Raw genomic sequence first — 55,545 nt, 5'->3', positions numbered from 1 at the left:
GCCGCCCCACGAAGAGCACCGTGTCGTGGCCGGACAGCGAGCGGGCGAGCTCGCGCACCGGCTCCATCGTCCCCAGCACGCGTTCGACCGCGCCGGACATCTCGGAGAGCTGGCGCACGACGGTACGGATCTCGTCGCCCCACTTGGTGCCCCGCACCTGCCCCAGGTACAGCGCGACGAGGTAGCAGGCGACGAGCTGCGTGAGGAACGCCTTGGTGGAGGCGACGGCCACCTCCGGACCCGCGTGCGTGTAGAGGACGGCGTCCGACTCCCTCGGGATGGTCGAACCGTTCGTGTTGCAGATGGCGAGGACCTTCGCCCCCTGCTCACGGGCGTGCCGGACGGCCATCAGCGTGTCCATCGTCTCGCCCGACTGCGAGATCGCGACGACGAGGGTGCGCTGGTCCAGGATCGGGTCGCGGTAGCGGAACTCGCTGGCGAGCTCGGTCTCGCAGGGCAGCCTGGTCCAGTGCTCGATGGCGTACTTGGCGATCATCCCGGCGTGGAAGGCGGTCCCGCAGGCGACGATGACGACCTTGGTCACCTCCCGGAGCACACTCGGCGGGATGCGCACCTCGTCGAGGTGGAGCGTGCCCGAGCCGTCGACCCGGCCGAGCAGGGTGTCGGCGACGGCCTTGGGCTGGTCGGCGATCTCCTTGAGCATGAAGGAGGCGTAGCCGCCCTTCTCCGCGGCCGACGCGTCCCAGTCCACGTGGTAGGCGCGCACGTCGGCGGGCCGGCCGTCGAAGCCGGTGACCGTCGCTCCGTCCCGCCGCAGCTCGACCACCTGGTCCTGGCCCAGCTCGATCGCGTCCCTGGTGTGCGCGATGAAGGCGGCCACGTCGGAGGCGAGGAACATCTCGCCGTCCCCCACCCCGACGACGAGCGGTGAGTTCCGCCGGGCCCCCACCACCACGTCCGGTTCGTCGGCGTGGACGGCGACCAGGGTGAACGCGCCCTCCAGCTGCCGGCACACCTGCCGCATGGCCTCCGCAGGGTCACCGCAGGACGAGTACGCCTCGGCCAGCAGATGGGCCACCACTTCGGTGTCGGTCTCGGAGGCCAGGTCGTGGCCCCGGCCGGCCAACTCCTCGCGCAGCACCGCGAAGTTCTCGATGATCCCGTTGTGCACCACGGCGACCCGGCCCGCGTTGTCCAGGTGCGGGTGCGCGTTGACGTCGGTGGGCCCGCCGTGCGTGGCCCAACGGGTGTGCCCGACCCCGGTGTTCCCGGCCGGCAGCGGCCGGTCCTTGAGCTCCTTCTCCAGGTTGAGGAGCTTCCCCGCCTTCTTCGCGGAGGCCAGCCCCCCGTCCGCGAGGACAGCGACCCCGGCGGAGTCGTACCCCCTGTACTCCAGCCGCTTCAGCCCCGCGACAACGACATCCTGCGCCGACTGCGTCCCGACGTAACCCACGATTCCGCACATATCGCCACCATAAGGCCGGGGTCCTCGGCCGGGGCGGCGCCGAAGCGCACGCCACTGCGCCAAAAGTGTCTGTCACCCTGTCGGTCCGGACCGCCATCCCGCCCCCGTGAACCTTTCCGGCCGCTGCGGGCAACAGCGGGTGCCCACACTCACCCGCCCGACCGCCGGAGGCGCTGTGCCCGACCTACGACCACCCCCGCCGACCGGGGCGGACGACGCGGAGACGATCACCCGGTCCCTGCGCGAACCGGAGCTCTTCGCCGGGCTGTACGACCGTCATGCGGCGGACATCCACCGGTACACCGCCCGCCGCCTCGGGGAGGGCGCGGCGGACGACATCACCGCCGAGACGTTCCTGATCGCCTTCCGTACACGCGCCCGCTACGACACCTCCCACCGTCTCGCCCGGCCCTGGCTGTACGGCATCGCCGCCAATCTCATCGGCAGGCACCGGCGCAGCGAGGTGCGCGCCCTCAAGGCCCTGGCGCGCACCGGGGAGGACCCCGTCGCCGCGTCCTGGAGCGAGCGCTCGGACGACCGGATCGCCGTCCAGGCGCCGCTGGCCGGCGCGCTCGCCGCGCTCTCCCCCGGGGACCGGCACGTGCTGCTGCTGGTCGCCTGGGCGGACCTGGGCTACCAGGAGGTGGCCGACGCGCTCGGCATACCGCTCGGCACCGTCCGCTCACGCCTCAACCGCGCCCGCCGCAAGGTCCGCGAGGCGCTGAGCACCGACCCCGCCTTCCCTTCGGCCCAGCAGGAGCTGAATCCGACATGGACGAAATGACCCGTCTGCGCGAGCTGCGCGCCGACGCCCCGGAGCCCGACCGGTCCACGCTCGCTCCCGGACGGCAGCGCCTGACCGCCGCCATCGCGGGCGGCCGGCGCGAACGCCGCCTGCGGACCGACTGGCGGCTCGCCGCCGTCGGCGCGGCCGTGGCGGTCACCGTGGCGGCCCTGCTCGGCACCCAGCTGGTCGGCACGTCCGACCCGCACACCACGGGCCCCGCCGCCACGGCGGCCGGCCTCGACCTGTCCCGCCCCGCGGCCGAGACGCTGGGCGGGGCCGCCGACTTCCTGGAGGGCGTGACCCCTCCCCCGGAACCCCGCGACGACCAGTGGATCTACACCAGGAGTGTGCTGGGGGAGCCGCGCTTGAAGGTCCCGGACAGCCAGGCGGGCGAGGTCGAGTACAACCCCGACTCCTGGATTCCGTACCGGGATCCCGCCATGGACAAGGACCGGTCGGACGACGAGCACTCGGCCCGCGAGATCTACCGGGCCGCCGCCGCCCTGCCCGAGGACCCCGTGGCCCTGCTGGCCCGGGTCCGTGAGCTCTACCCGGCCGACACCACCGCCGGAGCGGCCGCCGAGGACAAGGAGGAGCAGACCTTCCGCGGGCTGGGCGTGCTGATCGAGTCCTACCCGCTCCCCCCGGCCGCCCTCGCCCGCATCTACCGGGCCATGGCCACGATCCCCGGCATCGAGATCACCGACCACCTCGTCAAGGACGCGGCGGGCCGCGAGGCCGTCGCCGTCACCCGGGAGGAGAAGGGCACCCACCAGCGCCGGGAGATCCTCCTCTCCCCGTACGACTTCAGCTACGCGGGCCTGCGCTTCGTGGTCACGGAGGACTACGAGCCGGAGTGGCCCGAGGACTTCCAGGGCGCCCCCGCCCAGAAGTACACCGCCGGTGACATCACCATCGACTCGGCCCGCACCGTCGCGGCCGTCGTCGACGCCGAGGGCGCCAAGCCCTGATCCGCACGGCCCGGTCCCTCCCGGCCGGGGCAGGTGTCCGCGACAGGGGTGCGGACACCTGGCCCGGGCGGGAGGGACCGGTGCGCTCCGGGCGGGACGGTTCTACGCTCTCGGGTCATGACGACCCCTGAGTGCTACGCGTGCGTCCAGGAAGCACGGTTCGACGAACTGCCGCCGCGGGAACGCGTCGACTTCGACCGGCACTGGCGGGTGGCCCACTCCTTCACCACCTCGGTTCCGGGCTGGCTCGTGCTGCTGCCCCGCCGCCACGTGACGGCGGTGCACGACCTCACCGACGCGGAGGCCTCGACGCTGGGGGCGTGGCAGATCCGCCTCTCCCGGGCGCTGCGCGGCGTGACCGGCTGCGAGAAGACGTACGTCGTCCAGTTCGCCGAGGCCGAAGGCTTCGCCCATGTGCACTTCCACATCGTGCCGCGCACGGCGGACCTGGCGCCGGAGCACCGCGGCCCGGGAGTCTTCGATCTGCTCCGGGCCCCGGAGCACGAGCGCGTGACGGCCGGTGAGGCCGACCGGATGGCGGCGTCGCTCCGGGCCCGCCTCCGCGGGCGTCCGGCCGGCGGGTGAGTCCACGACGGCCGGAGCTGCCGTACCGGCGAAACCCTCCCGTGAGGCGGGCCGCCGGTACGGCAGGGCTCAGCGCACGTCGACGTAGTCGCCGGCTGCGGTGGCCGTGCCCGACGTGGACGAGCCGCCGAACGACCAGCGCCAGTAGCCGTCGGCCGAGGCCGTGACCGTGGTCTTCAGCGCGCCCGTGCTGGACGAGGTCGCCGTCCTGACCGTCGAGTAGACGGAGCTGCCCGCCTTGCGGAACTGCAGGCTGACCGACTTGCCCGCGTAGCCGGTGTACGTGTGCTTCACCCAGTCCGCCCGCGTCAGGCTGCCGGTGACGGTGATCGCCCTGCCCTTCACCACCGGTTCGGGTGAGGCGTTGACCGTGACCTTCGCCCAGCGCTTGACCTTCACACCACCGGAGGCGGTGACGTACTGCTCCGCCTTGAGCCCGCCACCGGGCTTCCAGAGCTGCGTCAGGGCGCCGATCTTCCAGGTGGTGGCGTCGTTGCCCGAGTCGAGGTCGTAGCGCGGATCGATGTACAGGCTGCCCTCGCAGTCCGCGATCCGGGGAGTCGTCGGGTAACAGGTGTAGATGCCGGTGCGGAGACCGCCGTCGTCCAGCCCTGCGGCCACGGTCGTGCCGTGGTAGAGGAACGGGCGCGCGGACCACGCGGACCAGTCGCCCGTGCTGTAGCCGACGGGAAGGGTCACCCGGAAGGTGAGGGACGGCTCCTTCACGTCCGAGGTGCCCACGATCACGGACCTTCCCCCGTTGACGACGACCTGGGACACCGTGATCCCGGTGCCTGCCGCCTGCGCCGCGGGAGCCGCGATCGCCGTGAGGGCGAGTGCCCCTACCACCACGCCGGCGGCGCCGGTTCTGCCACTTGTCTTCATTCGCACCTCATCGGTCACGCAGGGAATGGATCCACCCGTCCGACGGCGGTCGTCTGCCGCAGGCGGAGCGGCAGGCTACCAACGGGCCGGATCCGCTCGGCGAGCAGGGTGATCATCACCGCGGCCCACGCCCTCAGCGGGTCAGGGCGCTTCCGGTCCCCCACGTGACCGACCCCACCCCCCACTCCGTCAAAACTCCCGCAACAATGAGTACGTGATCACTTCGCCCGCACGGAGCACCCGCCGCACCGAGCACGCGCCGACGCCCTACGTCGACCTGACCCGGGCCGAGTGGAGCGCCCTGCGTGACAAGACCCCCTTGCCGCTGACCGCCGAGGAGGTCGAGAAGCTGAGAGGACTCGGCGACGTCATCGACCTCGACGAGGTCCGCGACGTCTATCTGCCGCTGTCCCGGCTGCTCAACCTCTACGTCCAGGCCACCTCCGGCCTGCGCGGCGCCCTGAACACCTTCCTGGGCGACGCGGGCAACGGGCACGGCGAGCAGCGCGGCACCCCGTTCGTCATAGGCGTCGCGGGCAGTGTCGCCGTCGGCAAGTCCACCAGCGCCCGCATCCTGCAGGCGCTGCTGGCGCGCTGGCCCGAGCACCCCCGGGTCGAGCTGGTGACGACCGACGGGTTCCTGCTGCCGATGAAGGAGCTCGAGGCGCGGGGGCTGATGTCGCGCAAGGGGTTCCCCGAGTCGTACGACCGGCGGGCGCTGACCCGGTTCGTCGCCGACATCAAGGCCGGCAAGGACGAGGTGACGGCCCCGGTCTACTCCCACCTGATCTACGACATCGTGCCCGGCGAGCGGCTGACCGTGCGGCGCCCCGACATCCTCATCGTCGAAGGGCTGAACGTGCTCCAGCCGGCGCTGCCCGGCAAGGACGGCCGGACCAGGGTCGGGCTCGCGGACTACTTCGACTTCAGCGTGTACGTCGACGCGAAGGCCGAGGACATCGAGACCTGGTACCTCCACCGCTTCCGCAGGCTGCGCGAGACGGCGTTCCAGAACCCGTTCTCGTACTTCCGGAAGTACACCCAGGTCTCCGAGGCGGAGGCACTGGACTACGCACGCACGATGTGGCGGACCATCAACAAGCCCAACCTGCTGGAGAACGTGGCACCCACGCGCGGCCGTGCCACCCTGGTGCTGCGCAAGGGGCCGGACCACAAGGTCCAGCGCCTGTCACTGCGCAAACTCTGACTCCGGAAGGGATGCGCCGTGCTGCATCTGCGCCTCATCGTGCCCGCCGACCGCACCGACGAGGTGGTGGAGCTGATCGAGCACACCGTGGGGACCGCCCATGTCGCGGTGCTCACGGGTGCCGCGCGGAGCCCGGTGGGCGACGTCGTCCTGTGCGACGTCGCGAGGGAGGCCGGAGACGAACTGATCGGCGCCCTGCGGAAGATGGGCATCGACGACAGCGGCTCGATCACGGTCGAGAACATAGACCTCACCCTCTCCAAGCGCGCCGACGAGGCCGAACGGGCGGCTCCGGGCGAGGGGGCGGACGCGGTGCTCTGGGAGGAGCTGAGCGAGGTCACCCACGAGGAGTCGACCTTCAGCGCCACCTATGTGGCCTTCCTCGCCCTCGCGACGATGCTCGCCGCCTGCGGGGTGATGCTGGACAACGCGGTCCTGATCGTGGGAGCGATGGCGGTGGGCCCGGAGTTCGGCCCGCTGGCCGGGATCTCGACGGCGCTCGTGCAGCGGGCGCCCCGGCTGGTGGGGCGGTCGCTGTGGGCGCTGATCGGCGGCTTCGTGGTGGCGATGGCGCTCACGGCGGGCTTCGCCTGGCTGATGGACGTGCTCGGGCTGTTCACGGAGGACATGGTCACGGCGGAGCGGCCCAACACCGGCTTCATCTGGCATCCGGACTGGATGTCCTTCGTCGTGGCCGTCCTGGCGGGCATCGCCGGGACTCTCTCGCTGACCTCGGCGAAGTCGGGGGCGCTGATCGGCGTGGCGATCTCGGTCACGACGGTGCCGGCGGCCGCCAACGCCGCGGTCGCGTTCAGCTACCAGGACCTTCCGCAGACCTGGGGATCCTCGGTGCAGCTGCTGGCCAACCTGGGCGGGATCGTCCTCGCGGGGACGCTGACGCTGCTGGTCCAGAGGGCGTTGTGGAGCGCGCGGCGTCGTACCGCTCCGGCGAGCCGGCGGCTGCCGACCGGTTCCAGCTGACCGGGGGCCCGGCGGGTGACGGACCGGCAGCGTGACGGCCCGGCACTGTGACGGACCGGCAATGTGACGTGGTCCGACGCTGCCGTACACCGCACAGGCGGGTGCGGCCCGGCCGGTGGCACCATCCCGGGTATGGCCGATGCCCGGGAAGTGAGCGCCCATCCGCTCCGGAGGCGCGCCCTGTGGTGCTCCGCCGCACTCGGGGCGGCCGGGGCGGGCCTGACCGGGGTGGGCGCGATGGACGGGGGCGGGCTCCTGGACGTACGGGTCGTCCGCCTCGCGGCCGCCCCGCCGACCTGACCCGCATCCTCCAGGAGCTGGAGGCGGGACGCGGGACGGCCCCGGCCGTGGAGCCGGGGCCGTCCGTCTGACCGGCGGTCCGTCAGCCCAGCGCGGACTTCACCACGTCGGCCAGCTGACCGGCCACGGCACGCGCCTGCTCCAGGTCGGCGGCCTCGACCATGACCCGTACGAGCGGTTCGGTGCCCGACTTCCGCAGGAGGACGCGCCCGGTGTCGCCCAGGTCGTGCTCGGCCCGTGCCACCGCGGCGGCCACCTCGGGCGAGGTGTCCACGCGGGACTTGTCGACGTCCGGCACGTTGACGAGGACCTGCGGGAGGCGCCGCATCACACCCGCCAGGTCGGCGAGGGTACGTCCGGTGGCGGCGACCCGGGCCGCGAGCATCAGCCCGGTCAGTGTGCCGTCACCCGTGGTGGCGTGGTCCAGGACGATGACGTGGCCGGACTGCTCGCCGCCCAGCGCGAAGCCCTCGGCCTTCATCGACTCCAGGACGTAGCGGTCACCGACGGCGGTCTGGACGAGGTGGATGCCCTCCCGCTCCATCGCCGTCTTGAAACCGAGGTTCGACATGACGGTGCCGACGACGGTGTCCTTGCGCAGCTGGCCGGCCTCGCGCATGGCCAGGGCGAGCACGGCCAGGATCTGGTCGCCGTCGATCTCCTCACCGTTCGCGTCCACGGCCAGGCAGCGGTCCGCGTCGCCGTCGTGGGCGACGCCGAGGTCGGCGCCGTGCTCGACGACGGCGGCCCGCAGCAGCTCCAGGTGCGTGGAGCCGCAGCCGTCGTTGATGTTGAGGCCGTCCGGTTCGGCACCGATGGTGACGACCTCGGCCCCGGCCCGGGCGAACGCCTCCGGCGAGACACGGGCGGCGGCGCCGTGTGCCTCGTCGAGGACGACCTTCAGGCCGTCGAGCCGGTTCGGCAGGACTCCGATGAGGTGGGCGACGTACCGGTCGAAGCCCTCGGCGTAGTCGGTGACCCGGCCCACTCCGGCGCCGGTCGGGCGGGCCCAGGGCTCGCCGGTGCGGTGCTGCTCGTAGACCGTCTCGATGCGGTCCTCCAGCTCGTCGGCGAGCTTGTGGCCGCCGCGCGCGAAGAACTTGATGCCGTTGTCCGGCATGGCGTTGTGGCTGGCCGAGAGCATGACACCGATGTCGGCGCCGAGCGAGCCGGTGAGGTAGGCGACGGCCGGGGTGGGGAGCACCCCGACCCGCAGGACGTCCACTCCGGCGCTGGCCAGGCCCGCCACGACAGCGGCCTCCAGGAACTCTCCGGACGCGCGTGGGTCGCGGCCCACCACGGCGGTCGGCCGGTGCCCCTCGAAGGTGCCCGCCTCGGCCAGTACGTGCGCCGCCGCGACCGAGAGTCCGAGCGCGAGCTCGGCCGTCAGGTCCGCGTTGGCGACACCGCGGACGCCGTCGGTACCGAAGAGTTGTCCCACTGGTGTCCTCCGAGAGTGCTCCGAAAACCGCAAAACCAAAGTAATCAAATCAGGGCAAAGTGAGGCAAGGCACAGCAGAGAAGGGCGCGCCCGAGGCTGCCAGCCCTATAAACGTGCAAACGTCTTAAGCCGTTATACGCCCGCGAGGGCTGATAAACGAACGCCCCAGCAGCACGGTGTGTGCCGCCGGGGCGAACGTGTAAAGCAGACGAGCAGGCGAGATTTAGCGCTTGCTGTACTGCGGAGCCTTACGGGCCTTCTTGAGACCGGCCTTCTTGCGCTCGACCGCACGGTCGTCGCGGGAGAGGAAGCCGGCCTTCTTCAGCGTGGCGCGGTTGTTGTCCACGTCCGCCTCGTTCAGCGCGCGGGCCACGCCGAGGCGCAGGGCACCGGCCTGACCGGAGACGCCGCCACCCGAGATGCGGGCGATGACGTCGTAGCGGCCGTCGAGCTCGAGCACCTTGAAGGGCTCGTTGACTTCCTGCTGGTGCACCTTGTTGGGGAAGTAGTCCTCAAGGGTGCGACCGTTGATCTTCCACTTGCCGGTGCCCGGAACGATCCGGACGCGGGCGATGGCGTTCTTGCGACGGCCGAGGCCGGCCGCGGGCTGCGGGTCGCCGAAGCGGCCCGCGAGCGACTCGGAGGTGTACTCACCCTCGACGGGGACCTCCGACTCGAAGGTGGTCACCTCGGCGAAGGTCTCTTCGCCCTCGGTGCCCGCCGTGTCGTCGGCGGTCGTCTCAACAGTGGTCTCGGCCACGATGCTCCTCAGATCTTTCTTTACGTCTTAGGGGGGAGGCCGGAACTACTGCGCGACCTGGGTGATCTCGAACGGGACCGGCTGCTGCGCAGCGTGCGGGTGCTGGTCGCCCGCGTAGACCTTGAGCTTCGAGATCATCTGGCGACCCAGGGTGTTCTTGGGGATCATGCCCTTGATGGCCTTCTCGACAGCCTTCTCGGGGTTCTTCGCGAGGAGCTCGTCGTAACGCACGGAACGGAGACCGCCCGGGAAGCCCGAGTGGCGGTACGCCATCTTCTGGGTCTTCTTGTTGCCGGAGAGGTGGACCTTCTCGGCGTTGATGATGATGACGAAGTCGCCCATGTCCATGTGGGGGGCGTAGATCGCCTTGTGCTTGCCTCGGAGGAGGTTCGCGGCCGTGGTGGCCAGACGGCCGAGGACGATGTCCTCAGCGTCGATGATGTGCCACTGGCGAGTGACATCGCCGGGCTTGGGGCTGTACGTACGCACTTCGTAGCCTTCGCTTCTTCAGTGGATGAGGTCCAGACAACACATGGCACCCCTGAAGCGATCATGCAGCTGGGGCTCACAATGCCGGGGACGATGCCCGTATGCGAGCCACTGGTAACTGCTCCAGAGAACCTACGCAGGGGCTCTTCGCGTGAGAACGCCTGAGCCCATACGTATAACAACCACCGACAGTACCCGCCCCGCCCGGGACGGGTCAAAACGCGCCGTCCCTACCGCTTCCGCTCGACCCGGCGCTCGTCCCAGACCGGCTCCGTGGACTCCCGCACCACCCCGTCCGAGCCGAAGACCAGGTACCGGTCGAAGGACTTCGCGAACCAGCGGTCGTGCGTGACGGCCATGACCGTCCCGTCGTACACCTCCAGCCCGTCCTGCAGGGCCTCGGCCGACTCCAGGTCCAGGTTGTCCGTGGGCTCGTCCAGCAGCAGGGCGGTCGTGCCGGCCAGCTCCAGGAGCAGGATCTGGAACCGTGCCTGCTGCCCGCCCGACAGCCTCTCGAAGGCCTGGTCGCCCTGGCGCTCCAGCTCGTAGCGCCGCAGCACCCCCATCGCGCCGCCCCGGTCCTTGGCGTGCTCGGACCAGAGGATCTCCACCAGCGTCTTGCCGAGCAGCTCCGGATGGGCGTGCGTCTGGGCGAAGTGGCCGGGCACGACCCGCGCCCCGAGCTTCCACTCCCCGGTGTGCGCCACCGGCTCCCCCGCGAGCAGCCGCAGGAAGTGCGACTTCCCCGAGCCGTTGGAGCCGAGCACGGCGACCCGCTCCCCGTAGTAGATCTCCAGGTCGAACGGCTTCATCAGACCGGTGAGCTCCAGGTTCACGCAGGTCACCGCCCGCACCCCGGTCCGGCCGCCGCGCAGCCGCATCCTGATGTCCTGCTCGCGCGGCGGCTCCGGCGGCGGCCCCGCCTCCTCGAACTTCTTGAAGCGGGTCTGCATCGCGTGGTAGCGGTTGGCCATGTCGGGGCTGTTCGCCGCCTGCTGCCGCATCCGGAGGACCAGCGCCTTCAGCCGGGCGTGCTCCTCCTCCCAGCGCCGCAGGAGTTCCTCGAAGCGCGCGAACCGCTCCTTGCGGGCCTCGTGGTACGTCCCGAAGCCACCGCCGTGCACCCAGACGTCCGAGCCCGCCGCGCTGGGCTCCACGCTCACGATCTTCTCGGCGGCCCGCGAGAGCAGCTCCCGGTCGTGGGAGACGAAGAGCACCGTCTTGCGGGTCTCCTTGAGCTTCTCCTCCAGCCACCGCTTGCCGGGGACGTCCAGATAGTTGTCCGGCTCGTCGAGCAGCAGCACCTCGTCCGGGCCCCTGAGCAGCGCCTCCAGGACGAGCCGCTTCTGCTCGCCCCCGCTGAGCGTGCGCACCTCGCGCCACTGCGCCTTCTCGTACGGGACCCCGAGCGCGGCCATGGTGCACATGTCCCAGAGCGTCTCGGCCTCGTACCCCCGCACCTCGGCCCAGTCGCTCAGTGCCTGCGCGTACGCCATCTGCGCGGCCTCGTCGTCCACGGTGAGGATGCGTTCCTCCGCCGCGTCGACGGCCTCCGCCGCCACCCTGATGCGGGGCTGGGCCACGGAGACCAGCAGGTCACGGACGGTGCGCTCGTCCCGTACGGAGCCCACGAACTGGGCCATCACGCCGAGCCCCCCGCTGACCGAGACCGAGCCGCCGTGCGGCTGGAGCTCCCCGGCGAGCAGCCTCAGGAGGGTCGTCTTGCCCGCCCCGTTCGCGCCGACGAGCGCGACGACGGCACCGTCGGCCACCCGGAACGAGGCGTCGCCGAGCAGCACCCGTCCGTCCGGCAGGTAGTACTCCAGGTGGCCCGCTTCAAGATGTCCCATGCACAGCATTGTCACGGCAGGAGAACCGTTGGCCCAACCGGATTACGGTCGGTCTAGGATTCGCCGCATGAGCTTTGGGCAAGGGGGGCCCTCCTGGGGGCCGGGAGAGAGCCGGACTCCGGACTGGGCGGCACTGGCGGACGCGTCCGCCTCGCGTGCCAGGCGCAGGAAGTGGCTGCTGATCGGCGGTGGCGCGGTGGCCACCGCCGCGGTGGCAGCGATCGTGGCCACCGCCGTCATCACGACCGGCGGGGGCGGCGGCGCCTCCGGGCCGGACAAGAACGCGAGTGAGCTGCCCGCCCCCGCCGACCTGCCCTCGGAGAGCTCCGCGCCGGGACCCTCCTTCTCCTCGGTGGCCCCGCCGCCCCCGCCGGACCCGAAGGACTACATAGCCGACGAGAAGAAGGACAAGGGCGCGGTCACCGTCGACGCCTTCTTCCCCGGCCGGAAGCTCACCATGGGCGACCGCGTCTACGCCAAGGGCGCCACCGCCCGCACGGCGAACTGCGCCACGACGACCCAGGGCGCCCTCGGCGGCATCCTCGACGGCAACGGCTGCGACCAGGTCATCCGCGCCACGTACAGCAAGGACGGCATCGCGGTCACCATCGGCCTCGCCGTCTTCGGCACCGAGGCGGAGGCCCGGAAGGCCGCCCAGCAGGCGTCCGGCGGCCTCGCCTCACTGAGCGGCTCGGGAGTCCCCACCTTCTGCCGCGGCGGATCCGTCTGCCGGCGCACCGCCAACTCCTACGGCCGCTACGCCTACTTCACGGTCGGCGGCTACACCAGCGGGAAGAACGTCACCACGGCGTCCAGGAACGTGTACGCGGTCGGTGACGACCTGACCGACTTCACCTTCCGGCAGATCCGACACCGCGGCGAGGTCCAGGCCTCGGCCGCCGCGGGTGCCCCCGTCACCTGACCGTCCGCCCGTCCCCCACGCACCAGCCCCGTCCCTCCCCTCACCCGAGGACCCGCCGCCGTGCGTCTGACCACCCTCCTCACCCTCCCGCGCGTCCTGCGCCACAGCGACGCGGTGGGCGCCGACCTGCCCCCGGACGAGGCGGTGGTCCTCGACGCCCCGGACCCCTCGCTGCGGGAGGCCCTCGCGGCCGCGGCGGCCGGTGACCACGCCCCGGCCGCGGAGCTGCTCGCGGCCACCCGCGAGCACGCCCAGTGGGAGCGCCGGGACACCTGTGTCTCGCGCCTCGCGCGGGCCTCCCTGCACCACCCCGGGTGGCTGGACAGCTGGCTGGACGAGTCCCCGGACGACCCCGACGCGGTCCTGGTCAAGGCCGACCAGTACGTCTGCCAGGCCTGGCAGATACGGACGGGCGCCCGCGCCAGGCACGTCGAGGCCGACCAGTTCCGGGCGTTCCACGCGGTGCTGCGGGACGCGGTCCCGGTGATCTCCGAAGCCGCCGAGCTCAACCCCGACGACCCGGTCCCGTGGCGTATCGCGCTGACCCAGGCCCGGGGCATCCAGGCCCCGCGGGAGGTGTTCGACACCTATCTGGCCGAGGCGAACGCACGCGACCCCCACCACGAGGGCTGCCACGTCCAGGCGCTCCAGTACCTCTGCGGCAAGTGGTACGGCTCGCACGAGGAGATGTTCGCCTTCGCCGAGCGCGCGGCCGGCCAGGCACCGCCCGGCTCACGGCTCCACGCGCTGCCGCTCCAAGCGGTCGTGGAGTACCTGATCGCCGACGGGGAGACCCCCGACCCCGACCCGTACACCGAGCAGGCCGAGGCCGCGGTGACCCGCGCCCAGGCCCTGTCGGACAGCTACGCCCCGGGCGACCGGGAGGCCGCCGGCTTCCGCAACCACCTGGCCCTGGTCCTGTGGTCGATGAGCCGCTACGAGGAGGCCCTCACCGCCTTCCGCAGCATCGGGGTGCACGCCACGACCTTCCCCTGGACCTACTTCGGCGACGCCCGCGCCGAGTTCCTGGAGGCCCGCTCCGACACACGTGTGGAGCTGGCGATGAGGATCCCCTTCTTCCGCCCGTCCCCCCGGCCCCCGGCCACCGGCGCACCCGACTGGGAACGCGAGCTCGCGCCCCGGTCGGTCGCGATCGCGTCCACCGGCCCCACCGAGGTCGCCCAGGCAGCCCTGATCTGCGGCCACAGCCTGCGGACGGCCCCCGCCGGCAGCCGGCACACCTACGTCGAGATCGTCCCGGACCCCGTACGCGGCAGGCGCGCGGCGCTGCTCCCCGAGGACCCGCTCACCTCGGCCGCGGACAACTTCACCACCGCTGAGGACTGGCCCGCCCTGGTCCTGCACCGCACCCCGGAACGCGGCAGCTTCACCCTGCTGCACCGGGGCAGGAAGGTGGCGGAACACACCTGGGAGACCGCCGCCCCCGCCGCCGACCACACCGAGGCGACCGCGAAGGCCGCCGCCCTGGCACGGGTCTACGGGATCACCGACCCGCGCCCCCTGGCCCACATCCTGAGGGCCACCGGCGACCCCGCCCGCCACCAGGGCGAGCTGGTCGCCGCCCTGGGCCTCCCGCCGCTGCCCGAGGGGTACGGCGGCGAGCAGGAGATCCTCACGGGGCTCCCGGGCGCCCGGGTGCTGGCCAGGCGGGGCTTCCTCGCGGGGATGCGGGACACCCTGACCGCCAAGGACGGCGTCCACCCGGAGACCCCGCACCCGGACGGGGCCCACCCCGCCCGCTGGTGGGTCCTGCGCGGCCTGGGCCTGCTGGTCTTCACCGCGGCGGCCGTCTACGCCTGGTGGACCCCCGACATCGGCTGGTACCGCTCCACCGCGTCCAGCGCCGTCGCCGTGTATTTCGCGACCGGGCTGCTCCGCGCGCTGCGCCGCCGCAGACCGGTCAGCAGCAGCCCGCCCCCGGCAGCGTCCTGACGTTCCGGGCCTCCACGGCTCTGGCCGCCAGCAGACCGTCCGCCGGATAGGCCACTTCCTCCAGCGTCAGCCCGTGCGGGCGCACCACGTGCACGCCCGGGTCCCGCACCTTCGCCGCCAGCACCTCGGCCGGCCACCCGGCGGGACGCCGTCCGTCCCCGACGAACAGCGCCGCGCCGATCAGCGCCCGCACCATGTTGTGGCAGAACGCGTCCGCCTGCACGGTCGCCTCCAGCACCCCGGACCCCGTGTCACGCACCCAGTGCAGCTTCTGCAGCGTCCGGATCGTCGTGGCGCCCTCCCGCTTCTTGCAGTAGGCCGCGAAGTCGTGCTCCCCCACCATCAGGGCGGCTGCCTCGTTCATCGCGTCCAGGTCCAGCGGCCTGTCGTGCCACAGCACGTGGCCCCGCAGCAGCGGGTCCACACCGCCCGGCCGGTCCCCCACCCGGTACGCGTACCGCCGCCAGAGCGCGGAGAAGCGCGCGTTGAACCCCGCGGGGGCCTCGGCCGCCCGCCAGATCCGCACGTCCAGCGGCAGCCGCCCCGCCATCCGCCGCAGCAGCTTCTCCCGGTGCTCGGCCCACACCTCCGCCGGCAGGTCCACGTGCGCCACCTGCCCGCGCGCGTGCACCCCCGCGTCGGTGCGCCCCGCGACCGTCAGGTCGTACGTCACCGGCGACCGCGTCACGGTGCGCAGCGCGTCCTCGATCTCGCCCTGCACGGTGCGCCTGCTGGTCTGCTTCGCCCAGCCGGAGAAGTCCTTGCCGTCATAGGAAAGGTCCAGCCGTACCCGTACGAATCCGGGCTCTGCCTCGTCACTCACCCGAAGATCCTCTCAAAACCGAACGGGCCCGCACCGCCCCGAAGGGTGATGCGGGCCCGTACCTGGGTCTCAGGACGCTCAGGCGTCCTTGGACTCCTCGGCGGCGTCGGCCGTCTTGGTGTCCTCGACGGACTCGGCCGGAGCCTCGTCCTTCTTGACGGCGTCTTCCTTGACGGCACGCTTCGTCGCGGCCTCGGCCTCACCGGTGGCCTGCTGGGCCACGGTCAGCGCCTCGACCAGCTCGATGACGGCCATCGGGGCGTTGTCGCCACGACGGTTGCCGATCTTGGTGATGCGGGTGTAACCACCGGGGCGGTTCTCGTACCGCGGGGCGATCTCGGTGAAGAGCGTGTGCACGATGCCCTTGTCCGTGATCGACTGCAGCACCAGGCGACGGTTGTGGATGTCGCCCTTCTTCGCCTTGGTGATGAAACGCTCGGCGACCGGACGCAGGCGGCGGGCCTTGGCCTCGGTCGTGGTGATGCGGCCGTGCTCGAACAGCGACTTCGCGAGGTTGATGAGAAGAAGCTTCTCGTGCGCAGCGCTGCCGCCCAGACGGGCGCCCTTCGCGGGCTTCGGCATGGTGTTTCTCCTTGTGTGCTGCACCGGCCGTATCAGGTACCGGTGTCAGTTCCCGCGAGGCGGCCGCCCCGCGGAAGTCTCTCCCCCACGGCAAGACCAAGCCCGTCGGGGGTCCCCCGGACTAAGTCCGGGGGAGATTGAGGACGAAGCCCTCACCCGGCGCGGGGCACCCGGAAACCCGGGCACCCCCGCCGGAGGCGGATCAGTACTGCTCGGTCTCCACGAAACCGGCGTCCGCGTCGTCGTCGGCGCCGAAGGCGTCGGCGGCGGCGGTCGGGTCGAAGCCGGGAGGCGAGTCCTTCAGCGCCAGGCCCATACCGGCCAGCTTCGCCTTGACCTCGTCGATCGACTTCGCACCGAAGTTGCGGATGTCGAGCAGGTCCGCCTCGGAACGGGCCACGAGCTCACCCACGGAGTGGATGCCCTCGCGCTTGAGGCAGTTGTACGAACGGACCGTGAGCTCGAGCTCCTCGATCGGCAGCGCCAGATCGGCGGCGAGCGCGGCGTCCGTCGGGGACGGGCCCATGTCGATGCCCTCGGCGTCGATGTTGAGCTCGCGCGCCAGACCGAACAGCTCGACCAGGGTCTTACCGGCCGACGCCATGGCGTCACGGGGACGCATGGCCTGCTTGGTCTCGACGTCGACGATCAGCTTGTCGAAGTCGGTGCGCTGCTCGACACGGGTCGCCTCGACCTTGTACGTGACCTTGAGCACCGGCGAGTAGATGGAGTCGACCGGGATCCGGCCGATCTCCTGGCCCACCTGCTTGTTCTGGACGGCGGAGACGTAGCCGCGACCGCGCTCGACGGTCAGCTCCATCTCCAGCTTGCCCTTGCCGTTCAGCGTGGCCAGGACGAGGTCCGGGTTGTGGACCTCGACACCGGCCGGCGGGGCGATGTCAGCAGCGGTGACCAGGCCGGGACCCTGCTTGCGCAGGTACATCACGACCGGCTCGTCGTGCTCCGAGGAGACGACCAGCTGCTTGATGTTGAGGATGAGGTCGGTCACGTCCTCCTTGACGCCCGGCACGGTGGTGAACTCGTGCAGGACACCGTCGATCCGGATGCTGGTGACAGCGGCACCGGGGATCGAGGAGAGGAGCGTGCGACGCAGGGAGTTGCCGAGGGTGTAACCGAAGCCCGGCTCCAGCGGCTCGATCACGAACCGGGAGCGGAACTCGTCGACGACCTCTTCGGTCAGCGACGGACGCTGAGCGATAAGCATGAAGGAATCCTTCAGTCGTGGGCACCCACTATTTGATGCCCGACAGATGAAACAAGGGTACGGGCGGCACGCCCCCGAAGAGGCGTACCGCCCGGACCCACGCTACTGCCGCACGGCCGTCACCGGCCGTGACGGATCAGACGCGGCGACGCTTCGGCGGACGGCAGCCGTTGTGCGGCGTCGGGGTGACGTCCTGGATCGAACCGACCTCGAGGCCCGTGGCCTGGAGGGAGCGGATCGCGGTCTCACGGCCGGAGCCGGGACCCTTGACGAAGACGTCGACCTTGCGCATGCCGTGCTCCTGCGCACGGCGGGCGGCCGACTCGGCGGCCATCTGCGCGGCGAAGGGGGTGGACTTGCGCGAGCCCTTGAAGCCGACGTGGCCGGCGGAGGCCCAGGAGATCACGTTGCCCGAGGGGTCCGTGATCGAGACGATGGTGTTGTTGAACGTGCTCTTGATGTGCGCGTGGCCGTGAGCGACGTTCTTCTTTTCCTTGCGACGCACCTTCTTGGCTGCGCCCTGACGACCCTTGGGGGGCATGTCTTGACTCCAGATGGAGAGGGGAGGTGATCGGTCCTACAGCGAAGACCGCTGGTTTCCGCGAACGTCCGGTGGCCGGACACCCGCAGTGCGTCCGCTGAGGACTACTTCTTGCCCGGCTTCTTCTTACCGGCGATGGCGCGACGCGGGCCCTTACGGGTACGCGCGTTGGTGCTGGTGCGCTGACCGTGGACCGGCAGACCGCGACGGTGCCGGATGCCCTGGTAGCAGCCGATCTCGATCTTGCGGCGGATGTCGCCCTGGATCTCGCGGCGAAGGTCACCCTCGGTGCGGAGGTTGGCGTCCACGTACTCGCGGATCTTGACCAGGTCCTCTTCGGCCAGGTCACGAACGCGGGTGTTGGGGTTCACGCCGGTGGTGGCGAGGATCTCCTTGGACCGGGTGCGCCCGATGCCGAAGACGTAGGTGAGGGCAACCTCCACGCGCTTTTCGCGCGGGATGTCAACACCTGAAACGCGTGCCATTCAATGGCTCCAGTTGTTATGTCGGGGGTCTTCCGCAGAGCCACTCCGGGACGCCGACCTCGACCGCGTGGGAGGAGGTGGTACGCCCAGGTCCCCGGCCCCCGCCGGAGGTGTCGTCAGCCGAAGCTTGGACGGGCTCTGCGTATGTACGTTTACGTGCGTCGCGCGAAGAACTGCGAGATGCAGGGGGTCGTGCGTCAGCCCTGGCGCTGCTTGTGGCGCAGGTTGTCGCAGATGACCATGACCCGGCCGTGACGGCGGATCACCTTGCACTTGTCGCAGATCTTCTTGACGCTCGGCTTGACCTTCATGGGATGTCAGGTTCTCCGGGTCAGTGCCCTCACCACGCCGAAGCGTGATGGCGGCAAGATCTACTTGTACCGGTAGACGATCCGGCCACGCGTCAGGTCGTACGGAGAGAGCTCCACGACGACCCGGTCATCCGGGAGGATACGGATGTAGTGCATCCGCATCTTGCCGCTGATGTGCGCGAGGACTTTGTGACCGTTCTGGAGTTCCACCTTGAACATGGCGTTCGGGAGGGACTCGATCACGGTGCCCTCAATTTCGATGGCACCTTGCTTCTTGGCCACGCTTCGCCTTTCGAATCGGCTACCTTGATCGACTCCCACCACCGCATGCAGACACACGGATGCACGAGAGCCGACGAGTCAGTCTACGTCAGCGGACTCCAAAAGACGAATCCGTCAAGTTTGCCCACTTCCTCTGATCCTTAGACACGGATCAGCCGGACAGTCCTGTGCGCGGTCCGGCCCGGGAGGAGGGTGCGGCTCGGCCCAGCGGGTCCGGGGCCGCCTCGACCCCGGCCCCTCCCCCGTGCACCCCTCGCGGGGCCGGCGCCCGGGGGCGCCTCACCTGCTTCGGACCGCCGCGCCGGACTCCGCCCGCCGGATCGACCTCAGCCCAGCGGGTCCGGGGCCGCCTCGACCCCGTACTGGGCGAGCTTCGCCCGGCCGCAGTCGGGGGCGGTCAGGACCAGCGGGCCCTGCTCCGTGAGGGCGATCGAGTGCTCCCAGTGGGAGGACCAGGTGCCGTCGGTCGTGAGGACCGTCCACTCGTCGGAGAGGACCTTGGTCTGCGCCGTGCCCAGCGACACCATGGGCTCGATGGCCAGGCAGACGCCCGGGACCAGCTTGATGCCCTTGCCGCGCTTGCGGGACACGTAGTTCAGCAGGTGCGGGTCCATGTGCATCTCGGTGCCGATGCCGTGGCCGCCGTAGTCCTCGATGATCCCGTACTTGCCGGTCGCCGGGCGGGGCTGGCGGCGGATGTAGGACTCGATGGCCTTCGAGATGTCGACGAGCCGGTTGTTCACCTTCATCGCGGCGATCCCGGCCCACATGGACTCCTCGGTCACCCGGGAGAGCTCGACGAGCTCCGGAGCGTGGCCGGTGCCCACGAAGGCGGTGTACGCCGCGTCGCCGTGCCAGCCGTCGATGATCGCGCCGGCGTCGATCGAGATGATGTCGCCGTCCTTGAGGACGGTCTTCTCGTCCGGGATGCCGTGCACGACGACCTCGTTGACCGAGGTGCAGATCGTGGCCGGGAAACCGCCGTAGCCCAGGAAGTTCGACTTCGCCCCGTGGTCGGCGATCACCTTGCGCGCGACCTCGTCCAGGTCCTTCGTCGTGGCGCCGGGCACGGCCGCCTCGCGGGTGGCGGCGTGAATGGCAGCGACCACGAGGCCCGCCTCGCGCATCTTCGCGATCTGCTCGGGGGTCTTGATCTGCACCATCGCTGGGCGCCTCTCTGCGTACGAAGGGAACGGTCTGCGGCCGTACTCCACGATACGGCGCAAACAGTCGGCCGCGACGCCCGAGGGCGCCGCGGCCGGCTGTGGTGGTGGAACGCGGGGCGTCAGCCCTCGTCGGACTTCTTGAGGGCCTCCATGGCCCGCTCGGTCACCTCGGTGACCTTGCCGAGCGCGGAGATCGTCACGACCAAACCCTGCGACCGGTAGTGGTCGATGATCGGCTCGGTCTGCGTGTGGTAGACCTCGAGACGCGTACGCACGGTCTCCTCGGTGTCGTCGTCCCGCTGGTACAGCTCGCCACCGCAGGCGTCGCAGACGCCCTCGGTCTTCGGCGGGTTGTACGACACGTGGAAGACGTGCGCGCTGTCGTTACGGCAGATGCGGCGGCCCGCGATGCGCTTGACCACCTCGTCCTCGGGGACCTCGAGGTCCAGGACCGCGTCGAGCTTGACGCCCTCGCCGAGAAGCATCTCGTCGAGCGCCACGGCCTGCCCCACGTTGCGGGGGAAGCCGTCCAGCAGGAAGCCGTTCTCGGCGTCCGGCTGGGCCATGCGGTCCTTGGCCATCGCGATGGTGACTTCGTCCGGCACCAGCTGTCCCGCGTCCATGTAGGCACGGGCCTGCTTGCCAAGGTCGGTGCCCTGGCTGATGTTGGCGCGGAAGAGGTCGCCCGTGGAGATGTGCGGAATCGAGAGATTCCTGGCAAGGAACGCAGCCTGCGTTCCCTTGCCGGCACCGGGCGGCCCGACGAGGACGATTCGCATCAGCGGAGGAACCCTTCGTAATTGCGCTGCTGGAGCTGACTCTCGATCTGCTTCACGGTCTCCAGACCCACACCCACGATGATCAGGATGCTCGTCCCGCCGAACGGGAAGTTCTGGTTCGCGCCACCGAAGCCCGCCAACGCCATCGTCGGCACAAGAGCGATCAGCCCCAAGTACAGCGATCCCGGCCAAGTGATCCGGTTGAGCACGTAGCTCAGATACTCGGCTGTAGGTCGACCAGCCCGGATACCCGGGATGAAGCCACCATACTTCTTCATGTTGTCGGCGACTTCTTCGGGGTTGAACGAGATCGCCACGTAGAAGAAGGCGAAGAACACGATCAGCACGAAGTAGGTCGCGATGTAATACGGGTGGTCGCCCTTGACGAAGTGATCCTGAATCCAGGTCGCCCAGCCCGCGGTGGAGTTGGAGAACTGAACGATTAGAGCAGGGATGTAGAGCAGCGAAGAAGCGAAGATGACGGGAATCACACCCGCCTGGTTCACCTTCAACGGGATGTAAGTGGACGTACCGCCGTAGGACCGGCGCCCGATCATCCGCTTCGCGTACTGCACGGGGATGCGCCGCTGGGCCTGCTCGACGAAGACGACGAGCCCGACCATCACGAATCCGACGAGGATGACGGTGATGAACTCGATCCAGCCGTCGGCCAGCTTGCCGCTCTGCTTGATGGCCCACAGGGCGCCGGGGAAGCTGGCGGCGATCGAGATGAACATCAGGATCGACATGCCGTTGCCGATGCCGCGGTCGGTGATGAGCTCACCGAGCCACATGACGGCGGCGGTTCCCGCGGTCATGGTGATCACCATGACGACGGTCGTGAAGATCGACTGGTTGGGGACGATCTGGTCGGCGACGGGGCAGCCGCTGAACAGCGCGCCGCTGCGGGCGGTCGCCACCAGGCCGGTGCCCTGGAGGATGGCGAGCGCGACGGTCAGATAACGCGTGTACTGCGTGATCTTGGCCGTGCCCGACTGCCCCTCCTTCTTGAGGGCTTCGAGCCGGGGGATGACGACGGTCAGCAGCTGAAGAATGATGCTGGCCGTGATGTACGGCATGATGCCGAGCGCGAAGATCGTGATCTGCAGCAGTGCACCACCGCTGAACATGTTGACCAGACCGAAGAGGCTGTTGTTGCCCTTGCTGGCCTGGTCAACACAGGTCTGGACGTTCTCGTAGCTCACCCCCGGTACGGGGATGTGCGCCCCGAGTCGGTAGAGCACGATGATGCCGAGCGTGAAGAGCAGCTTCTTGCGCAGGTCGGGCGTCTTGAACGCCCGGGCGAACGCGGTGAGCACGGTGCCTCCTGCGACCCCCGCGCAAAAGCGTGAGGTGACGGTCTTGAGGATCGACGGTTACGTAACAGCCAAAGGACCCCGGGCGTTTGCCCAGGACTTACCACAGCAACAATGCACGCCACCTTACCGGCGGACATGCCCCCCTAGGAACGACCAACCGGGGATGCCCCAAATGAGAGGCATCCCCGGTCGGGTGTTCAGGCCACAGCCCTGTCCGAGTTGTCTCAGACGAGTTCGGTGACGGAGCCGCCTGCGGCGGCAATCTTCTCCTTGGCGGAGCCGGAGACGGCGTCAACCGAAACCTGCAGCGCCACGGAGATCTCGCCCTGTCCGAGGACCTTGACGAGGTGGTTGTTGCGCACGGCGCCCTTGGCGACCAGGTCGGCCACCGTGACCTCTCCACCCTCGGGGTAGAGCGTCGCGAGCTTGTCCAGGTTCACGACCTGGTACTCCGTGCGGAACGGGTTCTTGAAGCCCTTGAGCTTCGGGAGACGCATGTGGAGGGGCATCTGGCCACCCTCGAAGCGCTCCGGAACCTGGTAACGAGCCTTCGTACCCTTGGTACCACGGCCTGCGGTCTTACCCTTGGACGCCTCACCACGACCCACACGGGTCTTGGCGGTCTTGGCGCCCGGGGCAGGCCGGAGGTTGTGGGCCTTCAGCGGGCTGTTCTCCGCCATGTCAGTCAACCTCCTCAACCGTCACGAGGTGGCGGACGGTCTGCACCATGCCGCGGAACTCGGGGCGGTCCTCCTTGACAACCGAGTCGTTCAGGCGCTTGAGCCCGAGCGAACGCAGGGTGTCGCGGTGGTTCTGCTTGCTGCCGATGTACGACTTCGTCTGCGTGATCTTGAGGCGAGCCATTACGCACCCGCTCCCGCACGCGCACGAAGCAGAGCCGCGGGGGCGACGTCCTCGAGGGGCAGACCGCGGCGGGCCGCGATCTCCTCGGGACGCTGCAGGCCCTGGAGGGCCGCCACGGTCGCGTGCACGATGTTGATCGGGTTCGAAGAACCGAGCGACTTCGACAGGATGTCGTGAACGCCGGCGCACTCCAGAACGGCGCGCACCGGGCCACCCGCGATCACACCGGTACCGGGGGAAGCAGGCTTGAGCAGGACGACGCCCGCAGCCTTCTCGCCCTGGATCGGGTGAGGGATGGTGCCCTGGATACGCGGGACCTTGAAGAAGCTCTTCTTGGCCTCTTCGACGCCCTTGGCGATGGCCGCGGGAACTTCCTTGGCCTTGCCGTATCCGACACCGACGGTGCCGTCACCATCGCCCACCACGACCAGCGCGGTGAAGCTGAAGCGACGACCACCCTTCACTACCTTGGCGACGCGGTTGATCGCGACGACGCGCTCGACGTACGCGGTCTTCTCGGCGGCAGCGCCACCGTCACGGCCCTTCCGGTCCCGCCGCTCGCCGCCACCGGCACCGCTTCCGCGGCGCTGGGGTCCAGCCATTGGATTTACCTCTCTCTGTTACGTCCGCTGTGCGTAGGAACCGGGGCTTAGAACTTCAGCCCGGCTTCACGGGCGGCGTCAGCCAGAGCGGCAATCCGCCCGGCGTACTGGTTACCACCGCGGTCAAACACGACGGCCTCGACGCCTGCGGCCTTGGCACGCTCGGCGACAAGTGCGCCGACCTGCTTGGCCAGGGTGCTCTTGTCACCCTCGCCACCGCGGATGGAAGCGTCCAGGGTCGACGCCGACGCGAGCGTGTGGCCCGCGATGTCGTCGATGACCTGAGCCACCATGTGGCGGTTGGAACGCGTCACGACCAGGCGCGGCCTCTCCGGCGAACCGGAGATGTGCTTGCGGACGCGGATGTGGCGGCGCTTGAGGGCGGCACGCTTGTAGGCGTCACCCTTGGCGATCTTTACACCGTATGCCATGGCTTACTTACCCGCCTTTCCGACCTTGCGGCGGATAACCTCGCCGGCGTACTTGACGCCCTTGGCCTTGTACGGGTCAGGCTTCCGCAGCTTGCGGATCTTCGCCGAGACCTCGCCGACCTTCTGCTTGTCGATGCCCTCGACACTGAACTTCGTGGGCGACTCGACCTTGAAGGTGATGCCCTCGGGGGCCTCGATGAGGATCGGGTGGCTGTAGCCCAGGGCGAACTCCAGGTTGGAGCCCTTCGCCTGGACTCGGTAACCGACACCGCTGATCTCGAGCGCCTTGCTGTATCCCGCGGTCACGCCGGTGATCATGTTCGCCACCAGCGTGCGGGACAGGCCGTGAAGGGCCTTGTTCTGACGCTCGTCGTTCGGGCGGACGACGTTGAGCACGCCGTCCTCACCCTTGGTGACCTCGATCGGCGCTGCGACGGTGTGCGAGAGGGAACCCTTGGGGCCCTTCACCGCGACCGTGCGGCCATCGATGGTGACGTCCACACCGGCGGGAACCTGGATGGGGAGCTTGCCGATTCGCGACATGAGCTATTCCTCCGTTCCCGACTACCAGACGTAGGCGAGGACTTCCCCACCTACGCCCTTCTTGCTGGCCTGCTGGCCGGTCAGGAGACCGTGGGACGTGGAGATGATCGCCACGCCCAGGCCGCCGAGAACCTTCGGCAGACTCGTGGACTTTGCGTACACACGCAGACCCGGCTTCGAGATGCGCTTGATGCCGGCAATCGAACGCTCGCGGTTCGGCCCGAACTTCAGCTCGAGAACGAGGCTCTTGCCGACCTCGGCGTCCTCGACCTTCCAGCCGGTGATGAAGCCCTCCTGCTGGAGGATCTCCGCGATGTGCGACTTGATCTTGCTGTGCGGCATTGCGACATCGTCGTGATACGCCGAGTTCGCGTTACGCAGACGCGTGAGCATGTCTGCGATGGGATCAGTCATGGTCATGAGTTGGCCTTCGGCCTCTCTCGCCGGGGTTTCCTGTATGCGCCATCCCTCTCCCCACTCAGTGGCGGGACGGGTGCGGTGCGGGGACCTACGGCGTAGTAAGTCGGTCAGGGCGGCAGGCGCCCAACCCTTCAAGCCTACGGCATGAAGAGCGGGGCTCCTGCCGACCGGATACTTACCGAGAGCTTTCTGGTCCTCCCAAGCCCCTAGGGGCGAAGGAGAATTACCAGGAGCTCTTGGTCACGCCCGGCAGCTCGCCACGGTGAGCCATCTCACGAAGGCACACGCGGCACAGGCCGAACTTGCGGTAGACGGAGTGGGGCCGGCCGCAGCGCTGGCAGCGGGTGTAACCGCGCACGCCGAACTTCGGCTTACGGGCGGCCTTAGCGATCAGAGCCTTCTTCGCCACGGTCAGTTCTCCTTGAACGGGAAGCCGAGGTGACGAAGCAGGGCACGACCCTCGTCGTCGTTGGTCGCCGTGGTGACCACGGTGATGTCCATGCCCCGGACCCGGTCGATCTTGTCCTGGTCGATCTCGTGGAACATGACCTGCTCCGTGAGACCGAAGGTGTAGTTGCCACGGCCGTCGAACTGCTTCGGCGACAGACCGCGGAAGTCACGGATACGCGGAAGCGCGAGCGACAGCGTACGGTCCAGGAACTCCCACATGCGGTCACCACGGAGGGTGACGTGGCAGCCGATCGGCTGCCCCTCGCGCAGCTTGAACTGCGCGATCGACTTGCGGGCCTTCGTGACGGCGGGCTTCTGGCCGGTGATCGTGGTGAGGTCCCTGACGGCACCGTCGATCAGCTTGGAGTCGCGGGCGGCGTCGCCCACACCCATGTTGACCACGATCTTGACCAGACCGGGAACCTGCATGACGTTCTCGTACGAGAACTCCTCACGCAGCTTGCCGGCGATTTCCTCGCGGTAGCGCGTCTTGAGACGCGGCGCAGTGGTGGTCGTCATCAGATGTCCTCACCGGTCCGCTTGGCAACGCGGATCTTCTTGCCCTCGTCGTCAAAGCGGTAGCCGACGCGGGTGACGACCTTGTTGCCGTCCTTCTCCACGACCAGCTGAACGTTGCTGACGTGGATCGGGGCCTCGGTGGTGACAATGCCACCCGTCTGCGAACCGCGAGCCGTCTGACCGGCCTTGGTGTGCTTCTTGACCCGGTTGACACCCTCGACGAGGACGCGGTCCTGAGCGGGGAAGGCAACGATGACCTTGCCCTGCTTGCCCTTGTCCTTACCGGTGATGACCTGAACCAGGTCGCCCTTCTTGATCTTCATGCTTACAGCACCTCCGGCGCGAGCGAGATGATCTTCATGAACTTCTTCTCGCGCAGCTCTCGGCCCACCGGGCCGAAGATACGGGTGCCGCGGGGGTCGCCGTCGTTCTTGAGAATGACAGCGGCGTTCTCGTCGAAGCGGATGTACGAGCCATCCTGACGACGACGCTCCTTGACGGTGCGAACGATGACGGCCTTGACGACGTCACCCTTCTTCACGTTGCCACCGGGGATCGCGTCCTTGACGGTGGCGACGATGACGTCACCGATACCCGCGTAGCGACGACCCGAGCCACCGAGAACACGGATGGTGAGAATTTCCTTCGCACCCGTGTTGTCGGCGACGCGCAGTCGCGACTCCTGCTGGATCACGTCTATCTCCTGATCGTCTGCCGGTTCCCGGCGGGGACTCCGGTGAAGGAGTCCCCGCCGAGCCTGGCGGAACTGTCCTGAGGGGAGACCCCCTCAGGGATTACTTGGCCTTCTCGAGGATCTCGACGATGCGCCAGCGCTTCGTGGCGGACAGCGGACGCGTCTCCATGATGATGACGCGGTCGCCGACGCCGGCAGCGTTCTGCTCGTCGTGAGCCTTGAGCTTGTTCGTACGGCGGATGACCTTGCCGTACAGCGCGTGCTTGACGCGGTCCTCGACAGCGACGACGACGGTCTTGTCCATCTTGTCGCTGACGACCAGACCCTCACGGGTCTTGCGGAAACCGCGGTCAGTGTTGGTCTCAGTCACAGTCTTCTCGCTCATCAGACGCTCTCCACCGTCTCGATGCCCAGCTCGCGCTCGCGCATCAGGGTGTAGATCCGGGCGATGTCCTTACGGACGGACTTGAGCCGACCGTGGTTCTCGAGCTGTCCGGTCGCCGCCTGGAAGCGGAGGTTGAACAGCTCTTCCTTGGCCTCGCGGAGCTTGTTGAGGAGCTCCTCGTTGCCCAGCTCGCGCAGCTCGGACGCCTTGGTACCGGCCGACATCACGACTCACCTGCCTCGCGCCGAACGATCCGGCACTTCATCGGAAGCTTGTGAGCAGCGCGGGTGAGCGCCTCACGAGCAATCTTCTCGTTCGGGTAGGACAGCTCGAACATCACCCGACCGGGCTTGACGTTCGCGATCCACCACTCGGGAGAACCCTTACCGGAACCCATGCGGGTCTCGGCAGGCTTCTTCGTCAGGGGGCGGTCCGGGTAGATGTTGATCCAGACCTTGCCGCCACGCTTGATGTGGCGGGTCATCGCGATACGAGCGGCCTCGATCTGGCGGTTCGTCACGTACGCCGGGGACAGCGCCTGGATGCCGTACTCGCCGAACGCAACCTGCGTGCCACCCTTGGACATTCCGCTGCGCTTCGGGTGGTGCTGCTTGCGGTGCTTGACCCTACGGGGGATCAGCATTTCGGTCAGGCCTCCGTTCCGGTGCTCTCAGCCGGAGCAGCGGCGGCGGGAGCGTCGGCCTTGGGGGCCTCGGCTGCCGGCGCGGACTGCTGCGGCTTGCGGCCGCGACCGCCACGCTCGCCACCACGGCCACCACGGCCGGCCGGGCGGTCAGCGCCGCCACGAGCCGGACGGTTGCCGGCGCGAGCCGCTGCGTTCTCGGCGCGGACCTCGGCGATGTTCTTGACGTCGCCCTTGTAGATCCAGACCTTCACACCGATGCGGCCGAAGGTCGTCTTGGCCTCGAAGAAGCCGTAGTCGACGTTCGCACGGAGCGTGTGCAGGGGCACGCGGCCCTCGCGGTAGAACTCCGAGCGGGACATCTCGGCGCCGCCGAGGCGGCCACCGCACTGGATCTTGATGCCCTTGGCGCCCGCCTTCATCGTGCTCTGCATGCTCTTACGCATGGCACGACGGAAGGAGACACGGGAGGAGAGCTGCTCGGCGACGGCCTGGGCCACCAGCTGAGCGTCCACCTCGGGGTTCTTGACCTCGAGGATGTTCAGCTGGACCTGCTTGCCGGTCAGCTTCTCCAGCTCGCCACGGATGCGGTCGGCCTCGGCGCCGCGGCGGCCGATGACGATGCCCGGGCGGGCGGTGTGGATGTCAACGCGGACGCGGTCGCGGGTGCGCTCGATCTCGACCTTCGAGATGCCGGCCCGCTCCATGCCCTTCGTCATCATGCGACGAATGGCGACGTCTTCCTTGACGTAGTCCTTGTACAGCTTGTCGGCGTACCAACGGGACTTGAAGTCCGTGGTAATGCCGAGCCGGAACCCGTGCGGGTTTACCTTCTGGCCCATTACCGGGTTCCTTCCTTGCTGCTGACGACCACGGTGATGTGGCTGGTCCGCTTACGGATCCGGTAGGCACGGCCCTGAGCACGCGGACGGAACCGCTTCAGGGTCGGGCCCTCGTCCACGTACGCCTCGCTGATGACCAGCGAAGAGGCGTCAGGGTGGTCGTAGTTGTGTGCAGCGTTGGCGATGGCGCTGTCAAGCACCTTGCCAACCGGCACGCTCGCGGCCTGCGGGGCGAAACGCAGGACCGCCTGAGCCTCCGTGGCATCCATGCCACGGATGAGGTCCACCACGCGGCGGGCCTTCATGGGCGTGACGCGGATGTACCGCGCCTGGGCCCTGGCTTCCATGGTTGTCCCTTCGGTGTGAGTCATAGTCGTTTCCACCCCGCGCTAGCGGCGCTTCGACTTCCGGTCGTCCTTGACGTGGCCGCGGAAGGTGCGAGTCGGCGAGAACTCGCCGAGCTTGTGGCCGACCATCGACTCGGTGACGAACACCGGGACGTGGATCTTGCCGTTGTGCACCGCGATGGTGTGGCCCAGCATTGCCGGGATGATCATCGAGCGACGGGACCAGGTCTTGATGACGTTCTTGGTGCCGGCTTCGTTCTGTACGTCCACCTTCTTGACGAGGTGGCCGTCGACGAAGGGCCCCTTCTTGAGACTGCGCGGCATCTAAACCCGCTCCTAGCGCTTCTTGTTCGTCTTGCGGCGGCGGACGATGTACTTGCTCGATGCCTTCTTCGGCGAGCGAGTACGACCCTCCTTCTGACCCCACGGCGAGACCGGGTGACGTCCACCGGAGGTCTTGCCTTCACCACCACCGTGCGGGTGGTCAACCGGGTTCATCGCGACACCGCGGACGGTCGGGCGAACGCCCTTCCAGCGCATGCGGCCGGCCTTGCCCCAGTTGATGTTCGACTGCTCGGCGTTGCCGACCTCACCGATGGTGGCGCGGCAACGGGCGTCGACCAGCCGGATCTCTCCGGACGGCATACGAAGGTGGGCCATGGTGCCCTCCTTCGCCAGCAGCTGCACGGAGGCACCCGCGGAGCGGGCGAACTTCGCGCCGCCACCGGGACGGATCTCGATGGCGTGGATGGTCGTACCGACCGGGATGTTGCGCAGCGCCAGGTTGTTGCCCGGCTTGATGTCGGCGCCCGGACCGTTCTCGACGCGGTCACCCTGCGACAGACCACGGGGGGCGACGATGTAACGCTTCTCGCCGTCCGCGTAGTGCAGCAGCGCGATGCGCGCGGTGCGGTTGGGGTCGTACTCGATGTGCGCGACCTTGGCCGGCACGCCGTCCTTGTCGTGACGACGGAAGTCGATCACTCGGTAGGCGCGCTTGTGGCCACCGCCCTGGTGGCGAACGGTCACACGACCGGCGTTGTTACGGCCGCCCTTGCTGTGCAGGGGGCGGACCAGCGACTTCTCCGGCGTGGACCGCGTGATCTCGACAAAGTCGGCGACGCTGGAGCCACGACGGCCCGGGGTCGTCGGCTTGTACTTGCGGATACCCATTTCTCAGTCCTCGTCCGATTCCGGACGACTCGACCTCCGTCAGGAGGTCGGGCCGCCGAAGATGTCGATACGGTCGCCCTCGGCGAGGGTCACGATGGCGCGCTTCGTGTCGGCGCGCTTGCCGAAACCGGTCTTGGTGCGCTTGCGCTTACCCTGCCGGTTGATCGTGTTGACCCCGGTGACCTTGACCGAGAAGACCGCTTCCACGGCCTGCTTGATCTGGGTCTTGTTGGAGCCGGGCGCCACGATGAACGTGTACTTGTTCTCGTCGAGCAGCGCGTAGCTCTTCTCGGAAACAACCGGCTTGACGAGAACGTCACGCGGGTCCGAGTAGGTCTTGCTGGTAACGGTCGCCTCACTCATCAGGCGGCGCTCCCTTCGGTCTCAGCGGTCTGGGGGCCAGACACGAAGGACTCGAAAGCGGCCTGGGTGAAGACCACGTCGTCAGAGACGATCACGTCGTACGTGTTCAGCTGGCCCGGCTCCAGGATGTGCACCTGGGGCAGGTTGCGCGCGGACAGCCACGCGGCCTCGTCGGCGCGGTCGACGACCAGGAGCAGGTTGCTGCGCTCCGAGATCTTGCCGAACAGCGTCTTGGCGGCCTTGGTGGAGATCCCACCCTCGACCACGCCGGTGACGACGTGGATGCGGGAGTGACGCGCCCGGTCCGAGAGGGCACCGCGCAGGGCGGCGGCCTTCATCTTCTTCGGGGTGCGCTGCGAGTAGTCACGCGGCTGCGGGCCGTGGACGACGCCACCGCCGACGAACTGCGGTGCGCGGGTCGAACCCTGGCGCGCGCGACCGGTGCCCTTCTGGCGGTACGGCTTGCGGCCACCACCACGGACTTCGCCACGACGCTTGGTCTTGTGCGTGCCCTGACGGGCAGCTGCCAGCTGTGCGACAACGACCTGGTGGATCAGCGGAACGCTGGTCTTCGCGTCGAAGATCTCCGCGGGGAGCTCGACGGTACCGGCCTTGTCGCCTGCCGGCGAAAGGATGTCAATGGTGCTCATTACCTCAAGCCCCCTTGGCCGCGGTACGGACCAGGACGAGGCCGCCGTTCGGACCGGGGACCGCGCCCTTGATGAGGAGCAGACCCTTCTCCGCGTCAACCGCGTGGATGGTCAGGTTCTGGGTGGTGACACGCTCGTTACCCATGCGACCGGCCATGCGCATGCCCTTGAAGACACGCCCAGGGGTGGCGCAGCCACCGATCGAACCGGGGGAACGGTGCTTGCGCTGGACGCCGTGGCCGGCGCCGAGGCCCTTGAAGTTGTGACGCTTCATGACACCGGCGAAGCCCTTGCCCTTGCTCTTGCCCGTGACGTCAACCTTGACGCCGGACTCGAACACCTCGGCAGTGACCTCCTGGCCCAGCGTGTACTCGCTGGCGTCAGGGGTGCGGAGCTCCACCAGGTGGCGGCGCGGGGTCACGTCGGCCTTGGCGAAGTGGCCCTTGAGGGGCTTGTTCACCTTGCGCGGGTCGATCTCGCCGAAGGCGATCTGGACCGACTCGTAGCCGTCGCTGTCGTTCGTACGCACCTGCGTGACGACGCACGGACCGGCCTTGACGACGGTCACCGGGACAACCCGGTTGTTCTCGTCCCAGACCTGGGTCATGCCGAGCTTCTCGCCCAGGACGCCCTTGATGTTCTTGCTCATCTCGGCCCGTCCCCTCAGAGCTTGATCTCGATGTCGACGCCAGCCGGCAGGTCGAGGCGCATCAGCGAGTCAACCGTCTTCGGCGTGGGGTCGAGAATGTCGATGAGGCGCTTGTGCGTGCGCATCTCGAAGTGCTCGCGAGAGTCCTTGTACTTGTGCGGCGACTTGATGACGCAGTACACGTTCTTCTCAGTGGGCAGCGGCACCGGGCCCGCGACCGACGCACCAGTGCGGGTCACCGTCTCGACGATCTTCTTCGCCGAGGAGTCGATGACCTCGTGGTCGTAGGCCTTGAGCCGGATGCGGATCTTCTGTCCCGCCATGGCTACTAGTAGTCCTGTCTCTCATAACGCTCTGGAACCCGGGAGTTCTAACAACTCCGCCTCCGACCCACGCGGTCGGGCGTGTCGCATCCCCTCTACGAAAATCTCCCGAAGGAGATCCCAACCAAGGGGGTGCGGGCCTGAGCCGCGCTGCCGGGGGCGGAACCCCACCGGGTGCCTGGCCTGCGCCCTGCTGAACTTCCCGAAAGATTCCCGTACGTCCGACCCTGGGGGTCGACGAGTACTGTGGGACTCGCTTCCGGTCCTCCCGGCGGGAGGCGCGCAGCATTGACACTCAACCGAGCAACCTGGCTAGTGTGCCATACGGCTCCGGGGCCTGGCCAATCGGGCCGGGGATCCTACCCCCTGTGAGGGATGGATCAAACACACGCAGCGGCGCACGGCCCGCGCACTCAGCCGCGCGGACACTCGCCCGGGCGTTCGAGGGACCCGCCGGACCGGCCCTGTCCCACGGTACGGCCGCGGACTCCGGGCGCGTCCCGCGTGCTGGTTGAATCCCGTCATGTCTACGCACACCCCTGTCCAGGCCTGGCGTCTGCGCCCCGCGGCCTCCGGCGACGTCGAGGCCATGGCCGAGCTGCGCGCGGTCGTCATGCGACCCGACCTGGAACGTCTGGGCCGGTACGACGAGCACCGGGTCCGGCAGCGTATGCGGGACTCCTACCTCCCCGAGCACACCTCGGTGGTGGAGTCGGACGGCGCCTTCGCCGGCTGTGTCACGCTGCGCCCGCACGGGAGCGACGGCTGGTGGCTGGACAGCTTCTACCTCGCCCCGTCACTGCAGGGCAGGGGCATCGGCACCGCAGTCCTGGCCGGCCTTCTGGCCCGTACGGACGCCGAGGGTGCGACGGTCCGCCTCCAGGTCCTCCAGGGCAGCGCGGCCCGCGGTCTCTACGAGCGCCACGGCTTCACCCTGGAACGCGAGGACCCGGTGGACGTGTACATGGTGCGGACGGCCAGGTAGGAGCGGGGCCCCGAGCACCTCCCCGGGCCCACGGGATCAGCCGGACCGCCCGGTGGCCGCCCGCAGCAGTGCGGCCCCCGTCGGCGTGAGGGTGTGGAGCACGGCCGGTCCGTGCCGGACGGTGGTGAGGAGCCCGGCGTCACGCAGGGCGGTGGCGTGCCGGCTGGCGGAGGGCGCGGAGACCCCCGCGGCCCGGGCCATCTCGGAGGTCGTGGCCCCGGTGGACGCGGCGCGCAGGGCGGCCGCGCGGGACCGCCCGAGCAGCGCCGTCAAGGACCTGTCCGCGCGGTCCGCGTCGTAGGGCGGGCCGGGCCGGCTCGGCTCGTGGAGCATCGAGTACCTGAGCACGGGCGGCAGCCGGGGATCGGCGAAGGCCACGGGTTCCCCCCAGTTGAAGTGGGAGGGGACGAGTGTGAGCCCGCGGCCCGCCAGGTGCATGTCCCGGTCGGCGGCCTGTCGGGGATAGCTGACCTCCAGGACGGGAGGACGCCAGCGCAGCATGGGTCCGAGACCGGAGAGCATGCCCTCCACGCCCCCGTCCATGAGCCCGCGGAGACGCAAGGTCCGCTCCCCTTCGACGCGCGCCTGCACCTGTTGCTCGTAGGGGGCGACGACCGCGTCGTAGTACCTGCGCAGGACCCCGGTCAGCTCCTTGCGCGCCTCGAGCCGGCCCAGCTGTCCGGCCCACCGAGGAGCCCCGACGGTCCGGTCGAAGACCGCCACCTCCTCCAGGACCCGCTGCGGGGACGTGGCCACGATCGCTTCCATCCCCGTGTCCAGGTCGCCGAGCGCGTCGTCCGGGGTCAGGAAGTCCGGGAAGTACGCGGCCCTCGGGTACAGGGGCAGGACGGCGTTCCGCACGACCCGCTCCAGCCCCTTCTCGCGCAGCTGACGCCGGGCCGTGCGGTACCACTCGGCATAGGCCCACCGCCCCCTGCGGGACTGCAGGCGGTGCAGGCTCGCGGCGATCTCCCAGACGGGATCGGGTGCCGCGGCGATCCTGGTCCTGGCGAGATCGGCGTCGCTGAAGTGGATGCGGAGCATGTCGTCGTCCCCCCCTCGCCCGCCCCGGCGCTGTCGGGCGACAGCCCTGGGCCGGGTACGTCCGGCCGGGCGACCGTGGACCGAGGAAATCAGTTCGCGATAAACAGAGGCTGGACGGACAGGGAGCGCGTGTTCATCGCCGTCGGCAGCCGCCTCAGCCCCGGGCGGCCCACCTCACGTACGCGTGAGCGTGCCGCAGGACCCGTCGGGCTGCCACGTGCTGCGGTCGTAGGGGTCCACCTCGGGGCCCTCGGGCTGCGGTTCCGGGCCGTCGCTCGGGAAGGACGGGTGCAGGAAGCCGTCGTAGGTCTCGCAGGCCGTGTTGGCGAAGTTCTGCTCGGACCGGACCACGGAGAGCTTGCCCCGCGTCGCCGCGAAGCGCTGCGGGTCGTGCAGCGCGGTCGTCAGCCGCCTGCGCACGATGGTGCGCGCCACCTCGTCGCCGTCGGGCTCCACCAGCGGATACACGAACGTGTAGTCGGCGTGCACCTCCACGGAGCCCGCCGCACCCGCCTCGAAGGTCATCCGCCCGCGGGTCTTGACGACCTCCCCCACCAGCAGGGCCCCGTCCGGGTCGAACCGGGTGAACAGCATCAGCGGGTCCTGCTCCTCGCCCGGCTCCGCCAGCGCCTTCTCGAGGCGTTCCGGCTCGCCCTCCTGCAAGGGGTCCAGCAGGCCGAGCGCCTCGCGGGGCTTCTCGCCGCGCAGGGTGGCCGGATCCAGATTGGCGGTGACGAGCAGCTGCCGGGTGGCCCGCAGGGCCTGCTCGACCTCGGCCCTGCTCATCCCGCCGACCGCCTCGGCCTCGGGTGTCTCGATCCCCTCCGCCCCGTCCGCCCAGCGGAGCGCGGGTGAGCCGCGGAAGGGCTGTGCGAGGGTCGGCCGCTCCAGGTCCCCACCGGCGGGCGCGCCGGTCGGAGGCGCGGACTCGGCGGGCAGGGGCAGGGTGTCCACGGTGGCGTCCGTCCCGGGAAGGATGTCGGTCACCAGGCTCGGCCGCATGGTGACCAGCAGGATCCCCACGACGACAAGGAAACCCAGGGTCCCGGCGATCCGCCGCCGCCGCGTCGACCGGCTCCCCCTCCCCTGTGTGTCGGGGCCGGTGCGCCAGCCGTCCGGCTGCCACGGTTCGGGCGGGCCACCGCGCCTGCCGCCCTTGCGCCGCCCGCCGGCCCGCGCGGCCTCCTCGTCGAGCGCGCGCAGCCTGGCGGTCACCATGCGGGCCCGCGCCGACGGCTCCTTCGGGGCCCCCGCGCTCCCCGCCTCCGCCCGGCGCACCAGCTCCGCCCACTCCTCGTCCGGAACCGGGACATCGTCCGGGTCGTCGGAGCGCCCCCCGGGCGCCCTGTTCGTACTCACTGCTGTCCCCTCCCCTTCACCAGCTCGTCGCAGTCACTTCACGGCGTACGGGTGATCAAGGGCAAGGGCGGAGGCGGGTCCGTGACGGTCTTGTGACGGGTCACCGGGCCGCGACCACGCCCGGCAGGGCTGCGAAGGCCGGCCGGCGGGTGTCCTGGTCAGCGCGGCCGGCACGGCGATCGTGCGGCCGGACCACCTCCACGACACCGAGTGCCACAGCTCGACCGCCGTCGGCACGACATGTGCGCGGGCACCCCACACGTATGGACACGGAAGAGGGGCCCCGTCCCACCGCTCTCGCGGTGGGACGGGGCCCCTCTCGGTGCTCTGTGTGGAGCAACCAGGTCAGACAGTCAGGTAATTACTTGACGATCTTGGTGACCTGGCCGGCGCCCACGGTCCGGCCACCCTCACGGATGGCGAACTTCAGGCCCTCTTCCATGGCGACCGGCTGGATCAGCGCGACGTCCATGAGGGTGTTGTCACCCGGCATGACCATCTCGGTGCCCTCGGGAAGGGTCACCACGCCCGTCACGTCCGTGGTACGGAAGTAGAACTGGGGGCGGTAGTTGTTGAAGAAGGGGGTGTGACGGCCACCCTCGTCCTTCGACAGGATGTAGGCCTGGGCCTGGAACTCGGTGTGCGGCGTGACCGAACCCGGCTTGATGATGACCTGGCCGCGCTCGACGTCCTCGCGCTTGATGCCACGAAGCAGCAGACCGACGTTCTCACCGGCCTGGCCCTCGTCGAGCAGCTTCCGGAACATCTCGATGCCGGTGACCGTGGTGGTGGTCTTCTCCTGCTTGATGCCCACGATGTCAACGGTCTCGTTGACCTTGAGGACACCACGCTCGATACGGCCGGTGACGACCGTACCGCGACCGGTGATCGTGAAGACGTCCTCGATCGGCATGAGGAACGGCTTCTCGACGTCACGCTCGGGCTGCGGGATGGACTCGTCGACGGCCTTCATCAGGTCGAGAACGGTCTTGCCCCACTCGGCGTCGCCCTCGAGGGCCTTGAGCGCCGAGACCTTGACGACCGGAAGGTCGTCGCCCGGGAACTCGTACTCGGAGAGGAGCTCACGGACCTCGAGCTCGACGAGCTCCAGGATCTCCTCGTCGTCCACCATGTCGGCCTTGTTCAGGGCGACGACAATGTACGGAACGCCGACCTGGCGGGCCAGGAGCACGTGCTCCTTGGTCTGCGGCATCGGGCCGTCGGTGGCCGCGACCACGAGGATGGCGCCGTCCATCTGCGCCGCACCCGTGATCATGTTCTTGATGTAGTCCGCGTGACCGGGGCAGTCGACGTGGGCGTAGTGACGCGACTCGGTCTGGTACTCAACGTGAGCGATCGAGATCGTGATACCACGCTGGCGCTCTTCGGGAGCCTTGTCGATCTGGTCGAAGGCCGAGGCCTCGTTCAGGTCCGGGTACGCGTCGTGCAGCACCTTGGTAATGGCGGCCGTGAGGGTCGTCTTACCGTGGTCGATGTGACCGATGGTGCCGATGTTGACGTGCGGCTTAGTCCGCTCGAACTTTGCCTTCGCCACTGGGGTCCTCCTGAGTGGTTCTGTACGCCTTGCTTCATCGGCGCCAGGTGATCTTTGCTGGAATGCCGGTGCCGGGGGCATTCGCCGCGCTGCTTGCGCGCTGCGACGAATGCCCTACCGGGCTCCGGTGACAAGCCTAAAGCGTGAGCTCGGAAGAGTTACTCGCCCTTGGCCTTCGCGATGATCTCCTCGGCGACGTTCCGCGGAACCTCGGCGTAGGAGTCGAACTGCATCGAGTAGCTTGCGCGACCCGAGGTCTTGCTGCGGAGGTCTCCGACGTAGCCGAACATCTCCGAGAGGGGCACGAGGCCCTTCACGACGCGAGCGCCGCTGCGCTCCTCCATGGCCTGGATCTGGCCACGGCGGGAGTTGAGGTCGCCGATGACATCGCCCATGTAGTCCTCGGGCGTGGTGACCTCGACGGCCATCATCGGCTCGAGGAGCACGGGGGACGCCTTGCGGGCACCCTCCTTGAACGCCTGCGAACCGGCGATCTTGAAGGCGAGCTCCGAGGAGTCGACCTCGTGGTAACCACCGTCGAGAAGGGTGACGCGGACGCCGACCATCTCGTAACCGGCCAGGATGCCGAACTGCATGGCCTCCTGAGCACCCGCGTCCACCGAGGGAATGTACTCACGGGGGATGCGGCCACCGGTGACCTTGTTGACGAACTCGTAGGAGGCGTCGCCACCCTCGATGGGCTCGAGGGCGATCTGCACCTTCGCGAACTGGCCGGTACCACCAGTCTGCTTCTTGTGCGTGTAGTCGATGCGCTCGACGGTCTTGCGGATCGTCTCGCGGTACGCGACCTGGGGCTTGCCGACGTTCGCCTCGACGCGGAACTCGCGCTTCATGCGGTCGACCAGCACCTCGAGGTGAAGCTCGCCCATACCACCGATGATGGTCTGGCCGGTCTCCTCGTCGGAGTGCACCTGGAAGGAGGGGTCCTCCTCCGAGAGACGCTGGATGGCAACACCCAGCTTCTCCTGGTCACCCTTGGACTTGGGCTCGATGGCGACCTGAATGACCGGCGCCGGGAAGTCCATGGACTCCAGGATCACCGGGTTCTTGTCGTCGGACAGCGTCTCACCCGTGGTGGTCTGCTTCAGGCCCATGACGGCGACGATGTCACCGGCGCCCACCGACGCGATCTCCTCACGCTTGTTCGCGTGCATGCGGTAGATCTTGCCGATGCGCTCCTTCTTGCCCTTGACCGAGTTCAGCACCGCGGTGCCGGCCTCGAGGCGACCGGAGTAGATCCGGACGAAGGTGAGCTTGCCGAGGTGCGGGTCGCTCGCGATCTTGAACGCGAGGCCGGAGAACGGCTCGTCGTCCGAAGGCCTGCGCTTGACGACCAGCTCCGGGTCCTTGACGTCGTGGCCTTCGATGGCCTCGACGTCCAGGGGGGAAGGCAGGTAGCGGACGACCGCGTCGAGCAGGGGCTGGACGCCCTTGTTCTTGAACGCGGTGCCACAGAACACCGGGGTCACGGTGACGGAGTCGGCCGAACCCTTCGACGCGAGGGTGATCCGACGGATCGCCTCGTGCAGCTGCTCCTCGGTGGGCTCGACGCCCTCGAGGTACAGCTCCATCATCGCGTCGTCGTTCTCCGAGACGGCCTCAAGGAGCTTGCCGCGCCATTCCTCGGCGGCCTCCTTGTGGGTGTCCGGGATCTCGACGGTGTCGTACATCTCGCCCTTGGCGGCCTCGTCCGACCACACGAAGGCCTTCATCGACACGAGGTCGACGACGCCCTTGAAGTCGGCTTCGGCACCGATGGGGAGCTGCATGACCAGCGGAACCGCACCGAGGCGGTCGACGATCATGTCGACACAGCGGTGGAACTCGGCACCGGTGCGGTCGAGCTTGTTGACGAAGCAGATACGCGGCACGCCGTAGCGGTCCGCCTGACGCCAGACGGTCTCGGACTGCGGCTCGACGCCGGCCACACCGTCGAACACGGTGACGGCACCGTCGAGGACGCGGAGCGAACGCTCCACCTCGACGGTGAAGTCGACGTGACCCGGGGTGTCGATGATGTTGATGGTGTGGTCAACATCGTTGAGCGGCCAGTGACAGGTCGTCGCGGCGGACGTGATCGTGATGCCGCGCTCCTGCTCCTGCTCCATCCAGTCCATCGTGGCTGCGCCGTCGTGGACTTCACCGATCTTGTACGAAACGCCGGTGTAGAAGAGGATCCGCTCAGTGGTGGTCGTCTTGCCCGCGTCGATGTGGGCCATGATCCCGATGTTGCGGACCTTGGCCAGGTCAAGCGAAGTGGTGGCCATAAGGCTCAATCTTCTCTCGGTCTCGATGGGGTGAGCGACTACCAGCGGTAGTGCGCGAAGGCCTTGTTGGACTCGGCCATCTTGTGGGTGTCCTCGCGCTTCTTGACGGCAGCGCCAAGACCGTTGGAGGCGTCGAGCAGCTCGTTCATGAGGCGCTCGGTCATGGTCTTCTCGCGACGGGCGCGGGAGTAACCCACGACCCAGCGGAGCGCGAGGGTGGCGGCGCGACCGGGCTTGACCTCGATCGGCACCTGGTAGGTGGCGCCACCGACACGGCGGGACTTGACCTCGAGCGAGGGCTTGACGTTCTCAAGCGCGCGCTTCAGCGTGATGACCGGGTCGGCGCCGGTCTTCTCGCGAAGACCCTCCATGGCGCCGTACACGATCCGCTCGGCGGTGGAACGCTTGCCGTCCAGCAGGATCTTGTTGATCAGCGAGGTGACAAGAGGAGAGCTGTAGACCGGGTCGATGATGACCGGGCGCTTCGGGGCGGGGCCCTTACGAGGCATTCTTACTTCTCCTTCTTGGCGCCGTAGCGGCTGCGGGCCTGCTTGCGGTTCTTGACACCCTGGGTGTCGAGCGAACCGCGGATGATCTTGTAACGAACACCCGGCAGGTCCTTCACACGGCCACCACGCACGAGCACGATGGAGTGCTCCTGCAGGTTGTGCCCCTCACCCGGGATGTAGGCCGTGACCTCGATGCCGGAGGTCAGACGCACACGCGCGACCTTACGGAGCGCCGAGTTCGGCTTCTTCGGGGTGGTCGTGAACACACGCGTGCAGACACCACGACGCTGGGGCGAACCCTCGAGCGCGGGCGTCTTGTTCTTCTCGACCTTGTCCTGCCGGCCCTTCCGGACCAGCTGCTGGATCGTAGGCACTACTTCTCCGGTTTCTGTGTGCCGTTCGTGAAACTAACCTGGAACACTCGCCGACCCACGCGGTCGGGTGTGTCGAATACTGCACGCCCCTGCGATGAGGCAGAGGAGACGCAGATTGCGGTGGCCACTTACGGACTCGCCATGCGGTTGAGGACACGCACCCGAGCCCAGGCACACCCCAGGCACAAGGCTTGAGCGTACCTACCTCACGGAGCTGGGTCAAAACAAATGCCGTCCACCCCCGGCCCCCGCGGCCCGGCACGTGCCACGACGGAGCACCACGGCACGCCCCAGGAGCGTCCGCACGGCCGGCACAGCACCTCCGACCAGCATAAACGACTCCCCCGCAGTCGCCGGCACGCCCGGCCGCCCACGGAGCGCCTGCCGGATGCCGGTCACCCGGGGTGACCGGCATCACGGACACCCCGGGCGGGAACGCCGCAGGGCGGTCACCCCGTGACGTACGAGGTGACCGCCCTGCGGTCGAATCAAGCGACTCGCTTACTGGTTGTACGGACCGTAGTCGTAGTCCTCCAGCGGAACGGCCTGGCCGGAGCCCGTGCCGAACGGCGAGTAGTCGATGTCGTCGTAGCCGACGGCCGAGTACATCGCGGCCTTGGCCTCCTCGGTCGGCTCGACCCGGATGTTGCGGTAGCGGGACAGACCCGTACCGGCCGGGATGAGCTTACCGATGATGACGTTCTCCTTGAGGCCGATCAGGGAGTCCGACTTGGCGTTGATCGCCGCGTCGGTCAGGACCCTGGTCGTCTCCTGGAAGGACGCCGCCGACAGCCACGACTCGGTGGCGAGCGAGGCCTTGGTGATACCCATCAGCTGCGGACGGCCGGAGGCGGGGTGACCGCCCTCGGTGACCACACGACGGTTCTCGGTCTCGAACTTCGACCGCTCGACGAGCTCGCCCGGCAGCAGCTCCGCGTCGCCGGACTCGATGATCGTCACACGGCGCAGCATCTGCCGGATGATGATCTCGATGTGCTTGTCGTGGATCGACACGCCCTGCGAGTTGTAGACCTTCTGGACCTCGCCGACCAGGTGGACCTGGACCGCGCGCTGACCGAGGATCCGCAGCACGTCGTGCGGGTTGGTGGCACCGACGGTGAGCTTCTGGCCCACCTCGACCGGGTCGCCCTCGCCGACCAGGAGACGGGCACGCTTGGAGATCGGGAACGCCGTCTCCTCGCTGCCGTCGTCCGGGGTGACGACGAGCTTCTTGGTCTTCTCGGTCTCCTCGATGCGGACCCGGCCCTTGGCCTCCGAGATCGGGGCGACACCCTTGGGGGTACGCGCCTCGAAGAGCTCGACGACACGGGGCAGACCCTGCGTGATGTCGTCACCCGCCACACCACCGGTGTGGAAGGTACGCATCGTCAGCTGGGTACCGGGCTCACCGATGGACTGGGCCGCGATGATGCCGACCGCCTCACCGATGTCGACCAGCTTGCCGGTGGCGAGCGAGCGTCCGTAGCAGAAGGCACAGGTGCCGACCGCGGACTCACAGGTCAGGACCGAGCGGGTCTTGACCTCCTCGACGCCGGCGCCCACGAGGGCGTCGATCAGGACGTCACCGAGGTCGACGTTGGCAGGCGCGATGACCTTGCCGTCGACGACGACGTCCTCGGCGAGCATGCGGGCGTAGACCGAGGTCTCGACGTCGTCCGTCTTGCGCAGGACACCGTCGGCGCCCTTGACGGCGATCTTCAGCTTGAGGCCGCGGTCGGTGCCGCAGTCCTCCTCGCGGATGATGACGTCCTGCGAGACGTCCACCAGACGACGGGTCAGGTAACCCGAGTCGGCGGTACGCAGGGCGGTGTCCGCCAGACCCTTACGGGCACCGTGCGTGGAGATGAAGTACTCCAGAACGGTGAGGCCCTCACGGAAGGACGCCTTGATGGGACGGGGAATCGTCTCGTTCTTGGCGTTCGACACCAGACCACGCATACCCGCGATCTGACGCATCTGCATCATGTTTCCTCGGGCACCCGAGTCGACCATCATGAAGATGGGGTTCGTCTTCGGGAAGTTCGCGTTCATCGCCTCGGCAACCTCGTTGGTCGCCTTGGTCCAGATCGCGATGAGCTCCTGCGTGCGCTCGTCCTTGGTGATGAGACCGCGCTCGTACTGCTTCTGGACCTTCTCGTCCTGCTCCTCGTAGCCCCTGACGATGGCCTTCTTGGCCTCGGGCACGACGACGTCGGAGATGGCCACGGTCACACCGGAGCGGGTCGCCCAGTGGAAACCGGCCGCCTTCAGGTTGTCGAGCGTCGCCGCCACGATGACCTTGGGGTAGCGCTCGGCCAGGTCGTTGACGATCTCGGAGAGCTGCTTCTTGCCCACCGAGTAGTCGACGAACGGGTAGTCCTCGGGCAGCAGCTCGTTGAAGAGCGCGCGGCCCAGGCTCGTACGCAGCCGGAAGGTGTCACCCGGCTGGTACTCGGGCTCGCCCTCCTCGGCGACCGGCGGCACCCAGCCACGCGGCGGGATGGTGCCCACCGGGAAGCGGATGTCGACCTTCGCCTGGAGCGAGAGCTCGCGGGCGTCGAAGGCCATGGTCGCCTCGGCCGTGGAGCCGAAGGAACGGTCCGTGCCCTTGACGTTGCGGCCCTCTTCGTCCGTGGTGAGGAAGAAGAGGCCCAGCACCATGTCCTGGGTCGGCATGGTGACGGGACGACCGTCGGCCGGCTTCAGGATGTTGTTCGAGGACAGCATCAGGATGCGGGCCTCGGCCTGCGCCTCCGCGGAGAGCGGCAGGTGCACGGCCATCTGGTCACCGTCGAAGTCCGCGTTGAACGCGGTGCAGACGAGCGGGTGGATCTGGATGGCCTTGCCCTCGACCAGCTGCGGCTCGAAGGCCTGGATGCCGAGGCGGTGCAGGGTGGGCGCACGGTTCAGCAGCACCGGGTGCTCGGCGATGACCTCTTCGAGGACGTCGTACACGACGGTGCGGCCACGCTCGACCATGCGCTTGGCCGACTTGATGTTCTGCGCGTGGTTCAGGTCCACCAGGCGCTTCATCACGAACGGCTTGAAGAGCTCCAGCGCCATCGCCTTCGGCAGACCGCACTGGTGCAGCTTGAGCTGCGGACCGACGACGATCACGGAACGCGCGGAGTAGTCCACGCGCTTGCCGAGGAGGTTCTGACGGAAACGGCCCTGCTTGCCCTTCAGCATGTCGCTGAGGGACTTCAGGGGGCGGTTACCGGGACCGGTGACCGGGCGACCGCGGCGGCCGTTGTCGAACAGCGCGTCGACGGCCTCCTGCAGCATCCGCTTCTCGTTGTTCACGATGATCTCGGGGGCACCGAGGTCGAGGAGACGCTTGAGGCGGTTGTTGCGGTTGATCACGCGGCGGTACAGGTCGTTCAGGTCGGAGGTCGCGAAGCGGCCACCGTCCAGCTGCACCATCGGACGCAGGTCCGGCGGGATGACCGGCACGCAGTCGAGCACCATGCCCTTGGGCTTGTTGCTGGTCTGCAGGAACGCGGAGACGACCTTGAGGCGCTTGAGCGCACGGGTCTTCTTCTGGCCCTTGCCGGTGCGGATGATCTCGCGGAGGCGCTCGGCCTCCTCGTCGAGGTCGAAGGACTCCAGGCGCTTCTGCAGCGCGGCGGCGCCCATGCAGCCGTCGAAGTACGTGCCGAAGCGGTCACGCAGCTCGCGGTAGAGCAGCTCGTCGCCCTCGAGGTCCTGGACCTTGAGGTTCTTGAAGCGGCTCCACACCTCGTCGAGACGGTCGATCTCGCGCTGCGCACGGTCGCGCAGCTGCTTCATCTCACGCTCGGCACCTTCGCGCACCTTGCGGCGCACGTCGGCCTTGGCACCTTCGGCCTCGAGCTCGGCCAGGTCGGTCTCGAGCTTCTTGGCGCGGTTCTCGAGGTCCGAGTCGCGGCGGTTCTCGACCTGCTGACGCTCGACGGAGACGTGCGCCTCCAGCGACGGGAGGTCACGCGTGCGGCGCTCCTCGTCGACGAACGTGATCATGTACGCGGCGAAGTAGATGACCTTCTCGAGGTCCTTCGGCGCGAGGTCCAGCAGGTAGCCGAGGCGCGACGGGACGCCCTTGAAGTACCAGATGTGGGTGACGGGAGCGGCAAGCTCGATGTGGCCCATGCGCTCACGACGCACCTTGGCGCGCGTGACCTCGACGCCACATCGCTCACAGATGATGCCCTTGAAGCGGACACGCTTGTACTTGCCGCAGTAGCACTCCCAGTCCCGGGTCGGACCGAAGATCTTCTCGCAGAAGAGTCCGTCCTTCTCGGGCTTGAGCGTGCGGTAGTTGATGGTCTCCGGCTTCTTCACTTCGCCGTGGGACCAGGTCCGGATGTCGTCCGCGGTGGCAAGGCCGATCCGCAGCTCGTCGAAGAAGTTGACGTCGAGCACTTGTCGTCAATCCCTCTTTCGGGGGTTCGAGCCCCCTCGCTTCACGCGAGAAATCGGGGCACTTCAGCAATGGTCTGAACGGGTCCGGGGAGGGCCGGCCGGATCACGGGGATCCGGCCGGGCAACCCGTCAGACCTCTTCGACGCTGCTCGGCTCGCGCCGGGACAGGTCGATACCGAGCTCCTCCGCCGCGCGGAAGACGTCCTCGTCCGTGTCGCGCATCTCGATGGACATGCCGTCCGAGGACAGCACCTCCACGTTGAGGCAGAGCGACTGCATTTCCTTGATGAGCACCTTGAAGGACTCGGGAATGCCCGGCTCGGGGATGTTCTCGCCCTTGACGATCGCCTCGTAGACCTTCACGCGGCCGGTGACGTCGTCGGACTTGATCGTCAGGAGTTCCTGGAGGGCGTATGCGGCGCCGTAAGCCTCAAGGGCCCACACCTCCATCTCACCGAATCGCTGACCACCGAACTGCGCCTTACCACCCAGCGGCTGCTGCGTGATCATGGAGTACGGGCCGGTCGAACGGGCGTGGAGCTTGTCGTCGACCAGGTGGTGCAGCTTGAGGATGTACATGTACCCGATCGAGACCGGGTCCGGGAACGGCTCGCCGGAGCGGCCGTCGAACAGGTTGGCCTTGCCCGAGGGCTGGACCAGCCGGTCGCCGTCGCGGTTCGGGATCGTGGCCTGGAAGAGGCCGGTGATCTCGTCCTCGCGCGCACCGTCGAAGACGGGGGTGGCGACGTTCGTGCCGGGGGCGACCTGGTCGGCACCGATGGCCTGCAGGCGCTGGGCCCACTCGTCACCGAGGCCGGAGACGTCCCAGCCGCGGCTGGCGAGCCAGCCGAGGTGGATCTCCAGGACCTGTCCCGGGTTCATTCGGGACGGGACACCCAGCGGGTTGAGGATGATGTCGACCGGGGTGCCGTCCTCCAGGAACGGCATGTCCTCGATCGGGAGGATCTTCGAGATGACGCCCTTGTTGCCGTGACGGCCGGCGAGCTTGTCACCATCGGTGATCTTGCGCTTCTGCGCGACGTAGACGCGGACCAGCTGGTTCACGCCCGGCGGCAGCTCGTCGCCCTCTTCGCGGTCGAAGACGCGGACGCCGATGACCTTGCCGATCTCGCCGTGCGGGACCTTCAGCGAGGTGTCGCGCACCTCGCGCGCCTTCTCACCGAAGATCGCACGGAGCAGGCGCTCCTCCGGGGTCAGCTCGGTCTCACCCTTGGGCGTGACCTTGCCGACGAGGATGTCGCCGGCGACGACCTCGGCACCGATACGGATGATGCCGCGCTCGTCGAGGTCGGCGAGGACCTCCTCGGAGACGTTCGGGATGTCCCGGGTGATCTCCTCCGGGCCGAGCTTGGTGTCACGGGCGTCGACCTCGTGCTCCTCGATGTGGATCGAGGAGAGGACGTCGTCCTGCACGAGGCGCTGCGACAGGATGATCGCGTCCTCGTAGTTGTGACCCTCCCACGGCATGAACGCCACGAGCAGGTTCTTGCCGAGCGCCATCTCACCGTTCTCGGTGGCGGGCCCGTCGGCGAGCACCTGGCTCTCGATCACGCGGTCGCCCTCGGAGACGACGACCTTCTGGTTGACCGAGGTGCCCTGGTTGGAGCGCGAGAACTTGGCGATGCGGTACGTGGTGTACGTGCCGTCGTCGTTCGTCACGGTGATGTAGTCCGCGGAGACCTCCTGGACCACACCCGCCTTCTCGGCCTTGAGCACGTCACCGGCGTCGGTGGCACAGCGGTACTCCATGCCGGTGCCGACCAGCGGCGCCTCGCTCTTGATGAGCGGGACGGCCTGACGCATCATGTTCGCGCCCATGAGGGCACGGTTGGCGTCGTCGTGCTCGAGGAACGGGATCATCGCGGTCGCGACCGACACCATCTGGCGCGGCGAGACGTCCATGTAGTCGACGTCGTCACCGGGGATGTAGTCGATCTCCCCGCCACGACGGCGGACCAGGACGCGGGCCTCGGTGAAGCGCATGTCCTCGGAGAGCGTCGCGTTCGCCTGGGCGATCACGAAGCGGTCCTCTTCGTCGGCCGTCAGGTAGTCGACGTCGTCGGTGACGACACCCTCGACGACCTTGCGGTACGGCGTCTCGATGAAACCGAACGGGTTGATGCGTCCGTAGGAGGCGAGCGAGCCGATCAGACCGATGTTCGGGCCTTCGGGCGTCTCGATCGGGCACATACGGCCGTAGTGCGACGGGTGGACGTCACGGACCTCGAAGCCGGCCCGCTCACGGGACAGACCACCCGGGCCGAGGGCGTTGAGACGACGCTTGTGCGTCAGGCCCGACAGCGGGTTGTTCTGGTCCATGAACTGGGACAGCTGGCTGGTGCCGAAGAACTCCTTGATGGAGGCGACGACCGGCCGGATGTTGATCAGGGTCTGCGGCGTGATCGCCTCGACGTCCTGGGTGGTCATGCGCTCACGCACGACACGCTCCATACGGGCGAGACCCGTACGGACCTGGTTCTGGATCAGCTCACCGACGTTGCGGATACGGCGGTTGCCGAAGTGGTCGATGTCGTCGGTCTCGACCATGATCGAGCGGCCGGACTCGCCGACCGTCTCGGTCTCGCCGGCGTGCAGCTTCACCAGGTACTTGATGGTGGCGATGATGTCGTCGCTGGTGAGGACACCGGCGTCGAGCGGCTCGTCGGCGCCGAGCTTCTTGTTCACCTTGTAGCGGCCGACCTTCGCGAGGTCGTAGCGCTTCGGGTTGAAGTAGAGGTTCTCGAGCAGCGTCTGAGCGGCCTCGCGCGTGGGCGGCTCGCCCGGGCGCAGCTTGCGGTAGATGTCGAGCAGCGCGTCGTCCTGGCCCTGGGTGTGGTCCTTCTCCAGGGTGGCGCGCATCGACTCGTACTCGCCGAACTCCTCGAGGATCTGCTCGGTGGTCCAGCCGAGAGCCTTCAGGAGGACGGTGACGGACTGCTTGCGCTTGCGGTCGATGCGGACACCGACCATGTCGCGCTTGTCGATCTCCATCTCCAGCCAGGCACCCCGGGACGGGATGATCTTGGCGGAGAAGATGTCCTTGTCGGACGTCTTGTCGATGGAGGAGTCGAAGTAGACACCCGGCGAACGCACGAGCTGCGACACGACGACACGCTCGGTGCCGTTGATGACGAAGGTGCCCTTGTTGGTCATGAGCGGGAAGTCGCCCATGAAGACCGTCTGGGACTTGATCTCGCCGGTCTCGTTGTTGGTGAACTCGGCCGTGACGAAGAGCGGCGCGGCGAACGTGAAGTCGCGCTCCTTGCACTCGTCGATCGAGTTCTTCGGGGGCTCGAAGCGGTGGTCGCGGAAGGTGAGCGACATCGACCCGGAGAAGTCCTCGATCGGCGAGATCTCCTCGAAGATCTCCTCCAGGCCGGACTTGGTGGGGACGTCTTGTCCGCTGTCCAGAGCAGCCTCGACGCGAGCCTTCCAGGCGGCGTTGCCGAGGAGCCAGTCAAAGCTCTCGGTCTGCAGCGCGAGGAGGTTCGGAACCTCGAGGGGCTCCTTGATCTTTGCAAAAGAGATGCGCAGCGGGGCGGTGCTGGCACCGTTGTTCGTATTCGAGGTCGAGGCGTTGCGCGAGGCGGCCAAGAGGGGGTCCTTCCGAGGGCTCGGACTCACTACGCGCGTACCGGCCCCAAGCCGCACACAGAGACAGAAATCCCAAGGTCAGGGAAGGTCCGGTCATCGGTGCTAGGCGTGGGCATGCCCCTGGTGACGGGCAGGAGGCAGCTAACAGGCAGCGCAAAGGGTCAGTGTAGCCAAGCGGCACACTGATGTCCAGTCGGGGTTCTCAGAGACCCACGTTGCTCTCAACAGCTGTTCTCAACACCTATGAATAGCCCTCGCGCGGTGTGCGCTCTTCTTTACTGCCCTCTTCGCTCTCGATCCATGCCTCGGATGCGGATCGAGATGACGACGCGTCCTGAGAATTGCGCGCCGCGTGCGGTTCGTCAAGGCCCCGAGGCCGGGACCGATTCCCGGCGATCTTCACCTGGGCCCCCAGGACGCCCGTTGACGCCCCCTGGGAGACGCACGGCGAAGATCACCCTACTCGTCGCCGCCGGAAGATCAAGGCAGCCTCCCGGGGTACGCCAAAGGGCGACCACCCGGATGGGTGATCGCCCTTTGCGATGTGACATCCCCGCCTCGCGGCAGGGACGGTCCTGAGGAGTCAGAGGACTCGCAGGGTCACTTGACCTCGACGGAGGCGCCGGCGCCCTTGAGGGACTCGGCAGCCTTCTCGGCGGCCTCCTTGGCGACCTTCTCGAGGACGGGCTTCGGGGCGCCGTCCACGAGGTCCTTGGCCTCCTTGAGACCCAGCGAGGTCAGCTCACGCACGACCTTGATGACCTGGATCTTCTTCTCGCCGGCACCCGTGAGGATGACGTCGAACTCGTCCTGCTCGGCCTCGGCCTCAGCGGCCGGGCCGGCGCCCGCGGGGCCGGCAACGGCGACGGCCGCGGCGGCGGTGACGTCGAACTTCTCCTCGAAGGCCTTGACGAACTCGGAGAGCTCGATGAGGGTGAGCTCCTCGAACTGGGCGAGCAGGTCTTCCTGGCTGAGCTTCGCCATGATGGCGTCCTTCCACTAATTCGGCAGGTGCCGGATGTATATGTAGGCGGGCGTACGGGCCCGCTGCGCGCCGGTGGAGCGGAGAGTTACTCCGCCACCTCGGCGTCGGCGGGAGCCGGCGTACCGGCACCGCCCTGCTCGGCCTTCTTGGCGCGAAGCGCTTCCGCGGTGCGGACGAACTTCGACGGCAGAGCCTGGAAGAGCTGCGCAGCCTGAGTCTGCTTGCCCTTCATGGCGCCGGCCAGCTTGGCGAGCAGAACCTCGCGGGACTCGAGGTCCGCGAGCTTCTTGATCTCATCGGCGGACAGCGCCTTACCGTCAAGGACACCGCCCTTGATGATGAGGTTGGGGTTGTCCTTGGCGAAGTCACGAAGACCCTTCGCCGACTCCACCGGGTCACCGGTGATGAAGGCAACCGCCGTCGGACCTGCGAACAGGTCGTCCAGCGTGTCGATCCCGGCCTCGTTGGCCGCAATCTTGGTCAGCGTGTTCTTCACCACGGCGTACTGGGCGTTCTCACCGAGCGAACGACGCAGCGTCTTGAGCTGCGCCACGGTGAGACCCCGGTACTCGGTCAGCACGGCGGCGTTCGAGCTGCGGAACTGGTCCGTCAGCTCGGCTACCGCGGCAGCCTTGTCGGGCCTTGCCATGAGCGTCGGCCTCCTTCCGGGTGATGAGGACCGCTCAGAAGGGGCCGGAAAAGACGAAACGCCCCGGCGCAGGCGCCAGGGCGTAGCTCGACCGAATCAGATCCGGGAGCTTTCCACAGTCACCTGCGCAGGTCGCCCGTTCTTGACGGATCCTTCGGTCACCGTTTCCCCCGAGGAGGACGCGGCAACGACCAGCGGTCTTTGGCTTCTTCGTGAGCGTACGCGACCGGGGCCGTCCGGAGCAAATCCGTCCCGGTTCGACCGCTGCGAGAGGTTTGAGCGCCTCTCGGGGTGCTCCGTACACGAGGACGGGCCCCGCAGCCTCTCGGAGGCTGCGGGGCCCGTACCGTGCCGTGACGCGGCTACCGGGTGAGCGCGGGGGCTCAGACGGCGGCCGGGTCCTCCTCGACGAGGAGGTTGCGCACGCGGTTGGAGTCCAGCGGGATGCCGGGGCCCATCGTCGTGCTCATGGTCGCCTTCTTGATGAAGCGACCCTTCGCGGCGGACGGCTTCAGACGGAGGATCTCCTCCAGGGCCGCGCCGTAGTTCTCGACCAGCTTCGTGTCATCGAAAGAGGTCTTTCCGATGATGAAGTGCAGGTTCGAGTGCTTGTCGACGCGGAACTCGATCTTTCCGCCCTTGATGTCGTTGACAGCCTTCACGACATCGGGGGTGACGGTGCCGGTCTTCGGGTTCGGCATCAGACCACGCGGACCGAGCACGCGGCCCAGGCGGCCGACCTTGCCCATGAGGTCCGGCGTGGCGACGACGGCGTCGAAGTCCAGACGGCCCTTCGCCACCTCGTCGATGAGCTCGTCGGCGCCGACGATGTCGGCGCCCGCGGCTTCCGCGGCCGCAGCACGGTCACCGGTCGCGAAGACCAGGACCCGGGCGGTCTTGCCGGTGCCGTGCGGGAGGTTCACGGTGCCACGGACCATCTGGTCGGCCTTGCGAGGGTCGACACCCAGGCAGAACGCGACCTCGACGGTGCCGTCGAACTTGGTGGCGGCGGTGTCCTTGGCGAGACGGACGGCCTCGAGCGGGGCGTACGTACGCTCCCGGTCGATCTTCGCGTCCGCAGCGCGGAGGTTCTTGCTGCGCTTCACATCTACTCCTGATGATTTCAGAGTGTGGAGTCGTGGTGCGGACCAGCGCTTGGTCCTACCACTGTGGGGCTACGGGGCTGACTCAGCCTTCGACCGTGATGCCCATGGAACGGGCGGTGCCAGCGATGATCTTCGACGCGGCGTCGAGGTCGTTGGCGTTCAGGTCGGGGAGCTTGGTCGTGGCGATCTCGCGGACCTGGGCGGCCGTGAGCTTGGCGACCTTGGTCTTGTGCGGCTCGCCGGAGCCCTTGTCCACACCAGCGGCCTTGAGGATCAGCTTGGCGGCCGGCGGAGTCTTGGTGATGAAGGTGAAGGAGCGGTCCTCGTAGACCGTGATCTCCACCGGCACGACCATGCCACGCTGCGACTCGGTCGCGGCGTTGTAGGCCTTGCAGAACTCCATGATGTTGACGCCGTGCTGGCCCAGTGCGGGACCGACCGGCGGCGCCGGGTTGGCCGCACCGGCGTTGATCTGGAGCTTGATAAGCCCCGTGACCTTCTTCTTCTTGGGAGGCATTGCTCTCTCCGGGTCCTAGTGAGAGTGTTTCGCCGCCATTCCGGTCATCCGGATGGAGGCATACCGCACAACGATAACGGGTATAGCTGCGCGACCAAAAACCGAGCAGGTCAGACCGGCTGCGAAGCCTGTCTGACCTGCTGGGTAGGCATGTGTTCCGGAAGGCGGCGGAAAGACCGTCAGTTCTTCTGGATCTGGTCGAAGCTGAGCTCGACCGGGGTCTCGCGACCGAAGATCTCGACGAGGCCCTTGACCTTCTTCGAGTCGGCGTTGATCTCGTTGATCGTCGCCTGCAGGGTCGCGAACGGGCCGTCGGTGACGGTGACCGAGTCGCCCACCTCGAAGTCCAGGACCTGGACCTCGACCTTGCGGGCCGGAGCCGGCTTGCCCTCGGCCTCGGCTGCCTCGCGGGCCGCCTTCTCCTCGGCCTCGGGGGCGAGCATCTTGACGATCTCGTCCAGGGTCAGCGGGTACGGGTCGTAGGCGTTGCCCACGAAGCCGGTGACACCGGGCGTGTTGCGGACAACACCCCAGGACTCGTTCGTCAGGTCCATGCGCACCAGAACGTATCCCGGGAGCTTGTTCTGACGGACGTTCTTCCGCTCACCGTTCTTGATCTGGACGATCTCTTCCTCGGGCACCTCGGCCTGGTAGATGAAGTCCTCGACGTTGAGCGAGACGGCGCGCTGCTCCAGGTTGGCCTTCACGCGCTTCTCGTAACCGGCGTACGTGTGGATGACGTACCACTCGCCGGGAAGCCCGCGCAGCTCCTCGCGGAGCGCGGTGACGGCGTCGACGGGGGCGGCCGGCTCGGTCTCCTCGGCGGACTCGTCGTCCCCTTCGTCCTCGGCGGACTCGTCCGTGGCGTCGGACTCGTCGTCCTCGGCCACCTCTTCGTCCTCGGCCTCGTCCTCGTCGGACTCGGCGTGTACGGCGTCCTGCTCGGCGGGCTCGCCCGCGGCGGCGTCAGCAGCTTCGACCTGGTCCGGGGCCACGGCATCCGCCGCCTCGACGATGTCGAGCTCGTCCTCGGCGGACTCGACGGCGCTCGCCGTGGGCTCGGCGTCGTCGTTCAGGTTCGGGTCAGACACGATGGCTGCTTCTTCCTGGATACAAATGGGTGGAACATGCGAAAGGGGCGCCTGTGAGGCGCCCTCCGCGGGGATCAGCCGAAGACGTACTTGATGACCCGCGCAAATCCGAAGTCAATCACGGTGACGAGACCGATCATGACGACCACGAACGCGATCACTACGGCCGTGTACGTGGACAGCTGGCTGCGCGTAGGCCATACGACCTTGCGGAGCTCGGCGACGATCTGGCGGTAGAACAGCGCGAGACGGCCCAGAGGGCCCTTCTTTCCGCGCTTTCCGCCCTTCCGGGTCTTCTTCTTCGACTCGGGGGCTTCGTCCTCGGCATCAGGCATGTCGATGGAGCCCACGGCGTCCGTCACGCTACTCACCTGATTCCGGGTCGTGGCCGTGCCGCGCCCGGTGGAGCCGCACGGCGGTGCATTGAAGTACGTACATGCGCACACATCCTGGCGAAGGAGTGTGTAGCAGGGCCGGAGGGACTTGAACCCCCAACCGCTGGTTTTGGAGACCAGTGCTCTACCAATTGAGCTACGACCCTTTGTGGTTTCCACCAACCTACCGCATCTTCCCCGGCGGACCGGGAGGGAAAACGGTGCGGCTGATGAAGGCCAACGACAGGTGAGTGTACGTGTTCCGGGGCGCCGCGTCGAACAGACAACTACCGACCGGTCCTGTCCGGATGCTGTCCGACTCCTGTCCGGTCCCTGAAACCCCTGTGCCGCAGGCATTTCCGGTCTGGGAGCATGGGGGCATGAGCGCTGCAACTTCTCCGACCGAGCGCCGGGTTTCGGCCCGCGTCGGTGCGATCTCCGAGTCCGCCACCCTCGCCGTCGACGCCAAGGCCAAGGCCCTGAAGGCCGCCGGGCGTCCGGTGATCGGCTTCGGCGCCGGCGAGCCCGACTTCCCGACACCCGGTTACATCGTGGACGCCGCCGTCGAGGCGTGCCGCAACCCGAAGTACCACCGCTACACCCCTGCGGGCGGGCTCCCCGAGCTCAAGGCCGCCATCGTGGCGAAGACGCTGCGCGACTCCGGCTACGAGATCGACCCCTCCCAGGTCCTGGTGACCAACGGTGGCAAGCAGGCCATCTACGAGGCCTTCGCCGCGATCCTCGACCCGGGCGACGAGGTCATCGTCCCCGCCCCGTACTGGACGACCTACCCCGAGTCGATCCGTCTCGCCGGCGGTGTCCCGGTGGAGGTCGTGGCCGACGAGACCACCGGCTACCGCGTCTCGGTCGAGCAGCTCGAGGCGGCGCGCACCGAGCGCACGAAGGTCGTCCTGTTCGTGTCGCCGTCGAACCCGACGGGCGCCGTCTACAGCGAGGCCGACACCGAGGCGATCGGCCGCTGGGCCGTGGAGCACGGCCTGTGGGTCATGACCGACGAGATCTACGAGCACCTCGTCTACGGTGGCGCGGCGGCCGCCTCGCTCCCCGCGGTCGTGCCCGAGCTGCGCGACAGGTGCATCGTGGTCAACGGTGTCGCCAAGACGTACGCCATGACCGGCTGGCGGGTCGGCTGGATCATCGGCCCCAAGGACATCGTGAAGGCCGCGACCAACCTGCAGTCGCACGCCACGTCCAACGTCAGCAACGTCGCGCAGGTGGCCGCGCTGGCCGCGGTCTCGGGATCGCTGGACGCGGTCGCCGAGATGCGGACCGCCTTCGACCGGCGGCGCAAGACGATCGTGCGCATGCTCAACGAGATCGAGGGCGTGTTCTGCCCCGAGCCCGAGGGCGCGTTCTACGCGTACCCGTCGGTGAAGGGTCTGCTCGGCAAGGAGATCCGCGGCAAGCGCCCGGCGGACTCCGTCGAGCTCGCGGCCCTCATCCTGGACGAGGCCGAGGTCGCCGTGGTGCCGGGCGAGGCCTTCGGTACGCCGGGCTACCTGCGGCTTTCCTACGCGCTGGGCGACGACGACCTCGCCGAGGGCGTCTCGCGGCTCCAGAAGCTGCTGGGTGAGGCGCGCGACTGATCGCGTACCGGATCCAGGTGGCCCCCGGCTCCGGCCGGGGGCCACTTTTCTGTTCGATGGGTAACTCGGAAGGGGATCCGGGTTTCGCGGGGGCCCCGGTGTGCGGCAAGATCCTTCAATGGAGCGTGACGTACGGCTGTTGCCCAAGGCCCACCTGCACCTGCACTTCACCGGGTCGATGCGGCCGACGACCCTGCTCGAACTGGCGGACAAGTACGGGGTCCGCCTGCCCGAGGCGCTGACCAGCGGTGAGCCGCCCCAGCTGCGGGCGACCGACGAGCGCGGCTGGTTCCGCTTCCAGCGCCTCTACGACATCGCCCGGTCCTGCCTGCGCTCCCCCGAGGACATCCAGCGGCTGGTGCGCGAGACCGCGATGGAGGACGTCGCGGACGGTTCCGGGTGGCTGGAGATCCAGGTCGACCCCACCTCGTACGCCCCGCTGCTCGGCGGGCTCATCCCGGCCATCGAGATCATCCTGGACGCCGTGGACAGCGCGGCGAGGGAGACCGGGCTCGGGATCCGGGTGGTGATCGCCGCGAACCGCATGAAGCATCCGCTGGACGCCCGCACGCTGGCCCGGCTGGCCGTGCGCTACGCGGACCGGGGGGTCATCGGCTTCGGGCTCTCCAACGACGAACGGCGCGGCATGGCCCGCGACTTCGACCGCGCCTTCGCGATCGCCCGTGAGGGCGGTCTGCTCGCCGCGCCGCACGGCGGGGAGCTCTCGGGCCCCTCCAGCGTCCGGGACTGCCTGGACGACCTCGACGCGGGCCGGATCGGCCACGGCGTACGGGCGGCCGAGGACCCGAGGCTCCTGCGCCGGCTCGCGGAGCGCGGGGTGACCTGCGAGGTCTGCCCGGCGTCCAACGTGGCGCTCGGCGTCTACGAGAAGCCCGCGGACGTACCCCTGCGCACTCTGTTCGACGCCGGGGTGCCGATGGCGCTCGGTGCGGACGACCCGCTGCTCTTCGGTTCCCGGCTGGCCGCGCAGTACGACCTCGTACGCCGCCACCACGCCTTCACCGACGAGGAACTGGCCGAGCTGGCACGGCAGTCCGTGCGGGGATCGGTGGCGCCCGTCGAGGTGCGGGAGAGACTGCTGGACGGGATCGACGCGT

At 68.3% G+C, this 55,545-nt stretch carries 62 protein-coding genes and 1 tRNA gene (2 of these 63 only partly in view); 11 read left to right on the top strand and 52 right to left on the bottom strand.

Annotated features, from left to right (window positions below; genetic code table 11):
• Nucleotides 1-1,426: the 5' portion of a glutamine--fructose-6-phosphate transaminase (isomerizing) gene (gene glmS / locus OG488_RS22745; protein ID WP_329231871.1), read on the bottom strand. Its footprint begins 422 nt before the window's first position; the window shows 1,426 of its 1,848 coding nt (coding positions 1-1,426); the start codon lies at nt 1,424-1,426; its stop codon lies beyond the left edge, outside the window.
• Between the two features lie 175 nt (nt 1,427-1,601).
• Here glmS and OG488_RS22740 point away from each other — a divergent pair, with 175 nt between their 5' ends.
• The 3 genes from OG488_RS22740 (at nt 1,602) to OG488_RS22730 (ending at nt 3,769) form a co-directional block, all read left to right on the top strand.
• Complete coding sequence (locus OG488_RS22740) at nt 1,602-2,210, top strand: RNA polymerase sigma factor (RefSeq protein WP_329231869.1); 609 nt, start codon at nt 1,602-1,604, stop codon at nt 2,208-2,210.
• Nucleotides 2,198-3,184, top strand: a complete 987-nt coding sequence (locus OG488_RS22735; protein ID WP_329231867.1) for a CU044_5270 family protein — start codon at nt 2,198-2,200, stop codon at nt 3,182-3,184. Before OG488_RS22740 ends, OG488_RS22735 begins: the two co-directional genes overlap by 13 nt.
• Nucleotides 3,185-3,301: 117 nt before the next feature.
• On the top strand, nt 3,302-3,769 hold the full coding sequence (locus tag OG488_RS22730; RefSeq protein ID WP_329231865.1) for an HIT family protein: 468 nt from the start codon (nt 3,302-3,304) through the stop codon (nt 3,767-3,769).
• Between the two features lie 69 nt (nt 3,770-3,838).
• Here OG488_RS22730 and OG488_RS22725 read toward each other — a convergent pair whose 3' ends face one another.
• Nucleotides 3,839-4,654: a hypothetical protein gene (locus OG488_RS22725; RefSeq protein ID WP_329231863.1), complete on the bottom strand. Its 816-nt coding sequence runs from the start codon at nt 4,652-4,654 to the stop codon at nt 3,839-3,841.
• Between the two features lie 214 nt (nt 4,655-4,868).
• Here OG488_RS22725 and coaA point away from each other — a divergent pair, with 214 nt between their 5' ends.
• The 3 genes from coaA to OG488_RS22710 all read left to right on the top strand — a co-directional run bounded on the left by coaA (nt 4,869) and on the right by OG488_RS22710 (nt 7,142).
• Nucleotides 4,869-5,861: a type I pantothenate kinase gene (coaA, locus tag OG488_RS22720; RefSeq protein WP_329231862.1), complete on the top strand. Its 993-nt coding sequence runs from the start codon at nt 4,869-4,871 to the stop codon at nt 5,859-5,861.
• A gap of 18 nt (nt 5,862-5,879) precedes the next feature.
• Nucleotides 5,880-6,842: a DUF389 domain-containing protein gene (locus OG488_RS22715; RefSeq protein ID WP_329231861.1), complete on the top strand. Its 963-nt coding sequence runs from the start codon at nt 5,880-5,882 to the stop codon at nt 6,840-6,842.
• A 132-nt stretch (nt 6,843-6,974) separates the two neighbouring features.
• Nucleotides 6,975-7,142, top strand: a complete 168-nt coding sequence (locus OG488_RS22710) for a hypothetical protein (protein WP_329231859.1) — start codon at nt 6,975-6,977, stop codon at nt 7,140-7,142.
• An 82-nt stretch (nt 7,143-7,224) separates the two neighbouring features.
• On the opposite strand, the gene glmM is transcribed toward OG488_RS22710, so the two are convergent.
• The 4 genes from glmM to OG488_RS22690 all read right to left on the bottom strand — a co-directional run bounded on the left by glmM (nt 7,225) and on the right by OG488_RS22690 (nt 11,682).
• Nucleotides 7,225-8,583, bottom strand: a complete 1,359-nt coding sequence (glmM, locus tag OG488_RS22705; RefSeq protein WP_329231857.1) for a phosphoglucosamine mutase — start codon at nt 8,581-8,583, stop codon at nt 7,225-7,227.
• 223 nt (nt 8,584-8,806) lie between these two features.
• The gene (gene rpsI / locus OG488_RS22700) at nt 8,807-9,343 is read right to left on the bottom strand and encodes a 30S ribosomal protein S9 (RefSeq protein ID WP_382089866.1); all 537 of its coding nucleotides are present in this window, start codon (nt 9,341-9,343) and stop codon (nt 8,807-8,809) included.
• A 45-nt stretch (nt 9,344-9,388) separates the two neighbouring features.
• Nucleotides 9,389-9,832: a 50S ribosomal protein L13 gene (gene rplM, locus OG488_RS22695; protein ID WP_024490227.1), complete on the bottom strand. Its 444-nt coding sequence runs from the start codon at nt 9,830-9,832 to the stop codon at nt 9,389-9,391.
• 230 nt (nt 9,833-10,062) lie between these two features.
• Nucleotides 10,063-11,682, bottom strand: a complete 1,620-nt coding sequence (locus OG488_RS22690) for an ATP-binding cassette domain-containing protein (RefSeq protein WP_329231855.1) — start codon at nt 11,680-11,682, stop codon at nt 10,063-10,065.
• Between the two features lie 67 nt (nt 11,683-11,749).
• Between OG488_RS22690 and OG488_RS22685 the strand changes: the two genes are divergently transcribed.
• Entirely contained in the window at nt 11,750-12,604 is an 855-nt protein-coding gene (locus OG488_RS22685; protein ID WP_329231853.1) for a hypothetical protein, read from the top strand.
• A gap of 60 nt (nt 12,605-12,664) precedes the next feature.
• Nucleotides 12,665-14,557, top strand: a complete 1,893-nt coding sequence (locus tag OG488_RS22680) for a hypothetical protein (RefSeq protein ID WP_329231852.1) — start codon at nt 12,665-12,667, stop codon at nt 14,555-14,557.
• On the opposite strand, the gene truA is transcribed toward OG488_RS22680, so the two are convergent.
• The 31 genes from truA to rpsJ all read right to left on the bottom strand — a co-directional run bounded on the left by truA (nt 14,526) and on the right by rpsJ (nt 31,968).
• A complete protein-coding gene (gene truA / locus OG488_RS22675) occupies nt 14,526-15,380 on the bottom strand; it encodes a tRNA pseudouridine(38-40) synthase TruA (protein ID WP_329231851.1) in 855 nt (284 codons plus the stop codon). The two genes, OG488_RS22680 and truA, sit on opposite strands and share 32 nt — an antisense overlap.
• A 78-nt stretch (nt 15,381-15,458) precedes the next feature.
• Entirely contained in the window at nt 15,459-15,962 is a 504-nt protein-coding gene (gene rplQ, locus OG488_RS22670) for a 50S ribosomal protein L17 (RefSeq protein WP_329231850.1), read from the bottom strand.
• 202 nt (nt 15,963-16,164) lie between these two features.
• Nucleotides 16,165-17,187 (bottom strand): DNA-directed RNA polymerase subunit alpha, encoded by a 1,023-nt coding sequence (locus tag OG488_RS22665; protein WP_003966937.1) that lies wholly within the window; start codon nt 17,185-17,187, stop codon nt 16,165-16,167.
• 136 nt (nt 17,188-17,323) lie between these two features.
• Nucleotides 17,324-17,728 (bottom strand): 30S ribosomal protein S11, encoded by a 405-nt coding sequence (gene rpsK / locus OG488_RS22660; RefSeq protein ID WP_003956432.1) that lies wholly within the window; start codon nt 17,726-17,728, stop codon nt 17,324-17,326.
• Between the two features lie 104 nt (nt 17,729-17,832).
• Nucleotides 17,833-18,213, bottom strand: coding sequence for a 30S ribosomal protein S13 (gene rpsM / locus OG488_RS22655; RefSeq protein WP_014047799.1), 381 nt, complete (start codon nt 18,211-18,213; stop codon nt 17,833-17,835).
• Nucleotides 18,214-18,410: 197 nt separating this feature from the next.
• Nucleotides 18,411-18,524, bottom strand: coding sequence for a 50S ribosomal protein L36 (gene rpmJ / locus OG488_RS22650; protein ID WP_003956441.1), 114 nt, complete (start codon nt 18,522-18,524; stop codon nt 18,411-18,413).
• Between the two features lie 60 nt (nt 18,525-18,584).
• Nucleotides 18,585-18,806: a translation initiation factor IF-1 gene (infA, locus tag OG488_RS22645; protein WP_003956442.1), complete on the bottom strand. Its 222-nt coding sequence runs from the start codon at nt 18,804-18,806 to the stop codon at nt 18,585-18,587.
• Nucleotides 18,807-19,132: 326 nt separating this feature from the next.
• Complete coding sequence (gene map, locus OG488_RS22640; RefSeq protein WP_329231848.1) at nt 19,133-19,969, bottom strand: type I methionyl aminopeptidase; 837 nt, start codon at nt 19,967-19,969, stop codon at nt 19,133-19,135.
• 122 nt (nt 19,970-20,091) lie between these two features.
• Nucleotides 20,092-20,751, bottom strand: coding sequence for an adenylate kinase (locus tag OG488_RS22635; protein ID WP_329231846.1), 660 nt, complete (start codon nt 20,749-20,751; stop codon nt 20,092-20,094).
• Nucleotides 20,751-22,070, bottom strand: coding sequence for a preprotein translocase subunit SecY (gene secY, locus OG488_RS22630; RefSeq protein WP_329231845.1), 1,320 nt, complete (start codon nt 22,068-22,070; stop codon nt 20,751-20,753). Before secY ends, OG488_RS22635 begins: the two co-directional genes overlap by 1 nt.
• Nucleotides 22,071-22,294: 224 nt before the next feature.
• Complete coding sequence (rplO, locus tag OG488_RS22625; protein WP_329231843.1) at nt 22,295-22,750, bottom strand: 50S ribosomal protein L15; 456 nt, start codon at nt 22,748-22,750, stop codon at nt 22,295-22,297.
• Between the two features lies 1 nt (nt 22,751).
• Nucleotides 22,752-22,934 (bottom strand): 50S ribosomal protein L30, encoded by a 183-nt coding sequence (rpmD, locus tag OG488_RS22620; RefSeq protein ID WP_006126892.1) that lies wholly within the window; start codon nt 22,932-22,934, stop codon nt 22,752-22,754.
• The gene (gene rpsE / locus OG488_RS22615; RefSeq protein WP_014047793.1) at nt 22,934-23,536 is read right to left on the bottom strand and encodes a 30S ribosomal protein S5; all 603 of its coding nucleotides are present in this window, start codon (nt 23,534-23,536) and stop codon (nt 22,934-22,936) included. The genes rpmD and rpsE overlap by 1 nt, the downstream gene beginning before the upstream one ends.
• Before the next feature lie 47 nt (nt 23,537-23,583).
• Entirely contained in the window at nt 23,584-23,967 is a 384-nt protein-coding gene (rplR, locus tag OG488_RS22610) for a 50S ribosomal protein L18 (protein WP_069171153.1), read from the bottom strand.
• A gap of 3 nt (nt 23,968-23,970) precedes the next feature.
• Nucleotides 23,971-24,510, bottom strand: coding sequence for a 50S ribosomal protein L6 (gene rplF, locus OG488_RS22605; protein WP_147959075.1), 540 nt, complete (start codon nt 24,508-24,510; stop codon nt 23,971-23,973).
• Between the two features lie 21 nt (nt 24,511-24,531).
• A complete protein-coding gene (gene rpsH / locus OG488_RS22600; RefSeq protein ID WP_329231840.1) occupies nt 24,532-24,930 on the bottom strand; it encodes a 30S ribosomal protein S8 in 399 nt (132 codons plus the stop codon).
• A gap of 223 nt (nt 24,931-25,153) precedes the next feature.
• Nucleotides 25,154-25,339: a type Z 30S ribosomal protein S14 gene (locus tag OG488_RS22595; RefSeq protein ID WP_003948630.1), complete on the bottom strand. Its 186-nt coding sequence runs from the start codon at nt 25,337-25,339 to the stop codon at nt 25,154-25,156.
• Nucleotides 25,340-25,341: 2 nt separating this feature from the next.
• Nucleotides 25,342-25,899 (bottom strand): 50S ribosomal protein L5, encoded by a 558-nt coding sequence (gene rplE, locus OG488_RS22590; RefSeq protein WP_014047789.1) that lies wholly within the window; start codon nt 25,897-25,899, stop codon nt 25,342-25,344.
• A complete protein-coding gene (gene rplX, locus OG488_RS22585; RefSeq protein WP_014047788.1) occupies nt 25,899-26,222 on the bottom strand; it encodes a 50S ribosomal protein L24 in 324 nt (107 codons plus the stop codon). Before rplX ends, rplE begins: the two co-directional genes overlap by 1 nt.
• A 2-nt stretch (nt 26,223-26,224) precedes the next feature.
• Entirely contained in the window at nt 26,225-26,593 is a 369-nt protein-coding gene (gene rplN, locus OG488_RS22580; protein ID WP_003966950.1) for a 50S ribosomal protein L14, read from the bottom strand.
• Between the two features lie 100 nt (nt 26,594-26,693).
• Nucleotides 26,694-26,978: a 30S ribosomal protein S17 gene (gene rpsQ / locus OG488_RS22575; RefSeq protein ID WP_031096375.1), complete on the bottom strand. Its 285-nt coding sequence runs from the start codon at nt 26,976-26,978 to the stop codon at nt 26,694-26,696.
• A complete protein-coding gene (gene rpmC / locus OG488_RS22570) occupies nt 26,978-27,202 on the bottom strand; it encodes a 50S ribosomal protein L29 (protein WP_014047786.1) in 225 nt (74 codons plus the stop codon). The genes rpsQ and rpmC overlap by 1 nt, the downstream gene beginning before the upstream one ends.
• Nucleotides 27,202-27,621, bottom strand: a complete 420-nt coding sequence (gene rplP, locus OG488_RS22565) for a 50S ribosomal protein L16 (protein ID WP_014154587.1) — start codon at nt 27,619-27,621, stop codon at nt 27,202-27,204. Before rplP ends, rpmC begins: the two co-directional genes overlap by 1 nt.
• A 5-nt stretch (nt 27,622-27,626) precedes the next feature.
• Nucleotides 27,627-28,463, bottom strand: a complete 837-nt coding sequence (rpsC, locus tag OG488_RS22560) for a 30S ribosomal protein S3 (RefSeq protein ID WP_014047784.1) — start codon at nt 28,461-28,463, stop codon at nt 27,627-27,629.
• Nucleotides 28,463-28,810 carry a 50S ribosomal protein L22 gene (gene rplV / locus OG488_RS22555; protein ID WP_026290933.1) on the bottom strand — a complete coding sequence of 116 codons (348 nt, stop codon included), beginning with the start codon at nt 28,808-28,810 and terminating at the stop codon, nt 28,463-28,465. The genes rpsC and rplV overlap by 1 nt, the downstream gene beginning before the upstream one ends.
• A 42-nt stretch (nt 28,811-28,852) precedes the next feature.
• Complete coding sequence (rpsS, locus tag OG488_RS22550; protein ID WP_015610726.1) at nt 28,853-29,134, bottom strand: 30S ribosomal protein S19; 282 nt, start codon at nt 29,132-29,134, stop codon at nt 28,853-28,855.
• Between the two features lie 12 nt (nt 29,135-29,146).
• A complete protein-coding gene (gene rplB, locus OG488_RS22545) occupies nt 29,147-29,983 on the bottom strand; it encodes a 50S ribosomal protein L2 (RefSeq protein ID WP_147959073.1) in 837 nt (278 codons plus the stop codon).
• A 39-nt stretch (nt 29,984-30,022) separates the two neighbouring features.
• Entirely contained in the window at nt 30,023-30,346 is a 324-nt protein-coding gene (gene rplW, locus OG488_RS22540) for a 50S ribosomal protein L23 (protein ID WP_014154589.1), read from the bottom strand.
• The gene (gene rplD / locus OG488_RS22535; RefSeq protein WP_205018350.1) at nt 30,346-30,996 is read right to left on the bottom strand and encodes a 50S ribosomal protein L4; all 651 of its coding nucleotides are present in this window, start codon (nt 30,994-30,996) and stop codon (nt 30,346-30,348) included. Before rplD ends, rplW begins: the two co-directional genes overlap by 1 nt.
• A 4-nt stretch (nt 30,997-31,000) precedes the next feature.
• Nucleotides 31,001-31,645 carry a 50S ribosomal protein L3 gene (gene rplC, locus OG488_RS22530; protein WP_014154591.1) on the bottom strand — a complete coding sequence of 215 codons (645 nt, stop codon included), beginning with the start codon at nt 31,643-31,645 and terminating at the stop codon, nt 31,001-31,003.
• A gap of 14 nt (nt 31,646-31,659) precedes the next feature.
• Nucleotides 31,660-31,968 carry a 30S ribosomal protein S10 gene (rpsJ, locus tag OG488_RS22525; RefSeq protein WP_003948644.1) on the bottom strand — a complete coding sequence of 103 codons (309 nt, stop codon included), beginning with the start codon at nt 31,966-31,968 and terminating at the stop codon, nt 31,660-31,662.
• A gap of 523 nt (nt 31,969-32,491) precedes the next feature.
• On the opposite strand from rpsJ, the gene OG488_RS22520 reads away from it, so the two are divergent.
• The gene (locus tag OG488_RS22520; RefSeq protein WP_329231836.1) at nt 32,492-32,953 is read left to right on the top strand and encodes a GNAT family N-acetyltransferase; all 462 of its coding nucleotides are present in this window, start codon (nt 32,492-32,494) and stop codon (nt 32,951-32,953) included.
• Nucleotides 32,954-32,989: 36 nt separating this feature from the next.
• On the opposite strand, the gene OG488_RS22515 is transcribed toward OG488_RS22520, so the two are convergent.
• The 15 genes from OG488_RS22515 to OG488_RS22445 all read right to left on the bottom strand — a co-directional run bounded on the left by OG488_RS22515 (nt 32,990) and on the right by OG488_RS22445 (nt 52,987).
• Nucleotides 32,990-33,997: an ArsR/SmtB family transcription factor gene (locus OG488_RS22515; RefSeq protein WP_329231834.1), complete on the bottom strand. Its 1,008-nt coding sequence runs from the start codon at nt 33,995-33,997 to the stop codon at nt 32,990-32,992.
• A gap of 174 nt (nt 33,998-34,171) precedes the next feature.
• Complete coding sequence (locus OG488_RS22510; RefSeq protein WP_329231832.1) at nt 34,172-35,356, bottom strand: hypothetical protein; 1,185 nt, start codon at nt 35,354-35,356, stop codon at nt 34,172-34,174.
• Nucleotides 35,357-35,717: 361 nt separating this feature from the next.
• A complete protein-coding gene (gene tuf / locus OG488_RS22505; RefSeq protein WP_329231830.1) occupies nt 35,718-36,911 on the bottom strand; it encodes an elongation factor Tu in 1,194 nt (397 codons plus the stop codon).
• A 158-nt stretch (nt 36,912-37,069) separates the two neighbouring features.
• Complete coding sequence (fusA, locus tag OG488_RS22500) at nt 37,070-39,199, bottom strand: elongation factor G (protein WP_329231828.1); 2,130 nt, start codon at nt 39,197-39,199, stop codon at nt 37,070-37,072.
• 38 nt (nt 39,200-39,237) lie between these two features.
• Nucleotides 39,238-39,708 (bottom strand): 30S ribosomal protein S7, encoded by a 471-nt coding sequence (rpsG, locus tag OG488_RS22495; RefSeq protein ID WP_018101248.1) that lies wholly within the window; start codon nt 39,706-39,708, stop codon nt 39,238-39,240.
• 2 nt (nt 39,709-39,710) lie between these two features.
• The gene (gene rpsL, locus OG488_RS22490) at nt 39,711-40,082 is read right to left on the bottom strand and encodes a 30S ribosomal protein S12 (RefSeq protein WP_003948652.1); all 372 of its coding nucleotides are present in this window, start codon (nt 40,080-40,082) and stop codon (nt 39,711-39,713) included.
• Between the two features lie 501 nt (nt 40,083-40,583).
• Entirely contained in the window at nt 40,584-44,483 is a 3,900-nt protein-coding gene (locus OG488_RS22485; protein ID WP_329231826.1) for a DNA-directed RNA polymerase subunit beta', read from the bottom strand.
• 129 nt (nt 44,484-44,612) lie between these two features.
• Complete coding sequence (gene rpoB / locus OG488_RS22480; RefSeq protein ID WP_329231824.1) at nt 44,613-48,098, bottom strand: DNA-directed RNA polymerase subunit beta; 3,486 nt, start codon at nt 48,096-48,098, stop codon at nt 44,613-44,615.
• A gap of 600 nt (nt 48,099-48,698) precedes the next feature.
• Entirely contained in the window at nt 48,699-49,082 is a 384-nt protein-coding gene (rplL, locus tag OG488_RS22475; RefSeq protein ID WP_329231823.1) for a 50S ribosomal protein L7/L12, read from the bottom strand.
• Nucleotides 49,083-49,168: 86 nt separating this feature from the next.
• Nucleotides 49,169-49,732: a 50S ribosomal protein L10 gene (gene rplJ, locus OG488_RS22470; RefSeq protein ID WP_329231821.1), complete on the bottom strand. Its 564-nt coding sequence runs from the start codon at nt 49,730-49,732 to the stop codon at nt 49,169-49,171.
• 383 nt (nt 49,733-50,115) lie between these two features.
• A complete protein-coding gene (gene rplA, locus OG488_RS22465) occupies nt 50,116-50,838 on the bottom strand; it encodes a 50S ribosomal protein L1 (protein WP_329231819.1) in 723 nt (240 codons plus the stop codon).
• An 82-nt stretch (nt 50,839-50,920) separates the two neighbouring features.
• A complete protein-coding gene (gene rplK / locus OG488_RS22460; protein ID WP_010058817.1) occupies nt 50,921-51,355 on the bottom strand; it encodes a 50S ribosomal protein L11 in 435 nt (144 codons plus the stop codon).
• 179 nt (nt 51,356-51,534) lie between these two features.
• Complete coding sequence (nusG, locus tag OG488_RS22455; protein ID WP_329231817.1) at nt 51,535-52,446, bottom strand: transcription termination/antitermination protein NusG; 912 nt, start codon at nt 52,444-52,446, stop codon at nt 51,535-51,537.
• A 74-nt stretch (nt 52,447-52,520) separates the two neighbouring features.
• The gene (gene secE / locus OG488_RS22450) at nt 52,521-52,808 is read right to left on the bottom strand and encodes a preprotein translocase subunit SecE (RefSeq protein ID WP_329231815.1); all 288 of its coding nucleotides are present in this window, start codon (nt 52,806-52,808) and stop codon (nt 52,521-52,523) included.
• Nucleotides 52,809-52,914: 106 nt separating this feature from the next.
• Nucleotides 52,915-52,987 (bottom strand) — tRNA-Trp (locus OG488_RS22445).
• A 213-nt stretch (nt 52,988-53,200) separates the two neighbouring features.
• Between OG488_RS22445 and OG488_RS22440 the strand changes: the two genes are divergently transcribed.
• Entirely contained in the window at nt 53,201-54,427 is a 1,227-nt protein-coding gene (locus OG488_RS22440) for a pyridoxal phosphate-dependent aminotransferase (protein WP_329231813.1), read from the top strand.
• Nucleotides 54,428-54,545: 118 nt separating this feature from the next.
• Nucleotides 54,546-55,545, top strand: partial view of an adenosine deaminase gene (locus tag OG488_RS22435; protein WP_329231811.1) — the 5' portion only. 20 nt of this gene lie beyond the right edge of the window; only the first 1,000 of its 1,020 coding nucleotides appear in the window; it begins with the start codon at nt 54,546-54,548; its stop codon lies off the right edge, out of view.

The sequence above is a fragment of the Streptomyces sp. NBC_01460 genome (genome assembly GCF_036227405.1).
Taxonomy (GTDB): Bacteria; Actinomycetota; Actinomycetes; order Streptomycetales; family Streptomycetaceae; genus Streptomyces.
This window is presented reverse-complemented; position numbering and strand designations above follow the sequence as displayed.

What these genes read in the sequence shown, in the direction of transcription:
- OG488_RS22685 (WP_329231853.1), top strand. Translation starts at nt 11,750, where the DNA reads ATGAGCTTTGGGCAAGGGGGGCCCTCCTGGGGGCCGGGAGAGAGCCGG.
- rplB (WP_147959073.1), bottom strand. Translation starts at nt 29,983, where the DNA reads ATGGGTATCCGCAAGTACAAGCCGACGACCCCGGGCCGTCGTGGCTCC.
- OG488_RS22725 (WP_329231863.1), bottom strand. Translation starts at nt 4,654, where the DNA reads ATGAAGACAAGTGGCAGAACCGGCGCCGCCGGCGTGGTGGTAGGGGCA.
- OG488_RS22690 (WP_329231855.1), bottom strand. Translation starts at nt 11,682, where the DNA reads ATGGGACATCTTGAAGCGGGCCACCTGGAGTACTACCTGCCGGACGGA.
- rpsH (WP_329231840.1), bottom strand. Translation starts at nt 24,930, where the DNA reads ATGACCATGACTGATCCCATCGCAGACATGCTCACGCGTCTGCGTAAC.
- map (WP_329231848.1), bottom strand. Translation starts at nt 19,969, where the DNA reads ATGGTGCAGATCAAGACCCCCGAGCAGATCGCGAAGATGCGCGAGGCG.
- rplJ (WP_329231821.1), bottom strand. Translation starts at nt 49,732, where the DNA reads ATGGCAAGGCCCGACAAGGCTGCCGCGGTAGCCGAGCTGACGGACCAG.
- rplF (WP_147959075.1), bottom strand. Translation starts at nt 24,510, where the DNA reads ATGTCGCGAATCGGCAAGCTCCCCATCCAGGTTCCCGCCGGTGTGGAC.
- rpsM (WP_014047799.1), bottom strand. Translation starts at nt 18,213, where the DNA reads ATGGCACGCGTTTCAGGTGTTGACATCCCGCGCGAAAAGCGCGTGGAG.
- rplQ (WP_329231850.1), bottom strand. Translation starts at nt 15,962, where the DNA reads ATGCCGAAGCCCGCGAAGGGCGCCCGTCTGGGCGGCAGCGCTGCGCAC.
- rplP (WP_014154587.1), bottom strand. Translation starts at nt 27,621, where the DNA reads ATGCTGATCCCCCGTAGGGTCAAGCACCGCAAGCAGCACCACCCGAAG.
- rpsE (WP_014047793.1), bottom strand. Translation starts at nt 23,536, where the DNA reads ATGGCTGGACCCCAGCGCCGCGGAAGCGGTGCCGGTGGCGGCGAGCGG.
- OG488_RS22730 (WP_329231865.1), top strand. Translation starts at nt 3,302, where the DNA reads ATGACGACCCCTGAGTGCTACGCGTGCGTCCAGGAAGCACGGTTCGAC.
- rplK (WP_010058817.1), bottom strand. Translation starts at nt 51,355, where the DNA reads ATGCCTCCCAAGAAGAAGAAGGTCACGGGGCTTATCAAGCTCCAGATC.
- rpsQ (WP_031096375.1), bottom strand. Translation starts at nt 26,978, where the DNA reads ATGAGCGAGAAGACTGTGACTGAGACCAACACTGACCGCGGTTTCCGC.
- OG488_RS22440 (WP_329231813.1), top strand. Translation starts at nt 53,201, where the DNA reads ATGAGCGCTGCAACTTCTCCGACCGAGCGCCGGGTTTCGGCCCGCGTC.
- rpmJ (WP_003956441.1), bottom strand. Translation starts at nt 18,524, where the DNA reads ATGAAGGTCAAGCCGAGCGTCAAGAAGATCTGCGACAAGTGCAAGGTG.
- rpsS (WP_015610726.1), bottom strand. Translation starts at nt 29,134, where the DNA reads ATGCCGCGCAGTCTCAAGAAGGGGCCCTTCGTCGACGGCCACCTCGTC.
- OG488_RS22710 (WP_329231859.1), top strand. Translation starts at nt 6,975, where the DNA reads ATGGCCGATGCCCGGGAAGTGAGCGCCCATCCGCTCCGGAGGCGCGCC.
- rplV (WP_026290933.1), bottom strand. Translation starts at nt 28,810, where the DNA reads ATGGAAGCCAGGGCCCAGGCGCGGTACATCCGCGTCACGCCCATGAAG.
- rplR (WP_069171153.1), bottom strand. Translation starts at nt 23,967, where the DNA reads ATGGCATACGGTGTAAAGATCGCCAAGGGTGACGCCTACAAGCGTGCC.
- OG488_RS22735 (WP_329231867.1), top strand. Translation starts at nt 2,198, where the DNA reads ATGGACGAAATGACCCGTCTGCGCGAGCTGCGCGCCGACGCCCCGGAG.
- rpsJ (WP_003948644.1), bottom strand. Translation starts at nt 31,968, where the DNA reads ATGGCGGGACAGAAGATCCGCATCCGGCTCAAGGCCTACGACCACGAG.
- rpsC (WP_014047784.1), bottom strand. Translation starts at nt 28,463, where the DNA reads ATGGGCCAGAAGGTAAACCCGCACGGGTTCCGGCTCGGCATTACCACG.
- OG488_RS22635 (WP_329231846.1), bottom strand. Translation starts at nt 20,751, where the DNA reads ATGCGAATCGTCCTCGTCGGGCCGCCCGGTGCCGGCAAGGGAACGCAG.
- rplX (WP_014047788.1), bottom strand. Translation starts at nt 26,222, where the DNA reads ATGAAGATCAAGAAGGGCGACCTGGTTCAGGTCATCACCGGTAAGGAC.
- OG488_RS22520 (WP_329231836.1), top strand. Translation starts at nt 32,492, where the DNA reads ATGTCTACGCACACCCCTGTCCAGGCCTGGCGTCTGCGCCCCGCGGCC.
- rplO (WP_329231843.1), bottom strand. Translation starts at nt 22,750, where the DNA reads ATGGCGGAGAACAGCCCGCTGAAGGCCCACAACCTCCGGCCTGCCCCG.
- rpmC (WP_014047786.1), bottom strand. Translation starts at nt 27,202, where the DNA reads ATGTCGGCCGGTACCAAGGCGTCCGAGCTGCGCGAGCTGGGCAACGAG.
- rpsG (WP_018101248.1), bottom strand. Translation starts at nt 39,708, where the DNA reads ATGCCTCGTAAGGGCCCCGCCCCGAAGCGCCCGGTCATCATCGACCCG.
- fusA (WP_329231828.1), bottom strand. Translation starts at nt 39,199, where the DNA reads ATGGCCACCACTTCGCTTGACCTGGCCAAGGTCCGCAACATCGGGATC.
- rpmD (WP_006126892.1), bottom strand. Translation starts at nt 22,934, where the DNA reads ATGGCTCGCCTCAAGATCACGCAGACGAAGTCGTACATCGGCAGCAAG.
- rplL (WP_329231823.1), bottom strand. Translation starts at nt 49,082, where the DNA reads ATGGCGAAGCTCAGCCAGGAAGACCTGCTCGCCCAGTTCGAGGAGCTC.
- rplD (WP_205018350.1), bottom strand. Translation starts at nt 30,996, where the DNA reads ATGAGCACCATTGACATCCTTTCGCCGGCAGGCGACAAGGCCGGTACC.
- rplW (WP_014154589.1), bottom strand. Translation starts at nt 30,346, where the DNA reads ATGAGTGAGGCGACCGTTACCAGCAAGACCTACTCGGACCCGCGTGAC.
- rplC (WP_014154591.1), bottom strand. Translation starts at nt 31,645, where the DNA reads ATGAGCAAGAACATCAAGGGCGTCCTGGGCGAGAAGCTCGGCATGACC.
- OG488_RS22665 (WP_003966937.1), bottom strand. Translation starts at nt 17,187, where the DNA reads ATGCTTATCGCTCAGCGTCCGTCGCTGACCGAAGAGGTCGTCGACGAG.
- rplE (WP_014047789.1), bottom strand. Translation starts at nt 25,899, where the DNA reads ATGACGACCACCACTGCGCCGCGTCTCAAGACGCGCTACCGCGAGGAA.
- OG488_RS22515 (WP_329231834.1), bottom strand. Translation starts at nt 33,997, where the DNA reads ATGCTCCGCATCCACTTCAGCGACGCCGATCTCGCCAGGACCAGGATC.
- rpsK (WP_003956432.1), bottom strand. Translation starts at nt 17,728, where the DNA reads ATGCCCCCCAAGGGTCGTCAGGGCGCAGCCAAGAAGGTGCGTCGCAAG.